General features: G+C 70.7%; 54 protein-coding genes and 1 tRNA gene (1 of these 55 only partly in view). 26 read left to right on the forward strand and 29 right to left on the reverse strand.

Going from position 1 to position 56,775, the window contains the following annotated elements:
• Positions 1-55: 55 nt before the first annotated feature.
• Positions 56-943, reverse strand: coding sequence for a cysteine synthase CysM (gene cysM / locus FHX52_RS08170; RefSeq protein WP_141821434.1), 888 nt, complete (start codon positions 941-943; stop codon positions 56-58).
• Positions 944-1,543: 600 nt separating this feature from the next.
• Here cysM and FHX52_RS08175 point away from each other — a divergent pair.
• Positions 1,544-4,591: a glycosyl hydrolase gene (locus tag FHX52_RS08175; RefSeq protein WP_221630521.1), complete on the forward strand. Its 3,048-nt coding sequence runs from the start codon at positions 1,544-1,546 to the stop codon at positions 4,589-4,591.
• Positions 4,592-4,687: 96 nt separating this feature from the next.
• Here the strand turns inward: FHX52_RS08175 and FHX52_RS08180 are convergent, their stop codons facing one another.
• On the reverse strand, positions 4,688-4,903 hold the full coding sequence (locus FHX52_RS08180) for a hypothetical protein (RefSeq protein WP_141821435.1): 216 nt from the start codon (positions 4,901-4,903) through the stop codon (positions 4,688-4,690).
• Between the two features lie 81 nt (positions 4,904-4,984).
• On the reverse strand, positions 4,985-5,800 hold the full coding sequence (locus tag FHX52_RS08185) for a TetR/AcrR family transcriptional regulator (RefSeq protein WP_342777908.1): 816 nt from the start codon (positions 5,798-5,800) through the stop codon (positions 4,985-4,987).
• Between the two features lie 69 nt (positions 5,801-5,869).
• Between FHX52_RS08185 and FHX52_RS08190 the strand changes: the two genes are divergently transcribed.
• Complete coding sequence (locus FHX52_RS08190) at positions 5,870-7,042, forward strand: alpha/beta hydrolase (protein WP_141821437.1); 1,173 nt, start codon at positions 5,870-5,872, stop codon at positions 7,040-7,042.
• A 254-nt stretch (positions 7,043-7,296) separates the two neighbouring features.
• On the forward strand, positions 7,297-8,097 hold the full coding sequence (locus tag FHX52_RS08195; protein WP_141821438.1) for a hypothetical protein: 801 nt from the start codon (positions 7,297-7,299) through the stop codon (positions 8,095-8,097).
• 8 nt (positions 8,098-8,105) lie between these two features.
• Here the strand turns inward: FHX52_RS08195 and FHX52_RS08200 are convergent, their stop codons facing one another.
• The 3 genes from FHX52_RS08200 to FHX52_RS08210 all read right to left on the reverse strand — a co-directional run bounded on the left by FHX52_RS08200 (position 8,106) and on the right by FHX52_RS08210 (position 9,038).
• Positions 8,106-8,357: a DUF3618 domain-containing protein gene (locus FHX52_RS08200; protein WP_141821439.1), complete on the reverse strand. Its 252-nt coding sequence runs from the start codon at positions 8,355-8,357 to the stop codon at positions 8,106-8,108.
• Positions 8,358-8,418: 61 nt separating this feature from the next.
• Positions 8,419-8,892 (reverse strand): thioredoxin-dependent thiol peroxidase, encoded by a 474-nt coding sequence (gene bcp, locus FHX52_RS08205; protein ID WP_141821440.1) that lies wholly within the window; start codon positions 8,890-8,892, stop codon positions 8,419-8,421.
• A gap of 62 nt (positions 8,893-8,954) precedes the next feature.
• Positions 8,955-9,038, reverse strand: a tRNA-Leu gene (locus FHX52_RS08210).
• A 62-nt stretch (positions 9,039-9,100) separates the two neighbouring features.
• Between FHX52_RS08210 and FHX52_RS08215 the strand changes: the two genes are divergently transcribed.
• On the forward strand, positions 9,101-9,532 hold the full coding sequence (locus FHX52_RS08215) for a RidA family protein (RefSeq protein WP_141821441.1): 432 nt from the start codon (positions 9,101-9,103) through the stop codon (positions 9,530-9,532).
• On the opposite strand, the gene FHX52_RS08220 is transcribed toward FHX52_RS08215, so the two are convergent.
• The 7 genes from FHX52_RS08220 to clpS all read right to left on the reverse strand — a co-directional run bounded on the left by FHX52_RS08220 (position 9,519) and on the right by clpS (position 15,468).
• A complete protein-coding gene (locus FHX52_RS08220) occupies positions 9,519-11,087 on the reverse strand; it encodes a molybdopterin-dependent oxidoreductase (protein ID WP_141821442.1) in 1,569 nt (522 codons plus the stop codon). The two genes, FHX52_RS08215 and FHX52_RS08220, sit on opposite strands and share 14 nt — an antisense overlap.
• Positions 11,084-11,704: an RdgB/HAM1 family non-canonical purine NTP pyrophosphatase gene (rdgB, locus tag FHX52_RS08225; RefSeq protein ID WP_141821443.1), complete on the reverse strand. Its 621-nt coding sequence runs from the start codon at positions 11,702-11,704 to the stop codon at positions 11,084-11,086. The genes FHX52_RS08220 and rdgB overlap by 4 nt, the downstream gene beginning before the upstream one ends.
• Positions 11,701-12,441 carry a ribonuclease PH gene (gene rph, locus FHX52_RS08230; RefSeq protein ID WP_185747124.1) on the reverse strand — a complete coding sequence of 247 codons (741 nt, stop codon included), beginning with the start codon at positions 12,439-12,441 and terminating at the stop codon, positions 11,701-11,703. The genes rdgB and rph overlap by 4 nt, the downstream gene beginning before the upstream one ends.
• A 117-nt stretch (positions 12,442-12,558) precedes the next feature.
• Complete coding sequence (locus FHX52_RS08235; RefSeq protein WP_185747125.1) at positions 12,559-13,428, reverse strand: aldo/keto reductase; 870 nt, start codon at positions 13,426-13,428, stop codon at positions 12,559-12,561.
• Between the two features lie 295 nt (positions 13,429-13,723).
• On the reverse strand, positions 13,724-14,491 hold the full coding sequence (locus FHX52_RS08240) for an MBL fold metallo-hydrolase (protein ID WP_141821445.1): 768 nt from the start codon (positions 14,489-14,491) through the stop codon (positions 13,724-13,726).
• A 57-nt stretch (positions 14,492-14,548) separates the two neighbouring features.
• Positions 14,549-15,163 (reverse strand): DUF2017 domain-containing protein, encoded by a 615-nt coding sequence (locus FHX52_RS08245; RefSeq protein WP_141821446.1) that lies wholly within the window; start codon positions 15,161-15,163, stop codon positions 14,549-14,551.
• Entirely contained in the window at positions 15,163-15,468 is a 306-nt protein-coding gene (gene clpS, locus FHX52_RS08250) for an ATP-dependent Clp protease adapter ClpS (RefSeq protein WP_141821447.1), read from the reverse strand. Before clpS ends, FHX52_RS08245 begins: the two co-directional genes overlap by 1 nt.
• Positions 15,469-15,605: 137 nt before the next feature.
• On the opposite strand from clpS, the gene FHX52_RS08255 reads away from it, so the two are divergent.
• Positions 15,606-16,856, forward strand: coding sequence for a nicotinate phosphoribosyltransferase (locus FHX52_RS08255; RefSeq protein WP_246069915.1), 1,251 nt, complete (start codon positions 15,606-15,608; stop codon positions 16,854-16,856).
• A 3-nt stretch (positions 16,857-16,859) separates the two neighbouring features.
• The gene (locus FHX52_RS08260) at positions 16,860-17,462 is read left to right on the forward strand and encodes an isochorismatase family protein (RefSeq protein WP_141821449.1); all 603 of its coding nucleotides are present in this window, start codon (positions 16,860-16,862) and stop codon (positions 17,460-17,462) included.
• Between the two features lie 232 nt (positions 17,463-17,694).
• On the opposite strand, the gene FHX52_RS08265 is transcribed toward FHX52_RS08260, so the two are convergent.
• Complete coding sequence (locus FHX52_RS08265) at positions 17,695-18,372, reverse strand: helix-turn-helix domain-containing protein (protein WP_141821450.1); 678 nt, start codon at positions 18,370-18,372, stop codon at positions 17,695-17,697.
• 4 nt (positions 18,373-18,376) lie between these two features.
• Entirely contained in the window at positions 18,377-19,657 is a 1,281-nt protein-coding gene (locus FHX52_RS08270; RefSeq protein ID WP_141821451.1) for a homogentisate 1,2-dioxygenase, read from the reverse strand.
• An 82-nt stretch (positions 19,658-19,739) separates the two neighbouring features.
• Here FHX52_RS08270 and FHX52_RS08275 point away from each other — a divergent pair, with 82 nt between their 5' ends.
• Together FHX52_RS08275 and fahA are read left to right on the forward strand one after the other, a co-directional pair.
• A complete protein-coding gene (locus FHX52_RS08275) occupies positions 19,740-20,594 on the forward strand; it encodes a hypothetical protein (RefSeq protein WP_141821452.1) in 855 nt (284 codons plus the stop codon).
• A gap of 58 nt (positions 20,595-20,652) precedes the next feature.
• Positions 20,653-21,900 (forward strand): fumarylacetoacetase, encoded by a 1,248-nt coding sequence (fahA, locus tag FHX52_RS08280; RefSeq protein WP_141821453.1) that lies wholly within the window; start codon positions 20,653-20,655, stop codon positions 21,898-21,900.
• A 32-nt stretch (positions 21,901-21,932) separates the two neighbouring features.
• Here fahA and FHX52_RS08285 read toward each other — a convergent pair whose 3' ends face one another.
• The 5 genes from FHX52_RS08285 to hppD form a co-directional block, all read right to left on the reverse strand.
• Positions 21,933-22,388, reverse strand: coding sequence for a group II truncated hemoglobin (locus tag FHX52_RS08285; RefSeq protein WP_141821454.1), 456 nt, complete (start codon positions 22,386-22,388; stop codon positions 21,933-21,935).
• A gap of 98 nt (positions 22,389-22,486) precedes the next feature.
• Positions 22,487-24,085, reverse strand: a complete 1,599-nt coding sequence (locus FHX52_RS08290; protein ID WP_425460090.1) for a DHA2 family efflux MFS transporter permease subunit — start codon at positions 24,083-24,085, stop codon at positions 22,487-22,489.
• Between the two features lie 140 nt (positions 24,086-24,225).
• Positions 24,226-25,104 (reverse strand): RDD family protein, encoded by an 879-nt coding sequence (locus FHX52_RS08295; protein WP_141821455.1) that lies wholly within the window; start codon positions 25,102-25,104, stop codon positions 24,226-24,228.
• A 45-nt stretch (positions 25,105-25,149) separates the two neighbouring features.
• Positions 25,150-26,313, reverse strand: a complete 1,164-nt coding sequence (locus FHX52_RS08300; RefSeq protein ID WP_141821456.1) for a cation:proton antiporter — start codon at positions 26,311-26,313, stop codon at positions 25,150-25,152.
• 160 nt (positions 26,314-26,473) lie between these two features.
• On the reverse strand, positions 26,474-27,718 hold the full coding sequence (gene hppD / locus FHX52_RS08305; RefSeq protein WP_185747126.1) for a 4-hydroxyphenylpyruvate dioxygenase: 1,245 nt from the start codon (positions 27,716-27,718) through the stop codon (positions 26,474-26,476).
• 108 nt (positions 27,719-27,826) lie between these two features.
• Here hppD and FHX52_RS08310 point away from each other — a divergent pair, with 108 nt between their 5' ends.
• Positions 27,827-28,345 (forward strand): Lrp/AsnC family transcriptional regulator, encoded by a 519-nt coding sequence (locus tag FHX52_RS08310; RefSeq protein WP_141821457.1) that lies wholly within the window; start codon positions 27,827-27,829, stop codon positions 28,343-28,345.
• Between the two features lie 12 nt (positions 28,346-28,357).
• Positions 28,358-29,668 carry an alpha-amylase family glycosyl hydrolase gene (locus tag FHX52_RS08315; protein WP_141821458.1) on the forward strand — a complete coding sequence of 437 codons (1,311 nt, stop codon included), beginning with the start codon at positions 28,358-28,360 and terminating at the stop codon, positions 29,666-29,668.
• Positions 29,669-29,782: 114 nt separating this feature from the next.
• On the opposite strand, the gene FHX52_RS08320 is transcribed toward FHX52_RS08315, so the two are convergent.
• From FHX52_RS08320 to FHX52_RS08360, 9 genes are all read right to left on the reverse strand, one after another.
• Positions 29,783-31,651, reverse strand: a complete 1,869-nt coding sequence (locus FHX52_RS08320; protein WP_141821459.1) for a bifunctional metallophosphatase/5'-nucleotidase — start codon at positions 31,649-31,651, stop codon at positions 29,783-29,785.
• Between the two features lie 66 nt (positions 31,652-31,717).
• On the reverse strand, positions 31,718-33,880 hold the full coding sequence (locus FHX52_RS08325) for a bifunctional lysylphosphatidylglycerol flippase/synthetase MprF (RefSeq protein ID WP_141821460.1): 2,163 nt from the start codon (positions 33,878-33,880) through the stop codon (positions 31,718-31,720).
• A gap of 179 nt (positions 33,881-34,059) precedes the next feature.
• Positions 34,060-35,820, reverse strand: a complete 1,761-nt coding sequence (locus FHX52_RS08330) for a DEAD/DEAH box helicase (protein ID WP_141821461.1) — start codon at positions 35,818-35,820, stop codon at positions 34,060-34,062.
• Positions 35,821-35,948: 128 nt separating this feature from the next.
• The gene (locus tag FHX52_RS08335; RefSeq protein ID WP_141821462.1) at positions 35,949-36,893 is read right to left on the reverse strand and encodes a zinc metalloprotease; all 945 of its coding nucleotides are present in this window, start codon (positions 36,891-36,893) and stop codon (positions 35,949-35,951) included.
• A gap of 127 nt (positions 36,894-37,020) precedes the next feature.
• Positions 37,021-37,356, reverse strand: coding sequence for a DUF3039 domain-containing protein (locus FHX52_RS08340; RefSeq protein WP_141821463.1), 336 nt, complete (start codon positions 37,354-37,356; stop codon positions 37,021-37,023).
• On the reverse strand, positions 37,353-38,249 hold the full coding sequence (locus FHX52_RS08345) for a glutamate racemase (RefSeq protein WP_141821464.1): 897 nt from the start codon (positions 38,247-38,249) through the stop codon (positions 37,353-37,355). The genes FHX52_RS08340 and FHX52_RS08345 overlap by 4 nt, the downstream gene beginning before the upstream one ends.
• On the reverse strand, positions 38,249-38,809 hold the full coding sequence (locus FHX52_RS08350) for a YqgE/AlgH family protein (protein ID WP_141821465.1): 561 nt from the start codon (positions 38,807-38,809) through the stop codon (positions 38,249-38,251). Before FHX52_RS08350 ends, FHX52_RS08345 begins: the two co-directional genes overlap by 1 nt.
• 36 nt (positions 38,810-38,845) lie before the next feature.
• Positions 38,846-41,227, reverse strand: coding sequence for a DEAD/DEAH box helicase (locus FHX52_RS08355; RefSeq protein ID WP_141821466.1), 2,382 nt, complete (start codon positions 41,225-41,227; stop codon positions 38,846-38,848).
• Between the two features lie 287 nt (positions 41,228-41,514).
• Positions 41,515-41,892: a VanZ family protein gene (locus FHX52_RS08360; RefSeq protein WP_246069682.1), complete on the reverse strand. Its 378-nt coding sequence runs from the start codon at positions 41,890-41,892 to the stop codon at positions 41,515-41,517.
• A 91-nt stretch (positions 41,893-41,983) separates the two neighbouring features.
• Between FHX52_RS08360 and FHX52_RS08365 the strand changes: the two genes are divergently transcribed.
• From FHX52_RS08365 to FHX52_RS23800, 16 genes are all read left to right on the forward strand, one after another.
• A complete protein-coding gene (locus tag FHX52_RS08365; protein WP_141821467.1) occupies positions 41,984-42,610 on the forward strand; it encodes an SIMPL domain-containing protein in 627 nt (208 codons plus the stop codon).
• 61 nt (positions 42,611-42,671) lie between these two features.
• Complete coding sequence (gene trxA, locus FHX52_RS08370; RefSeq protein ID WP_141821468.1) at positions 42,672-43,058, forward strand: thioredoxin; 387 nt, start codon at positions 42,672-42,674, stop codon at positions 43,056-43,058.
• A gap of 4 nt (positions 43,059-43,062) precedes the next feature.
• Complete coding sequence (locus tag FHX52_RS08375; RefSeq protein WP_141821469.1) at positions 43,063-43,515, forward strand: YccF domain-containing protein; 453 nt, start codon at positions 43,063-43,065, stop codon at positions 43,513-43,515.
• Between the two features lie 896 nt (positions 43,516-44,411).
• The gene (locus tag FHX52_RS08380) at positions 44,412-44,999 is read left to right on the forward strand and encodes a Pvc16 family protein (RefSeq protein WP_185747127.1); all 588 of its coding nucleotides are present in this window, start codon (positions 44,412-44,414) and stop codon (positions 44,997-44,999) included.
• Positions 44,996-45,898, forward strand: a complete 903-nt coding sequence (locus tag FHX52_RS08385) for a hypothetical protein (protein ID WP_141821471.1) — start codon at positions 44,996-44,998, stop codon at positions 45,896-45,898. The genes FHX52_RS08380 and FHX52_RS08385 overlap by 4 nt, the downstream gene beginning before the upstream one ends.
• Positions 45,899-45,966: 68 nt before the next feature.
• The gene (locus tag FHX52_RS08390; RefSeq protein ID WP_141821472.1) at positions 45,967-47,883 is read left to right on the forward strand and encodes a phage tail sheath subtilisin-like domain-containing protein; all 1,917 of its coding nucleotides are present in this window, start codon (positions 45,967-45,969) and stop codon (positions 47,881-47,883) included.
• Between the two features lie 9 nt (positions 47,884-47,892).
• Positions 47,893-48,345 (forward strand): phage tail protein, encoded by a 453-nt coding sequence (locus FHX52_RS08395; protein ID WP_141821473.1) that lies wholly within the window; start codon positions 47,893-47,895, stop codon positions 48,343-48,345.
• On the forward strand, positions 48,342-51,161 hold the full coding sequence (locus FHX52_RS08400) for a hypothetical protein (protein ID WP_141821474.1): 2,820 nt from the start codon (positions 48,342-48,344) through the stop codon (positions 51,159-51,161). Before FHX52_RS08395 ends, FHX52_RS08400 begins: the two co-directional genes overlap by 4 nt.
• Entirely contained in the window at positions 51,158-51,622 is a 465-nt protein-coding gene (locus FHX52_RS08405; protein ID WP_141821475.1) for a phage tail protein, read from the forward strand. Before FHX52_RS08400 ends, FHX52_RS08405 begins: the two co-directional genes overlap by 4 nt.
• A complete protein-coding gene (locus tag FHX52_RS08410) occupies positions 51,615-52,313 on the forward strand; it encodes a CIS tube protein (protein ID WP_141821476.1) in 699 nt (232 codons plus the stop codon). Before FHX52_RS08405 ends, FHX52_RS08410 begins: the two co-directional genes overlap by 8 nt.
• The gene (locus tag FHX52_RS23795) at positions 52,310-52,477 is read left to right on the forward strand and encodes a hypothetical protein (protein ID WP_185747128.1); all 168 of its coding nucleotides are present in this window, start codon (positions 52,310-52,312) and stop codon (positions 52,475-52,477) included. Before FHX52_RS08410 ends, FHX52_RS23795 begins: the two co-directional genes overlap by 4 nt.
• Before the next feature lies 1 nt (position 52,478).
• Entirely contained in the window at positions 52,479-53,561 is a 1,083-nt protein-coding gene (locus FHX52_RS08415; RefSeq protein WP_141821477.1) for a phage late control D family protein, read from the forward strand.
• Complete coding sequence (locus FHX52_RS08420; RefSeq protein WP_141821478.1) at positions 53,558-54,268, forward strand: phage baseplate assembly protein V; 711 nt, start codon at positions 53,558-53,560, stop codon at positions 54,266-54,268. The genes FHX52_RS08415 and FHX52_RS08420 overlap by 4 nt, the downstream gene beginning before the upstream one ends.
• Before the next feature lie 69 nt (positions 54,269-54,337).
• Positions 54,338-55,888, forward strand: coding sequence for a hypothetical protein (locus FHX52_RS08425; RefSeq protein ID WP_141821479.1), 1,551 nt, complete (start codon positions 54,338-54,340; stop codon positions 55,886-55,888).
• 11 nt (positions 55,889-55,899) lie between these two features.
• Positions 55,900-56,307 (forward strand): GPW/gp25 family protein, encoded by a 408-nt coding sequence (locus tag FHX52_RS08430; protein WP_141821480.1) that lies wholly within the window; start codon positions 55,900-55,902, stop codon positions 56,305-56,307.
• A protein-coding gene (locus tag FHX52_RS23800) for a baseplate J/gp47 family protein (RefSeq protein WP_185747129.1) crosses the window boundary here: on the forward strand, positions 56,304-56,775 show its 5' portion. Its footprint extends 1,736 nt past the window's final position; the window shows 472 of its 2,208 coding nt (coding positions 1-472); its start codon is at positions 56,304-56,306; its stop codon lies off the right edge, out of view. The genes FHX52_RS08430 and FHX52_RS23800 overlap by 4 nt, the downstream gene beginning before the upstream one ends.

Consider the following 56,775-nt stretch of genomic DNA (forward strand, 5'->3'; position numbering starts at 1 on the left):
CGGAGAGGGTCGGTCCCACCCTCGACGGATGTCTCCGCGGGTCAGCGGAAGACTCTCAGGCGGGGAACACGCCGCTGGAGAGGTACCGGTCGCCGCGGTCACAGACCACGAAGACGATCGTCGCCTCCTCGACCTCCCCGGCCACCTGCAGGGCGGTCCAGCAAGCACCGCCCGCGGAAACACCTCCGAAGATGCCTTCTTGGCGGGCCAGCTGGCGGGCCGTCTCCTCGGCGTCGGTCTGGGCGACCTCCACGGTCCGGTCCACCGCCGAGGGGTCGAAGATCTTCGGCACGTACTCCGGTGGCCAGGCGCGGATCCCGGGGATCTTCGAGCCCTCCGCGGGTTGTGCCCCGACGATCTGGACACCGGGGTTGCGCGATTTCAGGAACCGCGAGACCCCGGTGATCGTGCCTGTGGTGCCCATCGCGGACACGAAGTGGGTGATCCGTCCGTCGGTCTGGCGCCATAGCTCCGGGCCCGTCCCTTCCTCGTGGGCACGGGGGTTGTCCGGGTTGCCGAACTGGTCCAGGACCCGGCCGCGGCCCTCCCGCTCCATCCGCGCGACGACGTCGCGGGCCTCTTCCATGCCGCCGCTCGCCGGGGTGAGGACCAGGTCGGCGCCGTACGCCTTCATCGTCTGGATCCGCTCAGTGGAGGCGTCCTCGGGCATCACAATGACCAGTGTGTAGCCGCTGATCGCGGCCGCCATCGCCAGGCCGATCCCGGTGTTGCCGGACGTGGCTTCCAGCAGGGTGTCGCCGGGGGAGATCTCGCCTCGCTCCTCGGCGCCGCGGATCATGCTGATCGCGGGCCGGTCCTTCACCGAGCCGGCCGGGTTGTTGCCCTCGAGCTTGGCGAGCAGCAGGTTTCCTCGGCGTTCGTTCTCCAGCCCCGGAAGGCGCTGCAGACGCACCAGCGGGGTGTCGCCGATGACGTCCTCCATCGTCGAGTACGCCGGGGGCTTGCTCACGACCTGGAGCCTACGGCAGCGGTCGCCGGATAACCGCAGCCGACTGCTCGACCTCGAAGAGACGGGACACGACGGACGGCGCCCCGACGTCAAAGCTGCAGGTCACGTGGGCTTCGGGGGTGCTGACGAGCAGCGACAGAAGGACCGCGCCCAGACTCACTGGGTTCGCGTTTCGAGTCCCTGGTGGCGCACTCTTCATGCAGGTCAGAGCCCGGCCCTCGGGGGCCGGGCTCTCCTTGTGTCCGGTGAAGGCCCGTCTTGGGTCGGGCTCCAGACCGGAGGGTGAACGGTCCAACGCAGCGACTGCCTCGCCGCCCCGCACCCGGCCCATGTCGGCGTCCCTCGTGACCGATCGACCGGCGTGCCGAGCCCGTCGGCGATGCGGCAAGCGGAAATCCCCGCGCTGTCGAAGCCCGTGGGCCGCGGGTGAAACGTTGCGGATCGACAGGACCATCCACTGCCGCACGCCACTTCAACCGGCGGACAGAACCCTTGACCTCAGAGTGATATGCGCCATATGGTCTCCAGATCTTATCAATGAATCGTTTCATTCACACCGTTGTGGAGGATCGCATGGTCATCGGCCCCATCCCGCAGGACCCGCACGTAGGCTCATCCTTCTCCCGGCGCAGGTTCATCACCATGGGGGCCCTGCTGACCGCGGGCGCTGCCCTTCCGTGGACCGCAGCCACGGCGTCCGCAGCGCCGGGAGCCCCCGATGCCGCAGAGGCGGCGGGCTTTGCCCGCGCCTTCAGCAAGCCCCCCACCTCCTACGGAGCACGCTTCCGCTGGTGGTGGCCGTGCGGCAACGTCGACCCCGCCGAGGTCGCCAAGGAGGTCGACGCCGCAGCCGACGCCGGCTTCGCCGGGCTCGAGATCGCGGACGTGCACCACAGCATCCCGAAGGGACGACTCGACCCCGAAGCCCACGGCTGGGGCACCGCCCCCTGGGTCGCGGCCGTCACCGCGGCGCTGCGACAGGCGCAGCGTCGCGGCATCACGATCGACCTGACGATCGGCCCCTCGTGGCCCGCCGCCGTGCCGACCGTCACCCCCGACGACATCGCGGCCTCGAGCGAGCTCGCCCACGGGCTGGCCGCGGTCGCTGCCGGTGCGACCTACGACGACGTCGTTCCTGCTCCCGTCGTTCCTGCAGCGAAGGGCGCGACCTCGGCCCAGCTCATCGGCGTGCACGCCGCCAAGGTCATCGCGCCCCCGCCCCGCGCCGGCCAGCCCTCCACGATCGAGCAGGCCTCCGTCGTCGACCTCACCGCCTCGGTGCACGACGGGCGCCTCACCTGGACCGCGCCCCCGACCGGGTCCTGGGTGATCCTCAGCTACTGGCAGAGGGGGTCGGGGCAGGAGCCCGAGGCCGGTCCGCACACCTCACCCACGGCATACGTCGTCGACCACTTCAGTGCAGCGGGCACGACGGCGGTCACGGACTTCTGGGAGCAGCGGATCCTCACGCCCGAGCTGCGCCGCCTCCTCGCCTCGGCTGGGAACACGCTCTTCGAGGACTCCCTCGAGATCGAGACGACCGCCACCCTGTGGACCCCCGGCCTGCTCGACGTGTTCCGCTCACGCATGGGCTACGACCTCTACCCATGGCTGCCGGTCATCATCGAGCAGAAGGAGAAGTACCTCTACGTCTTCGCCGGCGACACGACGAACAAGGTCCGTGACGACGTCGCCCAGTGCCTCAGCGACCTCTACGCCGAGCACCACCTGCTCCCGCTGCGTGCATGGGCTCACGACCTGGGGCTCGAGCTGCGCGTCCAGGGATACGGCCTCGAGACCGACTCCATCTACGAAGCGGCTCTGTTCGACCAGCCGGAGAGCGAGTCACTCGGGTTCAAGAACCTCGACGACTACCGTGCGCTGAGCGGCGGCCGAGACATGGGCGGCCGGTCGATCCTGTCGTGCGAGGCCGCCGCCTATGCCAACGGCGCCTACAACACGACGTGGAACAAGGCGCTCCAGACGCTCGGCAGCATCTACGCAGGCGGCGTCAACCAGGCTGTCCTGCATGGCTTTTCGTATGCCGATGCCCCGGGCGCCGCATGGCCGGGATTCGCCGCGTTCTCTCCCTACTACAACAACGCCGTCGGCTACGGCGAGGCGTGGGGCCCTCGCCAGCCGATGTGGCGGCACGTCACCGACGTCGCCGACCACCTGCGACGCACCCAGTTCGCCCTCCGTGCCGGCGTGAACCGGGCCGACCTGGCGTGGTACCGCCAGAAGGGCTGGACTGCCACCGGCATCGGGGTCGGTTGGGGAACCAACGTCGCCATCGGCCTCGGCTGGACCTACGGCTTCATCACTGCGCCCCTCCTCGGGCTCGACTCGGCGCAGGTCCGTGGCGGGCGGCTGGCGCCGGACGGACCGGCCTACAAGGCGATCATCATCGAGGGCGACAGGTTCCGAGGGAACGTCAGCTCGCTGCAGGTCCAGGGCGCGACCGAGCTCCTGCGACTGGCTCGAGCAGGTCTGCCGATCGTCTTCGTCGGCGACTGGAGCGCCGCCCTGGCGACCGGCCTCCCCCAGGGCGACGAGGACGCCCGGGTGCGCGACCTCGTCGCGCAGCTGCGTGCGCTTCCGGTCGTCCGCACGGTGGGCATCGCTGACGACATCCCGAAGGCACTTGCCGAGCTGGGCGTCGAGCGGGCCGTCGAGCACGAGCAGTCGACCCTCATGCACGTCCAGCGGTTCGTCGCAGACACGGGTGCGCAGAGCCCGGACCGCCGCAAGGGCATCGACGTGTTCTACCTCGCCAACGCCCGGCATGCGGAGAACCGCAAGATCGTCCGCGTCGAGCAGGACGTGTGGCTGACCGCGTCCAGCTCGGGCATGGTCCCGTACGGGTTCGACACGTTCACCGGCGAGGTCGAGCCGATCGCGATCTACGAGGTCGACGGGCAACGCATCCGGATCCGCGTGGCTCTGGGCCCCGCGGAGGGCATGGTCGTGGCCCTCGCGCCACCCAAGCTGCTCGGCGGGCCGACGCTCGCCGCACCGGCGCTCGGCACGGATGCCGCCACCATCTCCTACGTCGACGGCAAGCTCGCTGCCCGCGCCACCACCGGCGGCACGTACACCACGGTGCTGGCTGATGGCCGGGCACGCCGCACGACGGTCCCTGCCGTGCCCGCGCCCGTGCCGCTGGCGCAGTGGGAGCTCTCCCTCGAGGACTGGCAGCCGGGTTCGTCCGCGACCGAGACCATCGTCACCACACGCACCACTGTGTTCGACGGCCTCAAGCCCTGGACGAGCGTGCCCGGGCTCGAGGACGTGTCCGGCGTCGGGCACTACACGGCGGTGGTCGAGCTCGCTGACTCGTGGAACGGAGTCGGCGCCTACCTCGACCTCGGGGCGGTGTTCGACACCTTCCGAGTGCGGGTCAACGGGAGCGACGTCCCGACCCGGTCGGTGCTCTCGACGCGCGTCGATCTCGGGACAGCGCTGAATTCCGGCCGCAACGTCATCGAGGTGGAGGCCCCGTCCACCCTCTTCAACCGCCTCCGGACGGTGAACCCGACGGTGTTCGGGTCGAGCAGCCGCCAGGCGTACGGGCTCGTCGGACCCGTGACCATCACGCCGTACCGGGACGTCCTCGTCTGATCACGTCGCTTCGCGCCACCACCTGGAGAAGGCGGAACGGCGGCTCGGACCGTGAGGTCCGAGCCGCCGTCTGGTTTCCCCGAGAAGAGGTGTGTCTCAGCAGAACGACTTGGCGGTCGCGTTCTTGGCCTGTCCCCCACCGAGGGCCTGGACGAGCTGCCCGACGTTGTCGAACCCGGCCACCCCGCCGCTGTTGACGGTCTTGTGCACCTGGCCGAAGCACGCGGCGTCAGCGGGCGCGGCACTGGCGGTGCCCGCGAAGCCGAGCATGCCGAGGGCTGCGATGGACACCGTGGCGAGAATGCGCTTCATGTGACATCCCTTCTCTTGGTGGGTGCGGGTTCACCCATCGCCACTTCTTCCGTGCGAAGGAGGCGTTTGGATGCACGCGGATCACTTTTCTTTTTCGGGCCCTCGGACGCGTCCGCTGCGGACGGCTTCGGCGCCCTCGAGCGCCGCCCCTTCGGTATGCCGTCCGCCTCCTGTGCCGGACGGCATACCTCCTCGTCGGGCTCGGTCACGGGGTGGGCCCGCGGCCGCCGCGGCGACCGCCTCGATACCACCGACGATGGTGTCGAGCCCGAGCCGGTAGTAGGCCTCCCCACCCACCGAGGCGGCGAGCGGCACGGAGGCCGCGCGCACGTTGGGGAAGTCGCTCGGCTCCAGGCTGCCGAGCGACGCCTGCAGCGCTTGTCGGGCGGAGGCCGACGTGGCTGCGTCGGCAGGGGGCTGCGGTTCGTACTCCACGAGGCCCACGACGCCCTGCACCGACTGCTGGACCACCATCACGGACACTGTCGGATCCAGCCCCGCCAACCGGAGGCAGTCGAGCATGCTCTCCAGAGCGGTCAGGAAGTTCGGCAGGGGCACGACGCGCTCGATGACCAGCCGGCCCATCCACGGGTGTGCGTGCAGCAGCTCGACCAGGGCGACGAGCACTCCGCGATAGCGGTCCTGCCAGCCGCCGCCGGCGGCGTCGGTGAACTCTGCGTCGCGGATGACCTGCTCAGCCATGGCCCCCACGAGTGCGTCCTTGTCGGAGAAGTGCCAATACAGCGCCATGGGAGTGACGCCGAGCTCCCGCGCGAGCCGGCGCATGGACACTGCCGACTGCCCCTCGGCATCTGCGAGAGCCACCGCAACCGCCACGATCCGAGCCGGTGACAGGGGCGAGCGAGATGCGGCGTCTGAGGTCGAAACTCGCTTCACACCTCCGACTATACGGCGTATGGTCAGAAGGAATCCTATACGCCGTACATGTCATGAGAGGGGGTTGTGATGGTCGGCTACGTGGCGACCGTCGTCATCGTCACCGCGGGCATGCTGCTGTCGATCGCCCCGCTGGCTCGGTCTGGCGCCTGGGGCACGGCGAGCTGGCTCCTCAGCGCACTCGTCAACGAGTCTCCGTCGCTCGGGTTCGTCTACCTGTGCCTCGCCACCACGCCGGCGCTGTTCTCGGACGAGCCTCCCGGGCCGGAGGTGGTCGCGTGGTTCCTGCTCGGATGTGCCAGCTTCCTCGGCGCGCCGGTGCTCCTCTCCAGGAGCTTTCGTGCTCGCGATGTCCTGGACAGGGCCCTGGGCGAGGCCTTGGGCGACGGCCCCGGCGGTAGTCTCGGCGATGGCCATCTCCAGCCTGGCCACGGCGCTCCTGCTCTGCCGTCGACCTGGCGCCGGCGGCCGCCCTGGTTGAGGATCGCCGTGCTCCCGGTGCCCGTCCTCCCCCGCGGGGTGCGCGTCAGGCGGAGGTTGCGATACGGGCCCTCTCACCGTCAGCGACTCGATCTCTACCGCGCCAGCGGCAGTGGCACCAGCACCGGGAGACCGATCCTCATCCACCTGCACGGCGGCGGATTTCGGACCGGCCGCAAGAGCGTGTACGCCCGGCCCCTGCTGCACGCGTTCGCCCGACACGGCTGGGTGTGCGTCAGCGCCAGCTACCGACTCCGCCCCGCGCGTTACCCGGACATCCTCTCCGACGTCAAGCGCGTCATCGTGTGGTCGAAGGAGCACGCAGCCGACATCGGCGCAGACCCGCAGCGCATCGTTCTTGCCGGCAGCTCTGCCGGGGCTCACCTCGCCCTCACCGCCGCCCTCACGGCAGACCTGCCGGCCTTCCAGCCCGGCTTCGAGAGCAACGACACCGGGGTCGCCGCAGCGGTGGGGTTGTACGGCTACTACGGAGGCGTGGACAGCGACGGGCCGCCGTCGCGGCCGGCCGACTACGCCCACCCGGCAGCGCCGCCGGTGATGATCGTCCATGGCGACCAGGACACCCTGCTACCTCCGCGGGCGGCTGCGCATCTTGCGGACACCCTCCGGGCCACGCCTCGCAACCCGGTGGTCTACGCCCAGCTCCCCGGTGCGCAGCACACCTTCGACCTGCTCCACTCCCTCCGGTTCGAGCTCGTCATCGACGCCCTCTGGACCTTCTGCACACGCGTGACCCGCTGACGTATGCCGTCCGGCGGACTCAGCGGGACGGCATACGTGCTCGTCGGGCTCACCGGACTCGTCGGGCTCACCGGACTCAGCGGACTCAGCGGACTCAGCGGACTCAGCGGACTCAGCGGGACGACATACCGGCTCGTCGGCGGGACGTCACGGGCGATTTGTCGTATCAGGCTGACGGCGTGGCCGCTCCGATGGACCATGGAGACACTCACGACTCGCTCAGGGGCGTGTCGGCAAGCCCCGAGGAGGCGGGCATGACCGGTTTCGACAAGGACCTCGACAAGGGCGACCAGTCGGAGGAGGTCGTCACACCGGACCTGCCCTTCGACGACGACTGGGACTGGAAGCCCGGTGACCGCGACATCGTCGTGCGCGGACCGAACCAGAGCGTGCCCAAGGCCCGCGCCTACACGAAGTACGACCCGCCGGGCATGTGCTGCCAGTTCGTCTGGAACTGCATCGCCGCACCCCGCAGCTTCGGCCTCGCCGACGCGAACGCCGCGTGGAACCGCTCGAAGAACCGGCGGGGTGACCAGAGCCCACCTCCCGGGGCCCCCGTCTACTGGGCCGGAGGGAAGCACGGGCACATCGCGATCTCCGTCGGTGGCGGGTCGGTGCGCTCGACCGACTGGCCCGTCAAGGGCCAGGTGGGCGACGTCAAGATCTCGCGGATCACGTCGGCGTGGGGCATCACCTACCGCGGGTGGTCCACCGACTGGGCCGGCGTTCCGATCCCCGGCATCGGCGGCGCCCCGACCATCGCCGGCAAGCTCGGCACGATCGACGACGAGGCGATCCGTCCGGGCAAACGCAACGACCATGTCCGCCGCTTCAACGCGGCCCTCTGGTCCTCGATGCCGGCCGACTACCGTGCGGCGCACCAGAAGGAGTGGATGAGCGAAGCGTCCGACCTCTACGGCCCGGTCAGCCAGGAGGTCTGCTACGACAAGTACGCGATGCTCAACAAGAAGGACCCCAAGAAGTGGCCGCTGCCGAGCAAGCCGGCCTGGCCCGGGCCGGGCCTCATCCGGCTGCTCGGCGGAACTGCCGACTGACCGTCAGCTCATCGCCGGCGGCGGAGGAACCCGATGACCACGACGGCGGCGACGGCCGCCGCGACGATTGCCGCGATGCGCTCGATGCGCAGCTCACCGTCAGGGGTGTGCGTCGCGGCGTCGAGCTTGAGCCGGAGGCCCTGCGCCTGACGCTGGGCGATGACCTGCGGCTGCGCGCGGTAGGCGAGCTCGTTGATGGTGCCCTCGAGACGGGCCCGCGTGGCCTGGATGTCCTGCTCGAGACGTGCGGTGTCACTCATGCTGGCTTGTCCTTTCGAGGGTCTGCGTCGACTCTACTGGGGGCTCATACCCCGTCACGTCTCAGTCGGCGATGCCGAGGTCGCGGCGCAGCTTGGCGACGTGTCCCGTGGCCTTGACGTTGTAGAAGGCGTGGCTGACGGTGCCGTCCTCGGCAACGACGAAGGTCGAGCGCAGCACCCCCTCGACGGTCTTGCCGTAGAGCTTCTTCTCGCCGAAGGCGCCGTAGGCACGGTGCACCGCGAGGTCGGTGTCGGACAGGAGCGTGATCGTCAGCTGGTCACGCTCGCGGAACTTCGCGAGCTTCGCCGGGGCGTCCTTGCTGATGCCGAGCACCTCGTAGCCGTCGCGCCGGAGCGTCTCGATCGAGTCGCTGAAGTCGCAGGCCTGCTTCGTGCAGCCCGGGGTCATCGCCGCCGGGTAGAAGTAGACGATGACCTTGCGGCCGGCGAAGTCCGAGAGGCTCACGGTCTTGCCGGTGTCGTCGGTCAGGCTGAAGGCGGGCGCCTGGTCGCCGGGCTCGAGGCGAGAGGTCATGGAACGCTCCTTCGGTGATGCGGACGGGAGACTGGCCGAGCCCACGAGAGCGTGGGCACGGATGGTGCGGACGGCGGGACTCGAACCCGCACACCTAGGGCACAGGAACCTAAATCCTGCGTGTCTACCAGTTCCACCACGTCCGCGAAGGTGCGCCCCCACTGTAGTTGGCGATACGTCGGCAGCGCCTTCGGGTTACCCTCGGCGCGTGCGCCAGAACGTCGGGTCGGGCAGTCCGTGGGAGTCGGAGGTCGGCTACTCCCGCGCCGTGCGGGTCGGTGGGCTCGTGCACGTCGCCGGCACGACCGCGACGCGCGACGGCGTCGCTCAGGCCCCCGGAGACCCCTACGGTCAGGCCCGCGTCGCGCTCGAGATCATCGCGGCAGCGCTGACCGAGTGCGGCGCCTCGCTGTCGGACGTCGTGCGCACGCGCATCTACGTCACGGACATCGCTCACTGGGCCGAGGTCGGCCGCGCCCACGGCGAGGTGTTCGGCGACGTGCGGCCGGCCGCCACCATGGTGCAGGTGGCCGCGCTCATCTCCCCCGACCTGCTCGTCGAGATCGAGGCCGACGCCGTCGTCGCCGGTACTGACGCGACCGGCCGTGACGTGACCGGCCCCGACGTCACTCGACCCTGACGTTGACGACGTGGATGCCGGTCGCCCCGTCGGGTGCCGGCGGCGCCTCGTAGGGCGACTGCACCTCACCGGTCGCGTCGTAGGCGCGCACGCGGATGTCGTGGCTGCCGGGCGTCGCGTCCCACTCGAGCACCCACTGGCGCCACGTGTCGATGCTTGCGTCGACGGCGAGCCGCGCCGCGGTCCACGGGCCCTGGTCGACCTGGACCTCCACCTTGGAGATGCCGCGGTGCTGGGCCCAGGCGACGCCGGCGACGGCGACCTTGCCGGCCTTGACCGTGGCGCCGGCCCGCGGCACGTCGATGCGTGACTCCGTCTTCACCGGACCGAGCGCCGACCAGCCGCGCGGCGTCCAGTAGCCCTGGTCCTGCTCGAACGTCGTCACCTTGAGCTCCGTCACCCACTTCGTCGCGGAGACGTAGCCGTAGAGCCCGGGCACGACGAGCCTCACCGGGAAGCCGTGCTCGAAGGGCAGCGGCTCGCCGTTCATCCGGATCGCGAGCAGTGCGTTGCGGTCGTCGGTGAGAGCGGCCAGCGGCGTGCCGCACGTCCAACCGTCGACGCTCGTCTGCAGCACCATGTCGGCGCCGGCCTTGGGGCCCGCCATCGCGAGCAGCTCGCGCACCGGCCACCCCGTCCACACGGCATTCCCCGTGAGGTCGCCACCCACCTCGTTGGAGACGCACATGAGCGTGACGAGCGCCTCCGTCAGCTGCTTGGACTCCAGTGTCTTCCAGTCGATCTCGACCTCTCGGTCGACCATGCCGGTGACCTTGAGCTTCCACTCGGCGGCGTCGAGGCGCGGCACGACGATGGCGGTGTCGATGCGGTAGAAGTCGCCGTTCGGCACGACGTAGGGCGTCAGCCCCTCGATGCCGAGGTCCGCCCCGGCCGGGATCGTCAGCTTCGTTCCCTTGAGCGTCTGCGCCTTGAGCGCCTCCCGCGAGACCGTGGCGGCGCTCGAGCCCCCGCCGAGGACCGTGCCGAGGTATGCCGCCGCGCCGCCCACGATGCCACCGAGCACCCAGCGTCGGGTCGGGTTCGACGGCGTGCCAACGGAGTTCGCGGTGTGGGCGTGGCTGAGGAACCACAGCCCGGCAGCCACGCCGAGCAGGGTCGGCACGATGTCGGCGGGCGCTGCACCGGGCCGCGAGAGCACTGCTGCGGCGCCGACGGCCCCGACGAGGGCGAAGAGCACGAGCGCCAGGGTGAGGCGGTGGCGGGCGATCACACCGATCGCCGCGCAGACGAGCGCAAGCACGACGACGGTCCCGACGAGCAGCGCTCGCTTGTCGTTGGTGCCGAACGTCCCGATCGCGAAGTCCTTGAGCCACGCCGGCGTCCGGTCGATGAAGGCTCCGCTGACGGCGGCGACCGGAGCGGGCTGCCCGCCCGCGGCCCCGACGGCTGTCAGCAGTGCGGCGAGCAGGGTGCCGAGACCCACCGTGAGCAGACCGGCCACGAGCCCGTCCACCGCACCCACCCAGACGGGCACACCGCGGGTGTCGGGTGACAGCGGTGTCTGTGGCGTGGTGGGCGGGCTCGTGGTGGTCATGGCCTCAGGTGCTCCTTCAGGTGCGGCACGAGTGCACGGAAGGCGAGCGCCCGGTGCGACACGGCGTTCTTCTCCCCGGCGGCATACTCCGCCAGGGTGCGTTCGGTGCCGGCGGGCTGACCGGATGGCACGAAGATCGGGTCGTAGCCGAAGCCGCCCTCTCCTCGCGCCTCGCGGCCGACGCTGCCGGGGAAGTGACCGAGCTCGGCTGCCGAGCGCCCGTCGGGCATGACGAGGGCGGCGGCGCACACGAAGGCCGCCGCCCGGTGCTCGTCGCGGACGTCGCCCAGCTGGGCGAGGAGCAGCTCGAGGTTGGCGCGGTCGCCCTTGCCGCCCGACCAGCGGGCGCTGAAGATGCCGGGGGCGCCGCCGAGCACGTCGACCGCGAGCCCGGAGTCGTCGGCGAGCGCCGGCAGGCCGGTGACCTGGGCGGCCGAGGCGGCCTTGAGGATGGCGTTCTGCTCGAAGGTCACGCCGTCCTCGACGACATCGAGCGCGTCGGCGAAGTCGTCGAGCCCGACGATCTCGAGACCGAGACAGTCACAGACGTCGGCGAGGATCTCGCGGAGCTCCTCGACCTTGTGGGCGTTGCGGGTGGCGAGCACGACCCGGCTCATGAGGCGACCTCGTCGGCGAGGGCGGCCTGCTGCATCGTCGTGAGGTCGGCGCAGCCGCGGGTGGCGAGGTCGAGCAGGGCATCGAGCAGCGCCCGGTCGAACGGCTCGCTCTCGGCGGTGCCCTGCACCTCGACGAACCGACCGTTGCCGGTCATGACGACGTTCATGTCGGTGTCGGCCGTGGAGTCCTCGGGGTAGTCGAGGTCGAGCACCGGCTGCCCACCGACGACGCCGACGGAGACCGCCGCCACCGACCCGGTGAGCGGCTTGGCGTTCTTGCCGATGAGGCCGCGCGAGCGCGCGTCCTCGATGGCGTCGACGAGGGCGACGTACGCGCCCGTGATGGCGGCCGTGCGCGTGCCGCCGTCGGCCTGCAGGACGTCGCAGTCGAGGACGATGGTGTTCTCGCCGAGCGCCTTGGTGTCGATGACGGCGCGCAGGCTGCGCCCGATGAGGCGGCTGATCTCGTGGGTGCGCCCGCCGATGCGGCCCTTGACGCTCTCGCGGTCGGACCGGGTGTTGGTCGCGCGCGGCAGCATCGCGTACTCCGCCGTCACCCAGCCGGAGCCCTTGCCCTTGAGCCAGCGCGGCACGCCCTCGGTGAACGAGGCGGCGCAGAGCACACGCGTGCGACCGAACTCCACGAGCACGCTGCCCTCGGCGTGGTCCAGCCAGTTGCGGGTGATCCGCACCTCTCGGGTCTCGTCGGGGGCACGGCCGTCATGTCGTTGCGTCATGCCCCTGAGGCTAGCCATGCCTCAACGCTAAGCCGGAATCGCCGTTGTGGCGACGGGCGCTCCTCCGCCGTCCGCAGACCGTAAGGAGCGCCCGTCCGCCGCCGTATGCCGGGTGGCTCAGTCGGTGCGTGCCGCCGAGAGGCGCTTGACCTCGTCGTCCGACAGCTGCAGGTCCGCGGCCTTGACCGAGTCCTCGATGCTCTCGGGCCGCGAGGCGCCGGGGATCGGCACGACGACGGGCGCGAGGGCCAGCTCCCAGGCGAGAGCCACCTGCTGCGGGCTGACCCCGTGGTCACGGGCGACCTCGGCGAAGACGTCGTGCGCGCTGCCGAGCTCGGCCGCCTTGGCGATCCCACCGAGCGGGCTCCACGGGAGGAACGCGAGACCCAGCTCGGCGCAGAGGTCGAGCTCGGGCTCACTGCTGCGGAACGCCGGCGAGAACTGGTTCTGCACCGAGACGAGCCGTCCGCCGAGCACCTGCTGCGCCTCGCGGATCTGGTCGGGGTTCGCGTTGGAGATGCCGGCCATCTCGATGACACCGGCGTCGAGCAGGTCGGCCAAGGCTCCGACCGACTCGGCGTAGGGCACCGACGGGTCGGGCCGGTGGAACTGGTAGAGGCCGATCGCCTCGCCACCGAGCCGCTGGAGCGAGGCCTCGGCGGCCTCCTTGAGGTGCTCCGGTCGACCGTCGAGGGTCCATGAGCCGTCACCCGGCCGCAGGTGCCCGCCCTTCGTCGCCACGAGGATGCTGGCGCGATCGCCCGACCAGGCGTCCAGCGCGCGGGCGATGAGCGACTCGTTGTGGCCGACCTCGTTCGCGTCGCGGTGGTAGGCGTCGGCGGTGTCGATGAGCGTCACGCCGGCGTCGAGCGCCGCGTGGATGGTGCGGATGGAGCGGTCCTCGTCGGGCCGGCCCTCGATCGACATCGGCATGCCGCCGAGCCCGATCGCACTGACCTGCCTCGTTCCGATGGTTCGCTGCTGCACTGTGCCTCCTGAGTGGGGTGCCGTCCGGGGGCGGGTGCTCCCGGACCCTGTGGTCCATACCCGTCACCCCACGGCATACCTCGTCCGCCCCACCCCCGTCGAGAGGCCACTCTTCGTCGCCCCACCCCCGTCGAGAGGCCACTCTTCGTCGCCCCACCCCCGTCGAGAGGCCACTCTTCGCCGCCCCGGCTTTGGCCACTCGACGCGCGACAGGCGGCACGGATTGGCCACTCGACGCGCGACAGGCGGCACGGATTGGCCACTCGACGTGTGAGTGGCGGTGGGGTCCGCCGCCTCAGACGGAGTAGGTCGCTCCCGGCTTGGCGATCTCGACCTCGCCGGGCCAGACGGCGGCCGCCTGCGCACGGCACACCTCGGGGTCGTTCCACGCGGGCATGTGGGTGAGCATGAGCCGCTCCACTCCCCCGGCTCGCACGGCAGCAGCGGCCGCCCGAGAGCCCGAGAGGTGGATGCCGGTCACCGTGTCGCGGCCGTCGACGAAGGCCGAGTCGGCGAGCACGAGGTCGGCGCCCGCCATGAGGTCGCCGAGGGCTTCGCACTCGTCGGTGTCGCCGGTGTAGGCGAGCACGCGCCCGCGCGCCTCGACCCGGAAGCCGTAGGCCTCGACGGGGTGGCGCACCCGGAAGGGGGTGATCTCGAAGGGGCCCACCCGGACGGGGTCGCGGTCTCGCAGGTCGGAGAAGGCGAACACCCCGAGCAGGTCCTCGGAGTCGACATCGCCGTAGGCCCGGGCGAGGTGCGCACCCGTGCCGGAGGGTCCCCACGTCGGCACGGGGTCGCGGCCGGGTCCACCGGGGACGTACTTCATCATCACGTAGAGCCCGCACATGTCGATGCAGTGGTCGACGTGGAGGTGGCTGAGCAGGACGGCGTCCACGGCATACGGCCGGATGTGGCGCTGCAGCGCACCGAGGGCGCCGTTGCCGAGGTCGAGCACGACGCTCCACGTGCGGCCCTCGTGCTCGGCCTGCACGAGGTAGCAGGACGCGGGTGAGTCCGGGCCGGCGAAGGAGCCCGAGCACCCGATGATCGTGACGTCCACGGAGTCGAGCCTAGGTCGGGTCACCGACGCCCGCTCGGAGCCACGGCGTCGGCTGCGTCACACGTCGTCGTCGCCGTCGCCCATGAGCGCGTGCGCCAGGGTCTCCTGCAGCCAGGTGAGGAAGTCGTACCACGCCATCGCGTAGCCGAGCGGGTCGTCGTCGTCGATCGTCTCCATCGCCGCGTGGAGCTCCTCGGCGTCCTCCTCGGTGCGCATCCCCATCCGCTCTCCGAGCAGCAGGCGCACGTCCGTCAGGGCGATGAGGAAGGCCGGTGCCTGCGCGGCATCGAGGACGACGCGGTCCTCGTCTGCCGCGACGATGCGGTCGATGGCGAGGTCGAGGTTGGAGCTCTTGCGCTGGCGCAGCCCCTCCTCGGTGAGGCGCCGGAACTCCGCGGCGACCTCGTCGTCGCCGCGGTGCGCGGTCGGCAGCAGCCGGTCGAGTGCCGGGTCGCGGTGGTCGGCGTCGGCGGGCTCCGCGGCGCCCTGGTCGGCGAGGTCGAGCGACACCCCCATCGACGCGACGAGGTCGTCGAACGCGTCGCCCGTGGGCTCGATCTCGGGCGAGAGCAGCACCCGGGTCTGCTGCATGAGCCCGGAGAGGACGAGGCGCTCGCCGTCGTCGAGCAGCGCGACGAAGCCCTCGGGCTCGCGGAGGAATGCGCGTGCCATCAGTCGTCCTTCTCGAACGTCGCCCAGAGGCCGTAGCCCTGGAGCGCCTCCGCGTCGCGCTCCATCGACTCGCGCGGGCCGTTCGAGACCACCGCGCGGCCCTTGACGTGGACGTCCATCATGAGCTTCTCGGCCTTGCCCCGCGGGTAGGCGAAGTAGGTCTCGAAGACCCACGTCACGTAGGTCATGAGGTTGACCGGGTCGTTCCACACGATGGTGACCCAGGGGAGGTCGGGCGCGACGACCTCGTCGACCGAGGTGACCTCCTCCTCGACGGGCGCGAGCGACAGGCTGGCGGTTGGCACACGCCCACACTAGAGCCCACGACGTCCGCCGTATGCCGGGTGGCCCCCGCCCGTAGGGTGGCGGGGTGAGCACCCGTGCGACCGCCACCACCAGCACCGCGAGCACCGCCCTGCTGACCGACCACTACGAGCTGACGATGCTCCAGGCCGCACTCGCCTCGGGCGAGGCGCACCGGCGCTGCGTCTTCGAGGCCTTCGCGAGGCGGCTGCCCGACGGGCGGCGCTACGGGGTCGTCGGTGGCACCGGCCGCATCCTCGAGGCGCTCGAGGCCTTCCGGTTCGGCGACGACGAGCTGCGCTTCCTCACCGACGCCGAGGTCGTCGACGGGGCGACACTCGACTACCTCGCCTCCTACCGCTTCACCGGTGACGTCAGCGGCTACGCCGAGGGCGAGTGCTACTTCCCCGGCTCACCGGTGCTCGTCGTCGAGTCGTCCTTCGCCGAGGGGGTCCTGCTCGAGACGCTCGTGCTGTCGATCCTCAACCACGACACCGCGATCGCGTCGGCCGGCTCGCGCATGACAAGCGCCGCCGGAGGCCGGCCGTGCATCGAGATGGGCTCGCGGCGCACGCAGGAGGAGTCGGCTGTCGCCGCAGCACGGGCGGCCTACATCTGCGGCTTCGACGCGACGAGCAACCTCGAGGCGGGGCGGCGCTACGGCGTGCCCACGACGGGCACGGCCGCACACGCCTTCACCCTGCTCTACGACTCCGAGCGCGAGGCCTTCACCGCTCAGGTCGAGTCGCTCGGCAAGGGCACGACGCTGCTGGTCGACACCTACGACGTGCGGCACGCCGTCGACCTCGCCCTCGAGATCGCCGGGCCCGAGCTGGGAGCCGTGCGCCTCGACTCCGGCGACCTGCTCATCCAGGCGACCGAGGTGCGGGCCCAGCTCGATGCCGCCGGCAACCGCGACACCCGCATCATCGTCACCTCCGACCTCGACGAGTTCGCCATCGCCGCACTCGCGGCCGGGCCGGTGAGCGGCTACGGCGTCGGCACCGCGCTCGTCACGGGGTCGGGCGCCCCGACGGCGTCGATGGTCTACAAGCTCGTCCAGCGCGAGGACGCGTCCGGGGTCATGCAGAGCGTGGCGAAGAAGAGCAAGGACAAGACGTCGGTCGGTGGTCGCAAGTGGGCTCTGCGCCGCCGCAACGAGCGCGGTGTCGCACAGGCCGAGGTCATCGGCATCGGCGAGCAGCCACGCGACGACGGCGACGACCGCGCCCTGATGATCGGCCTCGTGCGCGGCGGCGAGGTCATCGACCACCAGGACATCCACGAGGCACGCGCCCGACACGAGGCGTCGCGGGCGGAGCTGCCGCGCGCCGCCCGCCAGCTCTCACGGGGGGAGCCCGTCATTCCCACCATCTACGAGGAGGACTGAGCCATGGCCGAATCCGAGGGACGCGCGCTGATCATCGTCGACGTGCAGAACGACTTCTGCGAAGGCGGCTCGCTCGCGGTGACCGGCGGGGCAGAGATTGCCCAGCTCGTGTCCGAGCACGTCGTGCGGCACGCTGCCGACTACGACCACGTCGTCGCCACCGCCGACTGGCACATCGATCCCGGGCCACACTTCTCCGACACCCCCGACTACGTCGACTCGTGGCCGGTCCACTGTGTCGCAGACTCCGAGGGCGCCGACTTCCACCCGCACCTCGCGACCGCCCTGCACCACGTCGAGGCGGTCTTTCGCAAGGGTGAGCACGCTGCTGCCTACAGCGGATTCGAGGGCCACAGCGATGACGGCGAGGGCTCGTCGCTCGCCGCCTGGCTGCGCGACCACCACGTCGGTCAGGTCGAGGTCGTCGGCATCGCCACCGACCACTGCGTGCGCGCCACGGCACTCGACGCCCAGCGCGAGGGCTTCGACACGACGGTGCTGCTCGACCTCACGGCGGGCGTGGCTCGGCCCACGACGGACGCCGCGCTCCACGAGATGGACGAGGCCGGCATACGCTTGCTCGGAACCCCCACCGTCGCGAGCTGACGCCCCCTCCCCAATCGAGTGGCCGATCCGCCCCGCGCGCCACTCCCGAACTGGGACCACGAGGCCACTCGAGTCCCGACTCCCCCGTCGAGTGGCCGCTCCGCCCCACCAGCCACTCCCGGCTGGGACGACGAGGCCACTCGAGTGCCCCTCTCCCCCAGTCGAGTGGCCGCTCCGCCCCACGCGCCACTCCCGAGCTGGGACGACGAGGCCACTCGAGTGGGGTGCGGGGTCAGCGCAGGACGGCGCGCAGGGCGCGGGCCGCGCGCTGGAGACGCGGGCCGACGACGCGGACGTCGAGCGGCTCGAGCGCGACGACGCCGACCGACGCCTCGACCGTCGCCGGAGCGGAGCCGGCGACGGCAGCCGCGAGCGGCACGGCGAGCCCGTGCGCGCCGGCCTGCAGCTCCCCGTCGGACGCGACGACCCCGTCCTGCCCCGACCGGCCCGCGAGGATGGCCCGGCCCGCCGCCCCCTGGTCGAGGCGGTGCCTCGCCCCCGAGCGGTAGGCGACGTGGAAGTCGGTCCACGACGGTTCGACGACGACGAGCGCGAGCGCCTCGTCGCCCTCCGCGATCGTCAGGTGGGCGGTTGCCCCGACGGCGTCGGCGAGCTCACGCAGCACCGGCCGCGCCTCGGCCCGCACGATCGGCGTCACGGCCGAGGCGAGGCGGCTGATGCCGAGCGCCAGCCGCACCCGCCCGTCGTCGGCCCGGGCGACGAGGTGGTGGGCCTCCAGCGTGGTCACCAGCCGGTAGACCACGGGACGTCCCACCCCGAGAGCCGTCGCGAGCTCGGTGACTGTCAGACCCGCGGAATCGCCTCGCGCAGCGAGGGATTCGAGGATCCGTATGCCGCGGTCGAGGGTCTGCGACGACTCTGACCGCGGCGCAGACGCCTCGGACGACACGCGCTCAACCCTCGGAGTGCACGCCGCCGGCACCGCCTGGCCCCGGGCGACCCAGGCCCTGCGACCACGACATCGCGTAGACGCCGTCGTCGACAGCCAGGCCCGCCTCGCCCAGATCGAGCGGGCGGAAGGTATCGACCATGACGGCGAGCTCGTCGAAGCGCTCGACACCGATGGATCCCTCGGTCGCGCCCGGCTGGGGTCCGTGCGGGTGCCCACCGGGGTGCACCGAGATCGAGCCCTTTCCGATGCCCGAGCCCTTGCGCGCCTCGTAGTCGCCGTCGACGTAGAACATGATCTCGTCGCTGTCGACGTTGGAGTGGTAATACGGCACCGGGATGGCGAGCGGGTGGTAGTCGACCTTGCGCGGCACGAAGTTGCAGATGACGAAGTTCCAGCCCTCGAAGACCTGGTGGACGGGCGGCGGCTGGTGGATGCGCCCCGTGATCGGCTCGAAGTCGCGCACGTTGAAGACGTACGGGTAGAGGCAGCCGTCCCAGCCGACGACGTCGAGGGGGTGGCACGGCAGCGTGTGCACCGTGCCGACGACGCCGCCCGGGCCGTTGCCCCGGTGCTTGATGTAGACGTCGGTCTGCTCGTCGGGGTCGGCGCCCACGTCCTCCGCGAGCAGCGGCCCGACCGGCTGGCGCAGGTCGCGCTCGCAGTAGGGGGCGTGCTCGAGGAGCTGACCGTACTTGCTGAGGTAGCGCTTCGGCGGGGCGATGTGGCTGTTCGCCTCGATGCAGTAGGCGCGCAGCGGGTCCTTCGTCGACCTCTTCGGGATCCAGCGGTGCGTCGTCGCGCGCGGGATGATGACGTAGTCGCCCTCGCCGACCTCGAAGGAGCCGAAAACCGTTTCGACACTTGCCTTTCCGCGCTCGACATAGACGCACTCGTCGCCGATGCCGTTGCGGTACCACGGGCTCGGCTGCGCAGCGACGACGTAGGAGATGCGCACGTCACCGTTGCCGAGGACGAGCCGTCGGCCCGTGACGACGTCGGCGGCGCGGGTGGCCTTGGCATCGAAGAGGTCGTGAAGCTTGAGGTGCCGCGGCAGGAGCGGGTGGTTGGGCGTCGTCGACTGGTCGGGCAGCTCCCACACCCGCGAGGCGACGATCGTCGACGGGATGTTGCGGTGGTAGAGCAGCGAGCTGTCGGAGCTGAAGCCCTCCTCGCCCATGAGCTCCTCGTAGTACAGCTCGCCCGCCTTGGGGCCCCGGCCGGGACGACGGTGCTGCGTGTGACGCTTCGGCGGGATGCTGCCGACGGCTTGGTAGTGCGCCATGGCTCCTCGTTCATCGTTGACGGGCGTCCGATAATCGGACGCTGGCGTATCACTATTGCCACAGTGGAGTACGCTCCCCCACATGTCAAGGACGCCGCTGTTCGACCGCCTCGTCGACGACGCGGCCGTCTTCCCGCCCGGGCTCGCACCGCTCGACGTCGCCGTGCGCGAGCACCTCGACAGGCGCACCCAGCCGTATGCCGGCCACATCGGCACGCTTCTCGTGCCCGCCACCGACGTGGTCGAGCTCGCCCGCCTCGCGTCGCTCGATGAGCGGACGGCGGCACAGCCGCTCGAGGTCGGGCTCGTCGTGCGCCCGGGCTCCCCCGTCCACCCGCTCGTCGAGGCCGCCGGCCTCCTGCGCGACGATGCGCGCGTCGTCCTCACCGGGGTCGAGCTCGGTTGGTCCACCGACTGGCGGTCGGTTCTCGAGCTCGATGTCCCTGTCGTCGTCGAGGTGGGCACGGGCGCCGACCAGCAGACCGGGCTCGACGACATCGCCGCCGCGGTCGACGCCGACGCCGACGTCATCGCGAAGTTCCGCACCGGCGCTACCCCGTCGTGGCCCTGGCCCGACGAGCACGCCCTCGGCGGCTTCCTCGACGCGGTGATCCTGCACGGACTCTCGTTCAAGCTGACCGGTGGCCTGCACCACGCCGTGCGCGGACGCTACGGAACCGAGCAGCAGCACGGGCTGCTCAACGTCCTCGTCGCGACCCATGAGGCTCTCGGCGGAGCGGAGGCCCCGGAGCTCGCCCAGATCCTTGCGCAGTCGAGCGCCGAGCTGCTCGCAGAGCGCGTGTCACGGCTGACGGCTGTCGACGCGGCCCGTGTGCGAGCCAGCTTCACGGCATGCGGCTGCTGCGGGGTGCTCGACCCGCTCGTGGAGCTCGCGGCCCTCGGCCTCATCGCCGAGCACCCGCACCTCGACCGCTGACCGCACCCACTCACGCCACACGAACCCACCCACCGACCCACCCACGAGGAGACCGCACGTGACGACGTGGCTCGACGTCCCGACCGACCATCCCTTCGGCATCGACACCCTCCCCTACGGCGTCTTCTCCACCGACGACGCGCCCGAGCGGCGGGTCGGCGTACGCATCGGCGACCTCGTCCTCGACGCGGGCGCCGTCGCCGCGGTCGGACGGGATGCCGGGCTGGTCGGTGACGGCCCGGACCTCGCCGCCGTCTGGCAGACGCCGAGCCTCAACGCCTTTCTGTCCCTCGGCCGGCCGGCGTGGACGGTCGCCCGCGAGTGGCTGAACGAGATTCTGCGCGATGACGTGCACCGGGCGGGTGTCGAGCCGCACCTCATCCCGCTCGACCGCATCACCCTGCACCTGCCGGTCGAGGTGGCCGACTACGTCGACTTCTATGCGAGCGAGCACCACGCGAGCAACGTCGGGCAGATCTTCCGACCCGACAACGCTGCGCTGCCACCGAACTGGAAGCACCTGCCGATCGGCTACCACGGCAGGGCGGGAACGGTCGTGGTCTCAGGGACCGACGTCGTGCGACCGAGCGGTCAGCGCAAGGGACCGCAGGACCCGGCTCCCGTCTTCGGCCCGAGCATCCGTCTCGACATCGAGGCCGAGCTCGGTTACGTCGTCGGTGGCGCGACGGAGCTCGGCTCGCGAGTGTCCGTCGACGCCGCGGCCGACCACCTCTTCGGCGTCGTCATCCTCAACGACTGGAGCGCGCGCGACATCCAGGCCTGGGAGTACGTCCCGCTCGGGCCGTTCCTCGGCAAGTCCTTCGCGACCTCCGTGTCGGCGTGGGTCACCCCACTCGAGGCGCTCCACGAGGCTCGAGTTCCCCTTCCGGGGCAAGCCGATCCGCCGGTCCTGCCCTATCTTCAGGGCGATGCGTTCGGTCTCGACGTGCATGTCGAGGTCAGCCTCAACGGCACCGTCGTGTCGCGCCCTGAGCACTCCGGCATGTACTGGTCGCCGGCCCAGATGCTCGCCCACCTCACGGTCAACGGAGCCTCTCTGCGCGACGGCGACCTCTTCGGCTCCGGCACCATCAGCGGGCCGAGCGTGGACTCGCGCGGCAGCCTGCTCGAGCTCACGTGGAACGGCACCGAGCCGCTCACCCTGCCCGACGGCTCGACCCGTGGCTTCCTCGAGGACGGCGACACCGTGACGATGACGGCGTGGGCGCCGGGGCCCGGTGGGTCGAGGATCGGCCTCGGTGAGGTGACGGGCACGATCCGCCCGGCACTGCCACTGGAGGCGTGACCGGCGGGCCGTCGTCCAGCCGTTCGGGGTCGTCAGCCGGCGGGGCCGACGAGCCCGTGCCACGACCACCTCGGGATGCTCAGGCCATCGGGCACATCGTCCGCTGAGTGGTGGTAGCGGCTCATCGTCGACGTCGTGGCCCAGGCGAAGTAGTCGTGCAGCGCTGAGCGCAGAGGCTCGTCGGTAAGTCCCACGTCACGCAGCGCCTCGTCGAAGCACGCGATCGCCCTACGGTCCATCTCCTCGTGGGGGCCGTTGCCGCTGTGCATCCGCACCACCTCGCTCTCGTCCCCCATCGTGCGCGAGTAGGTGTCAGGACCACCGAGCGCCTCGCTCCAGTAGGCAGCGAGGCGCTCGGTGTGGTCGGCACGGAATCCGTGGCTGAAGGCGTGGCTCACGATCTCGTCGGCGAGCACCCGCTCGTGCCAGGCATGGGCCAGCGCCACCATGCCCTCGGTTCCGCCCGCTGCGTCGTAGAGCGTCTGCATCGCTCCACCATGCCACCCCCCGGGTCGCCGACGGTGCTGGAGCAATCGGTGGGACGACGGGGGCCAGCACAGACCGGGGCCGCCTCGACGGCCACAGGTCAGTGCAGGACGACTCCGGGTGCGCCTTCTGCGACGTCGTCGAGCAGGTGTGACTCCTCGTGCTTGCGCGGAAGGAACGATGCCGCCACCAAGGTGGTGCAGAGCAGGATCGCCGCCACGAGGAAGGTGCTTCCGAAGGCGTCGGCGGCCTGCGCGAGCCCCTCCTCGACCGCTGCGGGCCCACCGACCTGGTCGACGAGGGCGGGGTCCTTCTGCGCCGCGATCGCGGGGATGGCGAGCGGTGCCGCCTTGAGGTAGTTGGTGAAGACGACCGAGATGACGGCCACGCCGACCGAGCTCGCGATCTGCTGCGTGATGTTGAGCAGGGTGGAGCCCCGGGCCACCTGATGCGACTGGAGGGTCTTGAGCGCCGAGGTCATGATCGGCATCATCGTGCCGCCCATGCCGAGGCCCATGATGAAGAGCACCGGGATCATGAACCCCCAGTACGAGGTGTCAGTGCCGACCTGGGTCAGGGCGAACATCCCACCGGTGATGAGCAGCAGACCGAACGGGACGATGCGCCCGACGGGGATGCGGTCCGTGAGGGAGCCCGCGATCGGCATCGTGATCATCGCGCCGATGCCCTGCGGCACCATGAGGAAAGCCGCGTGCAGGGTGTCTTCGCCGCGCACCTGCTGGAAGTAGGTCGGCACGAGCAGCAGACCGCCGAAGAAGGCCGCGGCGAAGAGGAACATCGTGATCGTCGCGACGCTGAGCCTCCGGTTGCGGAAGAGGCGCAGGTCGAGCAGCGGGTGCTTCGGCCGGAAGCTGTAGAAGACGAAGGCCACCAGCATGACGAGGCCGATGCAGAACGGCACGAGGACCTTCGTCGACATGAACGTGCCCTCACCCGGGATCGAGCTGATGCCGTAGAGGAAGAGGGCGAGACCGGGCGACATGAGCAGCATGCCGACGACGTCGAACGACTCGGACGGCTCGGGTCGGTCGGAGGGCAGCGCCCAGAGTGCGTACAGCACCGCGACGATGCCGATCGGCACGTTGATGAGGAAGATCCAGTGCCAGCTCGCGACCTCGATGAGCCAGCCGCCGAGGATCGGCCCGAAGATCGGCCCGAGCAGCATCGGCACCCCGAGGATGGCCATGAGCCGGCCCATCCGAGCCGGACCGGCGGCGCGCGTCATGATCGTCATGCCGAGCGGCATGAGCATGCCGCCACCCAGCCCCTGGAGGACGCGGAAGCCGATGAGCATCTCGATGGTTGCCGCAGTCGCGCAGAGGGCAGAGCCGATGGTGAAGAGGCCGATGGCGAGGGTGTAGAGACGCTTGGTGCCGAAGCGGTCGGCGGCCCAGCCAGTGAGCGGGATGACCGTCGCGAGCGCGAGCGTGTAGGCGGTGACCGTCCAGGCGACGGTGGAGTAGGGCAGCGGGTTGGCGGGGTCCTCGGCGAAGGCGGTCTGGAAGGTGGGCAGCGCGATGTTGACGACCGTGATGTCGAGGATCGACATGATGGCGCCGAGCACCACGACCCCGGCCACCTTGAGCACGGCGCCGTCGATCTCGTCCGGGTAGTCAGGCACCCCCGAGGAGGCGAGCGACGGCTCGGCGGAAGGGTGGTGACTGGCTGACCTGGACACGGTGGCTCCCCTCGGCGTCACGGCTGGGGTGCGACGACAGTGCCGCACAGCAGCGCATCAGCCATTGTGGACCTGCCCACCGACAGCCACGCAAGCCAATAGTCCCGGCCGGCGAAACCCCGGCTCGGGAACTCAGTCCGTCAGGCCTGGCCGCGCGGCTGCTTGCCCATGACGACCTGGGTGCGCCCGACCTTGTCGTGCAGCGCCTGGCGCTTGTCGTCCCAGAGCGGCCACAGGTAGTCGAGCAGGAAGACGATGAAGTAGAGCCCGGACACCAGCGGCACGATCTGCAGGACCGAGATGAGGCGGCGCCGCAGGGCGCTGCCGATGTCGAGCGGGCCCGGCCGGTCGACGCGGCGGACGCTGATGCCCACCGCCATCTTTCCGGGCGTCTGGGCGAGCGTCGTCCAGAAGGCGAGGCAGTAGACCGTGATGGTGCCCCACGTGATGAGCCCCACGCGGAACGCCTGGCCGGCGAGGTCCTGGGCGATGTTCTGGATCTCGGTCTGGTTCTGGCGCGACGCGGCGTCGATGAGGTTCTCGATCGTCGTGAAGTAGTCCGATGCGAAGGCGTTGAGCAGCACGTAGGACAGGATCGTGAGGATGACTCCGTCGATGATCCACGCGGCGAGACGGCGCCCCCAGGACGCGAGCGGGACGCCGTCGGCCGTCGTCTTGATCGTCTGCATCCAGGCTGCGGTGGCCGGTGCACCGGGGTACTGCGGCGCCTGGCCGTACTGGCCCTGCTGCCCGACCTGGCCACCCTGGCCGTAAGCCTGGGGCGCCTGCCCCTGCCACCCGCTGCCCTGCGGCATCGGCGTCGTCGCCGTCGGCACGCCCTGGGTCGCGGCAGCTCCCGTCGCGTCGGACGAGGACGCCTGCGGCGGAAGGCTGCTGCTCTGCGGCAGGGTCGGCGACTTCTTCGGCGCGGTGTGGCTCGTCCACATCACACCGTCCCAGTAGCGGAGCATGTCGGGGTTGCTCGGGTCGTCGTACCACCCGGACGGTTGCTGGCTCATGGGTCAACTGTGCCATGACCTCCCGCACCTTCAGCGCCAGGTGGCTCAGCTCGCCCCCTGCCGTTGCAGGATCGTCTCCTCCGCCTGTGCCAGCGCGCGGACCCGTCCCGACACCAAGGCGGTCGCAGCAACCGTGACCAGCGCGCCGAGGAGCAGCGACGGGGCCTCCCCCGGCGCCATGAGCCCGAGGGTGTTGCCGAGCGTCACCGCAGCGACGGGCACCCCGAGCTGGGCTGCGGTGATGAGAGCGGTCGGCCAGGGCTGTCCCGTCACGACCATGGCGCCGTGGACGACGAGGGCGCTCCCACCGAGGGCGAGGCCCAGGACGATGGCCGCGGGATGCGTCCCCAGCTCGCGCAGGTCGAGCGAGGCCCCCAGCCAGACGAAGAAGATCGGCGCGAAGAAGCCCTCGGTCACGGCGAAGAGCTGCTTCGCCACCCGGCGTGGCTCCCCGACCGCCGAGAGCGCGATGCCCGCCGCGAAGCCGGCCAGCATCACCGAGACGTGGGTCGCCGCGGCCACAGCGGCGAGCGCGAAGAGGATGGCGAGGGAGGCCCGCAGCTCGACGGCAAGGCTGCGCTCGTGCGAGATCTCGCGCACCTTCCGCTCGCGCCCGGACCCGACGAACCATCGCAGCAGCAGCCAGAGCAGGAAGGCGCAGCTGATGACCGCCAGCGAGCCAAAGACGGCCCGGCCGGCATGCGCAGGGTCGATCGCCATCGGCAGCGCGACGATGCAGGCGGCGTCGGCGACGGCGAGCTGCGGCAGCAGCTGCACCATCATCGGGCCGCGCACGGGAGTGCCGTCGAGGACGGGGAGCACGAGGCTGGCCGACGACGAGGCGAGCAGCACGGCATACAGGGCGGCGTGGCCGGTGCCGAAGAGGTGTGCGAGCGCCCACCCCGCCGGCACGGAGAGCACGCCGACGGCGACGGCACGCCCGAGCCCGCGGCTCAGCCCGGGGCGCAGCGCGGGGTCGCGCACCGGCACGTGGGTGCCGGCGACGAACATCACGAGGGCGAAGCCCACCTCGCCGAGGAAGCTGAAGGTCTCGTTGCTCGGGTCGAGCACGCCGAGCCCGGTGCGCCCGAGGAGGATGCCGACGGCGAGCTCGCCGATGACGACGGGAAGGTGCAGCCAGCGCGGCAGCGACAGCAGCGGACCGATGATGGCGACCAGGCAGATGAGGGCGAGCGTGGCGAATCCCATCGGCGCTCAGTCCGATTCGCGGCTCGCGGCGAGCACGGTCACCGGGGCTGGGCTCGCGGGACCTTCGTGCATGGCCGCAATCTACGCCGTGTGGTCCCGCAGCGCAGCGGGTCCGGCCGGTCCCACCGGGACCGACCGGACCAACCCGACCACGCGCCGGTCAGAGGTTGCCGCGCCGGTCCTGCTCGCGCTCGATCGCCTCGAAAAGCGCCTTGAAGTTGCCCTTGCCGAAACCGAGCGAGCCGTGCCGCTCGATGAGCTCGAAGAAGACGGTCGGGCGGTCGCCGAGCGGCTTCGTGAAGATCTGGAGCAGGTAGCCGTCCTCGTCGCGGTCGACGAGGATCTTGCGCTTCTGCAGCTCCTCGATCGGCACGCGGACGTTGCCGATACGCTCGCGCAGCTCGGCGTCCTCGTAGTAGCTGTCGGGGGTGTCGAGGAACTCGACGCCGTTGGCGCGCAGCGCGTCGACCGACGCGAGGATGTCGTTCGTCGCGACGGCGAGGTGCTGGGCGCCGGCGCCCCGGTAGAAGTCGAGGTACTCGTCGATCTGGCTCTTCTTCTTGGCGATGGCCGGCTCGTTGAGCGGGAACTTCACGCGGTGGTTGCCGTTGGCGACGACCTTGCTCATGAGCGCCGAGTAGTCGGTCGCGATGTCGTCGCCGATGAACTCGGCCATGTTCACGAAGCCCATGACGCGGTTGTAGAAGTCGACCCACTCGTCCATGTGGCCCAGCTCGACGTTGCCGACGATGTGGTCGAGCGCCTGGAAGAGCCGCATGGGCTGGCCCTCGCGCTTCTCGTAGGACGACGCGGTCGGCACGTAGCCGGGGAGGTAGGGGCCGGCATACGTCTGCCCGTCGACGGTGCGCTGCACGAGCGTGTGGCGCGTCTCGCCGTAGGTCGCGATGGCGGCGGTGCGCACCGTGCCGTGCTCGTCGGTGTGGTTGGCCGGCTCCTCGACCACGGTCGCGCCGGCGCGACGCGCCTGGGCGATGCAGCGGTCGACGTCGGGCACCTCGAGCGCGATGTCGACGACGCCGTCGCCGTGGCGTCGGTGGTGGTCGGCGAGCGGGCTGTCGGGGTCGACGGCGCCCTTGACGACGAAGCGGATCGAACCGCTCTTGAGGACGAAGGCCTTGTGGTCGCGGTTGCCGTTCTCGGGGCCGGAGTAGGCGACGAGCTCCATGCCCCACGCGCTCTGGTAGTAGTGCGCGCTCTGGGTCGCGTTGCCCGCGACGAAGACGATCGCGTCCCAGCCGGTGACGGGGAAGACGTCGGCGTCCTCGTCGTAGTCGACGAGTCCGACGAGCTGCTTCAGCTGCTCGAGGTCGAGGTTCGCCTCGCGCTCCTGGTCGGTGAGGTCGGCGCGGTGGGCGGGGGCCTGAGACGGCATCGTGTCAGTCATGTCGTGAGGGTGACGGAGTGGGCTGACAATGGTCAACAGGTGCGCCCCAGGGTGGGCACAGTGCACAAACTGTTGCCCGTATGCCGTCCGGTGCTGGACACTCTGCCCATGACGTCGCAGCCCTCACCGCCACCGCGAGCGCCCGTCGACGCCCTCGACTGCCGCATCCTGCTCCTCCTGCTGCGCGAGCCCGGGGTCGGCGTCCTCGGTGCGTCGAGGCGCCTCGGCGTCGCCCGCGGAACCGTGCAGGCCCGGCTCGACCGGCTGCAGCGCACGGGTGTGCTGCGCTCGATGGCGCCCGACGTCGACCCGGCAGCGCTCGGCTACCCCGTCACGGCCTTCTGCACCCTCGAGATCCGCCAGGGCCGCGGCGGCCACTCCCCCGTCGTCGACCACCTCGCCGCGATCCCCGAGGTGATCGAGGCGCACACAATCACCGGGTCGGGTGACGTGCTCATCCGGATCGTCGGCCGCGACAACGCCGACCTCCAGCGCGTCATCGACCAGGTCGTGGACGATGCCCACGTCACCCGCGCGTCGACGGTCATCTCGCTCGCGACCCGCCTCGACCACCGTACGATCCCGCTTGTCGAGCACCTGCTCGGCGGCGCCAGCGCCACGTCCTAGGAGACTGTGCCCGTGACCACGAACCCCTACACGCCCCGGCCGGCAGTCGAGCTCACGCACCCCGAGTGGAGCCGTGATGCGACGATCTACCAGATCAACCAGCGCAACTTCACGCCCGAGGGCACCTTCCGGGCGGCCGAGGCGCACCTCCCCCGGCTGCGCGACCTGGGGGTGGACATCCTGTGGCTCATGCCGGTCCACCCGATCGGCGAGCTCAACCGCAAGGGCGGTCTCGGCAGCCCGTACGCCGTCAAGGACTACCTCGGGGTCAACCCCGAGTTCGGCACGCTCGACGACCTGCGCCACTTCGTCGCGGCCGCCCACGACCTCGGCTTCCACGTCATCCTCGACTGGGTCGCCAACCACACCGCCTGGGACAACCCCCTCGTCGAGGAGCACCCCGAGTGGTACGCCCGTGACTGGAACGGCAGCTTCCGGCCCACGCCGTGGTGGGACTGGGACGACATCATCGATCTCGACTACGACAACGAGGACCTCCGCAGGTACATGACGGAGGCGATGAAGTTCTGGGTGCGCGAGGCCGACGTCGACGGCTACCGCTGCGACGTCGCGGGCTTCGTGCCGCTCGACTTCTGGGAGAACGTGCGCCGCGAGCTCGACGAGATCAAGCCCGTCTTCATGCTCGCCGAGTGGGAGTCGCGCGACCTGCACGTGCGGGCCTTCGACATGTCCTACGCGTGGAGCTGGAACGACACCCTGCACAAGATCGCCCACGGCAAGGCCGACGTCGATGTGCTCAAGGTGTACTACGCGTGGAACGACCGCTTCTACCAGCGCGACGCCTACCGCATGCTCTTCGTCAGCAACCACGACAAGAACGCCTGGGAGGGCACCGAGTACGAGCAGTTCGGCGACGCGCTCGTCCCCTCGATCGTGCTGTCGGTCGTCAGCGAGGGCATGCCGCTCATCTACAACGGCCAGGAGGCGGGCAGCGACCGCCGGCTCGACTTCTTCGAGAAGGACGAGATCGAGTGGCGCAACGACGAGCAGGGCGAGCTCTACCGCCGGCTGCTCGCCCTGCGCAAGGCTCACCCGGCCCTGCGCAACGGCGCTGCGGGCGGGCGCATGGTGCGCGTGCCCAACTCGGCCGAGGCCGCGGTCCTCAGCTTCGTGCGCCAGGTGGAGGGCGACCGGGTCTTCGCCGCCTTCAACTTCTCGCCGCAGGAGCAGACGGTGACGCTCGGCGCCGGTCCGCAGGCAGGAACGTGGACCGACGCGTTCTCGGGCGATGCCGTCGAGCTCGCGCCGGGCCAGTCCTACACGCTGCCGGCGTGGGGTCACCAGGTGCTCGTCGGCTCCTGATCGGCTCCGCCTTCGCCGCAGGAGTCGGACCGTGGCTGGATGGTTGCGGTCGCGGGGTGCCCCCGCCCGCAACCATCCAGCCGTGGCGCGTCCGATGCGCCAGTCCGTATGCCGTCAGGCCGTGATCGTGACCGCGGCGCCGTTGCTCACGAGCTTCCAGTCCGCGCTGGAGAACGCCGCGGCGTCGATGACCTTGTTGGCTGTCACCCAGTCGATGATCAGCTGGCGGATCTCGATCTGGCGGTTGTAGACGACCGGGGCCGCCTTGACGTGCGGGAAGTTGCCACCGCCCGACTGCCGGTAGTTGTTGATCGCGACGACGAACTGGGCCGACAGGTCGATGGGGGCACCGGCATACGACAGGTTCGCGATGCGGGAGCCGCGGTCCTTGGCGATGTCGATGTCGTAGGTGAGCGCCTTGTCGAGGCCTCCGACGATGTCGTAGTTGTAGTCCGGCGTGCCTCCGGGAGCGAGCGGGGTCACGGCGTTGGTCACCTGCTCCGGCGTGTACGGCCCCGTGCCGCTGCGCTGCTGGAAGTACCACGCCGACTGCTCGAGGTAGTCCTTGACCTGCTGGCCCGTGAGGACGATGCCGAGCAGCGTGTTGTCGAAGATGTAGAGCCCCGCGACGTCGCGCACCGTGACGTTGCCCTCGGGGATCGCCGCGGCCTGGTTGAACGGCGCAGCGATCGACAGGACCGGCAGGCCGGCCTGCGGTGTGCCGGCAAGGGCCGCCTTGACGGTGAGACCCTGCACGTAGTTGACGAAGTCCATCGCCGCGGTGTCCTCGTAGCGCGAGGTCGCGGCGGACATCGCCTGCTTCGAGGTGCCGATGACGCTGTTGACGTAGGTGAGCACCTTCGCGTGCGAGGCGGCGACCGCGCCGCTCACGGCGGGGTCCTCGGGGGCGACGTTGGAGTTGTAGAGCGTCGACTCGGAGTGCACGACCTGCCACTGCCCACGGATCTTCTGGAGGTCGAGCGACATCCGCGTCACCCGCATGCCCCAGTAGAGGGGCTCGGAGAGCAGCACCTGCTTGCCCGTCGCCGTGTTGGTCACGTAGCGCTGCGGGATCTCGAGGTGTGCGTGGCCGACGAGGATCGCGTCGATGCCGGGCACCTCCTGCGCGAGGATGGCGCTGGCGTTCTCGACGTAGGGCAGCGCGTCGCCCCAGGACGAGGCGCCGTTGTCGCCGGAGTGGCACGCGACGATGACGACGTCGGCGCCGGCCGCCTTGAGGCGCGGCACCATGACCTTGGCCTGCTCGACGATGCCCGGGAAGCGCACCTTGCCCTCGACGTTGGCGGCGTCCCAGATGGCGACGCCGGGCGTCACGAGACCGAGGATGCCGACCTTGATCGGCTTCGTATCGGGCAGCTTGACCGTCTTGATGATCCACGGCTTGAAGACCGGGGCGCCGGTGTTCCAGTCGACCGAGTTGGCCGAGAGGAGGGGGAAGTTGAGCTGCTTCTCGAAGGCCCGCAGGGTGTCGAGGCCGTAGTTGTACTCGTGGTTGCCGAGCGCGGCGGCGTCGTAGCCGACCTGGTTCATCGCGGCGGCCATCGGGTGGGTGGAGCCGCCGGTGATGGGGTCGATCTTGGCGAAGTAGTAGGCGAGCGGGGTGCCCTGGATCGTGTCGCCGGCGTCGATCGTCAGGGTGCGCTCGGCGCCGACCTCCGCACGGATGGCCTTGATGATCGAGGACGCCTTGGCCACACCGATGTCGTTGTGCGCCCTGTCGTCGTACTCGGTGTTCTTGAAGTAGTCCCAGTTGAGGACGTTGCCGTGCAGGTCGGTCGTGCCGAGCACGGTGAGTCGCACGATCTCGCCGTTCGTGCCGGGTCCGGGAGCCGCGGTGGCGGCAGCGGACGGACCGGCGGCGGCGACGGCCGCGACACCGGCGCCGCCGACGGCTGCCATGGTGAGCAGCTGACGGCGGGTGGTGGCGGATGCGAGGAAGTCTGGGGTCTTGTCGGTGCTCATCTCGTCCTTCAGGGGGTCGGGTCTGTCCCGTCTGGTGGGGGAACACGCCGACCCTAGCGCCGCGCTTCAGATGGAAGGGGCCCTGGGCCCGACGCGATCGTGAACGGCTGATGGCGCTCGCCCGGCCCCGTGGCGCAGCAACCCTGCCAGCTCGAACCATCCCGTCGACGGGAGGTAGGCCCGGGTCAGGGCGACGCCGATGCGAGGCAACGCGGCCTCGTCCGGGTAGAGAAGGTGGAGCGGTTCGGCGCGAGGCTGGAACTTGGCCTTGAAGCCCTGGAGGGACCGGAAGCCGTAGAGCGGCTCGAGCTGCGCGCCGAGACGGTCGAGAAAGGCCTCGACCGGACGTCTCGTGCCGTCCGCGGCGGTCCGGGCCAGGGGTGCGGCCGACAGCGAGACGACCGTGCACCCCTCCTCGCGCAGCTCGAGGCAGGTCCGGGCGATGAGCAGCTCCATGACGCCCCGGAAGCCGTCCGGACGACGGCGCATGACGTCGAGGGTCCAGCCCACGAGGCGGCCGTCACCGGAGCGGTGGATCGGCATCCACGACGTCACCCCATGCACCACCCCGTCGGCGTCGACGGCCAGGCTGACCCGCACGTGGGGGTCGAGGGCCTCCTCGACGCCTCCGAGTGTGAAGCCGAGCTCGGGCAGGCCTTTGTCCTCGACCCACTGCGTCGAGATCGTCTCGACCTGGGTGCGCCACCGCGCAGGCATCCCCGCGAGCGGGCCGAGGTGCACCTCGATGCCGCGCTTCGACGCCTGGTTGAGGGCGGTGCGCACGTACTGCCACACCCTGCCCCGGAAGTCGAGCGACACCAGATCGATGACGGCCTCCTCGGCGACCTGGAGCGAGGTCCAGCCGAGCCGGTGCGCGGCCACCCGGGTCGGCTCGGTGGCGGCGAACAGGCAGGGCACGAGCCCCTCGCGCCGAGCCTGCTTCGCGAAGGCCGCGAGCAGCTCGACCGGGTCGCCCGCACCGACCGGGTCGCCCAGGCCCAGGGCGACCCCTGCGTGCACCCGGTGGGCGAGGTAACCCCGGTCGGCGGCGCCGCCCGTGAACCACCTGTTCTCGGGCCAGGTGGTCATCCAGGCCAGCCGGCTGCTCGCGCCGTGTGCCACGAGGCACCGCACGGCCGCGTCGTGCTCGGCTGCGTCGGCCGGGCGGAGCAGGCTGCCGCGCAGCAGCCCGGAGCGCCGGCGGGACGGGACGGCGCACGCGCGGTGACCCGCCAGGAGCACGGCAAGGCCCACGAGGTCGAGGGCCGCGTTGTCGACGAGCGCAGGCCAGCACGAGTGGTCGGCCGCGAAGAGCGCGGCCGTGACGGCCACCTGTCCGCAGGTCACGGCCGCGGTGACGGCCACGGCAACCCACCAGGCGTGGCGGCTCCCCCGGTACACCGCTCGGGCCAGCACGACGAAGACGAGGCCGTGCAGCAGCGCACCGCCCGGTGGCCCGTGCACGGCGTGGACGGCCAGCACCCGCACGGTCGGCTCGGGGCCGGCGAGTGGCCCACCCACCGGGCTGAGCGACGACACGGCCGCGGCCAGGCCGCTCACGGCGAGGAACCCGCTGCTGAGGCGGCGGTGGTCGCGCCGGGTCAACGGGCGCGGACGCAGTCGAGGCAGACGCCCGAAGCAGAGCGGACCGACGCCGAGGCCGACCACGACGGCCGCGGCGTGGTCGACCTGGGCCAGCCCCCCGGCATACAGCAGCGTCAGGCCCACCCAGCCGACGAGGGCCAACCTGAGCCGCCCGCGCCAGGGCAATGCCAGCCCCGCCGTGGCAGCTGCGGCCGCACCGAAGAGGCCGGTGAGCGGTCCGAGGTCGAGGTCATTGGCGACCCCGACGGCCCAGTCCCAGCCCGTCGACGCGGCCCACGCGAGCGCGGCCGCCGCGGCCAGCACGCCAGCCAGCTGGCAGGCGACGCCGACGACCAGCGCGCGGAGCGAGCCGAGCATCCGCTCGGCGAAGCCCGCGAGCACGACGAGCGCCACCGTCACGGCGACGTGGGTCCGCAGGTCGGGAAGCAGGACGGAGCCCGACAGCAGCGTCCACCACTGCCCGGACGCGAACGCAGGCAGGCCGTAGCCCTGCTCGGCCGCGAGGGCGCGAGCGGCGTCGCTGCCCCAGAGCGCCCCCGTGGCCGCGCTGACGGCGAGGACCAGCGAGAGCAGCGCAGTGGTCAGTGGGAACCGGACGTGCGTGTGCGACGTGGTCTCCACCATGCGGGGCTGCACCGCCGTGGGCATGCCATGTGAGAGACCGGTCAGGGCCCACGTGATACGCGCCGCGCCGTCTCCAGCCGCACACGTTCGAGCAGGTGGCGCACCGTATGCCGTGTGCAGACGGCCCCGACGTGAGCGCACGGCCCCGAGCGGGGCCGTGAGCGCCGAACGGCGGGCGGCTAGCGGCGACCGACGAGCCAGAGGCGGATCTTCTCGATCCGCTCGGCGACCTGCTCCGACGAGGCGGCCGCGAGGTCGGGGCCGCCGCAGACCCGGCGCAGGTCCATGTGCACGTTGGCGTGCGGCAGTCCCTTCTGGCGCGCATAGGTCGAGACGAGCTTGTTGAGCTCTTTGCGCTGGGCGGCCAGCGCCCGGTGCGCGGCCACCGGCATCGGCGCCTCTGCGCCCTTGGGTGCCTTCTTGACCTGGCGGCTCTGCCGCTCGCGCAGCAGCGCCGAGACCTGGTCGGGCTCGAGGAGGCCCGGCAGGCCGAGGTACTCCTCCTCGTCCTCCGACCCGACCTGTGCGTGCATGCCCCACTGCTGCTTGTCGAAGAGCACGTGGTCGAAGTGGGCGTCGGACTCGAGGGCCTCGAAGGCACCTTCGTCGAGCGCCCCGCTCGCCTTCTCGGCGCGGTTCGCGTCGTCGATGAGGCTCTGCTCCTGCGCCCACAGCTCGCCGATGCCGTCGTCCTCGCGCTTGCGGTCGAGCACGTGGTCGCGCTGCTCCTCGAGGCGTGAGGCGTGGTCGAGCACGACCGGCACCGAGGGCAGGAAGACCGAGGCGGTCTCGCCGCGCTTGCGGGCCCGCACGAAGCGGCCGACCGCCTGGGCGAAGAAGAGCGGCGTCGAGGTGGACGTCGCGTAGACGCCCACGGCCAGGCGGGGGACGTCAACCCCCTCCGACACCATCCGCACGGCGACCATCCACCGCTCGTCGCTCGCGCCGAAGTCCTCGATGCGCTTGCTCGCGCCGAGGTCGTCGGAGAGGACGACGGTCGGGGCCTCGCCGGTCAGCTGACGGAGGATGGCGGCATACGCCCTCGCCTGCGTCTGGTTGGAGGCGATGACGAGGCCACCGGCGTCGGCGACGTGGCGGCGCACCTCGGTGAGCCGGCGGTCGGCGGCGGTCAGCACCGCGGGGATCCACTCCCCCTTGGGGTCGAGCGCCGTGCGCCAGGCGTGCGCGACGAAGTCGCGGGTCATCGGCTCGCCGAGGCGAGCCTCGAGCTCGTCGCCGGCCTTGGTGCGCCAGCGCATGCTGCCGCCGTAGGCCATGAAGAGCACGGGTCGCACGACGCCGTCGCGCAGCGCTTCCGCGTAGCCGTAGGTGTAGTCGCTCGCGCTGACGAGCGCGCCCTCGGCGTCGAGCTCGTAGGTGACGAACGGGATCGGGGAGGTGTCGGACCGGAAGGGCGTGCCGGTGAGCGACAGTCGCCGCTCGGCGGGATCGAACGCCTCACGTATGCCGTCGCCCCAGCTCTTCGCGTCGCCGCCGTGGTGCACCTCGTCGAGGATGACGAGCGTGCGCCGGCTCGTCGTCAGCTCGCGGTGCAGCGCCGGGCGCGACGCCACCTGGGCGTAGGTCACGGCGACGCCGTGGTAGTCCTCGCTGTGCCGGCCCACGCTGTTGCTGAACTTCGGGTCGAGGCTGATGCCGACCCGCGCCGCCGCGTCGGCCCACTGGGTCTTGAGGTGCTCGGTCGGCGCGACGACGGTGATCCGCTGCACGATGCCGGCGCTCAGCAGCTCGGTGGCGACGCGCAGGGCGTAGGTCGTCTTGCCCGCGCCGGGCGTCGCGACGGCGAGGAAGTCGCGCGGAGAGGCGGCGAGGTAGCGGTCGAGGGCTTCCTGCTGCCACGCCCTCAGCTTGCTGGCGGTGCCCCAGGCCGCCCGCTCCGGAAAGGCGGGTGAAAGGTGGAATGCAGCCCCTGAACTCATAGACCGCCCACCGTAGCCGGTCCTCCTGACCGACATGCCGAGGCCCCACCGGGTTGGCGGGGCCTCGGCCGAGATGGTATGCGGCCCAGCGGGTTTCGCTCCGCAGCCGCGGTGAGTGGCTGGCTGGGTCAGGCGCGGTAGGCAGTCCACTGCGCCTGCATGCGCGAGACCTGGCCGGCCGTGAAGGTGTTCATGCAGGTGTCGTAGGTGTAGTCCATGAAGTTCTTGATCGGGTCGAGGCCCGGGCTCGTGCACGTGTCGCGGCCGACGGGGCACTGGTAGGCGGGGCTCGCCTCGGCCGGGGTGTCGCTCACGTAGTCACCGGAGCCCGCGCAGCCGCCCTGGAAGGTGTGGTAGAGCCCGAGCCAGTGACCGACCTCGTGCGTCGCCGTGTCACCCAGGTTGTAGTTCGTCGCGGTCCCGCCCGGCAGCGACTCGTTCAGCAGGACGACGCCGTCCTGGTCGGTGATCTTCGACTTCGGGAAGGTCGCCCAGCCGAGCAGGCCCTGGCCGATGTTGGCGGCGTAGAGGTTGAGGTCGGCCTTGGTGCCCTTGTAGAGCGCCGACTTCATGCTCTTCTCGGCGCGGCTGCCGGGCGTCACGGTGAACCACGACGAGTTGTTCGTGACGTCGCTGCCCGCGAGCACGAAGCTGAAGCCCGAGCCGGAGTAGGCGGCGTTGAGCACGTCGATCTGCTTGGCGATCTGCGTCGGGCTGATCGCACCGGCGCTGCCGCTCGTGATGGTGTGGAAGTAGACCTTGATGGTGGCGCTGACGAGCGCCGCGGAGCCGGCACCCGGCTTGGCGAGCTTGCCCGACGAGTCGCGCGTCAGGCCCTTGGCAGCGAGGGCGCGGGTGAGGTCTGCCTCGCTCGCCCGGACCTCGGCCGCGGTGAGGTGGTTCGTGTCCTTGGCGCCGTGCATCGCCCGCGCGTCTGACGCGCCGACGGCGTGCGGGTCGAGGCAGGCGGCCGGCGTCGCACCGTCGGCGACGGGCGAGGCGAAGGCCGGCGCGCCGAGGCTCGCGGCCACGAGGGCCAGCGGCGCCGCGAGGGCGAGGGAGCGAAACTTCATGGGTGACCTCTTTCGTCCGATCGGTGCCGTCTGGCACGTCCTTCACGGACTCTAGGAGGCGCGACGCAGCCGTTTCGGACGAGCGCGAGTAAAGACTGCGTAAGGAATGCGGCCCGGACGGGCCGGCTCAGGAACCGCCGGAGCCGCCCTTGTCGCCATCGCCGCCGTCCTGCGGGTCACGCAGGCCGTCGTAGATCTCCTTGCAGACCGGGCAGACGGGGAACTTCTGTGGGTCGCGCCCCGGCACCCAGATCTTGCCGCAGAGCGCGACGACGGGCTCACCCGACAGGGCACTCTCGAGGATCTTCTCCTTGCGCACGTAGTGCGAGAAGCGCTCGTGGTCGCCGGGCTCCTGGAGCTCCTCACGAACCTCCTCGCGCTCGATCGTCGCCGTGCTCGTGCCGCGCAACGGCTGGGGCTCGAACGGGTCGGACTCGAACGGGTCGGGGGGCATCGTGCTCATTCGACGAGTCTAGCCGCGGGCCGAGCGGCGGGAGCGACTGCTCCTGACGGGGCGGCGAGGGCATTCGGGCGCCGGTCCGAGCCGGCGTCGAGGAGGCGGGTGCCGGCCGCGTAGGCACGCCACGACTCCGGGGCCGGGCCGGGGCGACCGCTCTGCAGGACCGCCTCGATGCCGGCCCGGGGCGCGGTGGGATCGGGCTCGAGGCCGATTCGGCGCAGCGTCTGGCGGGCGACCGCGACCGGGGAGTCGAAGACGCTGACGTCACCGAGGGCGGCGACGATGCGCTCGGCCACGAGACCGTAGTGCGTGCACCCGAGCACGAGAGCGCGCACTCCAGCGGGAGTGTGCGAGACGGCATACGCGATGCACTCGTCGACCGCGTCGACATCACCCGACTCGATCGCCTCGGCGAGCCCCAGTGCGGCGACAGGGTGGGTCTCGATGTCGGCGGCGAAGGCGTCGACGAGCCCCCGGAGGTAGTCGCTCGACGTCGTCGCCGCCGTCGACCAGACGGCGACGGGGCCGCCGGTCGCGGCTGCGGGCCGGATCGCCGGAACCGTGCCGATGACCGGGATGCCGGGCTCGAGCTCGGCGCGCAGCGCGTCGAGGCCGTGGATCGACGCGGTGTTGCAGGCGACGACCACGGCATCGGGCCGGTGGGGCAGCGTCGCGCGCGCCGACTCGAGGATGAGGCGCTCGACGTCGTCCGGCGTGCGCGGACCGTAGGGCATGTTGTCGGGGTCGAGCGACAGCACGAGACCGAGGTCGGGGCGCAGCGAGTGCAGGGCGTCTGCATAGCCGAGAAGCCCGAGACCGCTGTCCACCAAGGCAACTCGCCTCGTGGTGGCAGCGGACCGGGCTCGGCCCTGCGGGTCGGTGTCGGTCACCGGCATCAGTTCATCGTCGGGTCGTCGGGGAAGTTTGCGACGTAGGCCAGGCTGTCGCGCTGGCGCCGCAGCACGGTGCGCCAGAGGCCGTCAGGGTCGGCCGTGAAGGGGTCGCGACCCTCGGCGTCGACGACGTACCAGTCGCCGCGCAGGATCTCACCCTCGAGCTGCCCCGACTCCCAGCCGGAGTAGCCCGCGAAGATCCGCATGCCCGCGAGCTCGGCCGCGACGACCGGCGTCGGCACGTCGAGGTCGACGAGACCGAGCGAGCCGAAGAGCCGGCGGACCCCCAGCGGCTCCGGCACGTCGCCGGGCACCGTCACCAGGCCGAGCGCCGACGACGTCGAGACGGGTCCGCCCTGGAAGAGGACGTGCGGCGCGGTGACGACGCGCTGCCAGCCCGGGAGCACCGAGTCGACCTCGGCAGTCAGCGGCTTGTTGAGCACGACGCCCTGGGCGCCGGCCTCGTCATGGTGGAGCATGAGGATCACGGACCGGTGGAACACCTCACCCTCGACCGAGGGTGTCGCCACGAGAAGGCGGCCGGTGTGGAAGGTGGAGCTCACACTCCAAGCCTTCCACACCGCTCCCGCGGCCGTACGTCAGTAGCGGGCGCCGCGGCGCTCGGGCCGGTCGTCGGAGCCCCAACGGGTCACGAGGCCGTCGCTGCGGTCCCCGCGACGACCACGTCGGTCATCGCCGCCACGGCGGTTGTCGTCGCGACCCCCGGAGTGTTGAGGACGGTGACCGCCACGCGCGCCCGCGGCCTGACGCGGACCGCGCGAGCCGGCCGGCCCCCGACGGTGCGCCTGCGGACCTGCGATGAGCCGCTGGAAGTCGCTCTCGTCGATCGCCACACCCGAGGGCGTCGTCGCGCCGGTCGCCGCGATGACCGCGTCGCCGGGCGAGGCCTTGACGGGAGAGATGTCGAGACCGGCGTCCTTCAGCTGACGCTCCATCGTCTTGCGCTGGTGCGGCAGCGCCAGCGTCACGACGGTGCCCTTGTCACCGGCGCGGGCGGTGCGGCCCGAGCGGTGGAGGTAGTCCTTGTGGTCGGCCGGCGGGTCGACCTGCAGGACGACCGACACGTCGTCGACGTGGATGCCGCGCGCCGCGACGTCCGTGGCGACGAGCACCGGCAGGGTGCCGTCACGGAAGGCGCCGAGGACGCGGTTGCGCTGGCCCTGGTTGAGACCACCGTGCAGCGCCGCTGCCATGACGCCCTGCTCGCGCAGCTGGAGCGCGATGCGGTCGGCGCCGAGCTTGGTCCGGCAGAACACGACGGTGCGACCCTCACGGTTCGCGACCTCGGCCGTGATGACCTTCTTGTGCTGCGGGTCGATGAGCAGGACGTGGTGGTCCATGCCCTCGACCGAGGCGGTCGCGTCGTTCGTCGAGTGCGTCACCGGGTCGGTGAGGTACTTCGCGACGAGGTCGTCGATGCCGCGGTCGAGCGTCGCCGAGAAGAGGAGGCGCTGGCCGTCGGCCGGGATCTTGTCGAGGCTCGTCGTGATCTCGGCCATGAAGCCCATCTCGGCCATGTGGTCGGCCTCGTCGAGCACGGTGATGGCGATGTCGTCCATCTCGACCGCACCGCGCTCGAGCAGGTCGTTGAGACGGCCCGGCGTCGCGATGAGGATGTCGACGCCCTTGTTGAGGGCGTTGATCTGCGTCGTGTAGCTGAGGCCACCCGCCACGAGCTTGTGACGCAGCCCGACGACGTGCACGAGGGGCTCGAGCGCGTCGGAGATCTGCATCGCGAGCTCGCGCGTCGGCGTGAGGATCAGGGCGTGCGGCTTGCGCGGGCGACGCGGCAGGTCGGCCTCGAGCAGACGGGCGATGAGCGGCAGGCCGAAGGCGAGCGTCTTGCCCGAGCCGGTCTGGCCGCGGCCGAGCACGTCACGACCTGCGAGCGCGTCGGGGATCGTCGCGGTCTGGATCGGGAAGGGCGTCGTGATGCCCTCACGGGCGAGGCGCTCGACGACGCGCTCGGGCAGACCGAGGGCGGCGAAGCCGTTGTCGGCGGCCACGTCGACCGGGCCCTCGCTGACGTCGGCGCGGGTTGACTTGGTCCAGGTGTCGGCGTCCATGCGCTCGGCCTCGGCATCATCGAAGGTCGCGGGCGCACGGTTGGCGTCGCGGTCGAAACGGGGGCGGTCGAACGAGCGGCGCTCGTCGCGGCGCTGGTAGCCACCGGTGCCACGGTCACCGCGGTCATTCCGGTCGCTGCGCGCACCGCGGTCGTATGCCGGCCGGTCGTCGCGACGCTGGTAGCCACCCGTGCCGCGGTCAGCGCGGTCACCGCGGTCGCTGCGCGCACCGCGGTCGTATGCCGGCCGGTCGTCACGACGCTGGTAGCCGCTGGTGCCGCGGTCGTCACGGTTGTACGACGGACGGTCATCGCGACGCTGGTAGCCGCTGGTGCCCCGGTCGTCACGGTTGTAGGACGGGCGGTCATCGCGGCGCTGGTAGCCACCGGTGCCGCGGTCGTCACGGTTGTACGACGGACGGTCATCGCGGCGCTGGTAACCGCCGGTGCCGCGGTCGTCACGGTTGTACGACGGACGGTCGTCACGACGCTGGTAACCGCCGGTACCGCGGTCGTCGCGGCGCTGGTAACCGCCCGTGCCGCGGTCGTCACGGTTATACGACGGACGGTCATCACGACGCTGGTAGCCACCGGTGCCCCGGTCGTCACGGTTGTACGACGGACGGTCGTCACGACGCTGGTATCCGCCGGTGCCGCGGTCGTCACGGTTGTGGGAGGGACGGTCGGACGAGCGGTGCTCGTCGCGGGGCGCGCGCCACTCACGGCCACCGACGTGGCTGGTGCCGGCCGAGGCCGGACGCGACGGGGAGCCGCCGTGCGACGACGGGCCCTGACCGCGGTGCGGCTTCTTCGTGGCGGAGGCCTTGGCGGCCTTCTTCTCGGTGCTCCAGCGGGCCTTCTTGGGCGCGCCGGCGGATGACTTGCTGTTGGACATGCGTATTCAACTCTCTTGACTCGAGCAGACTTCGCCTCGAGCCGTGAGTGACAACCACGACCATGCAGACGAGCCTCAGGCGCATCGTGTGCGCCCCGTGTGTACCGGTTCCCGGCATCTGTGCCGTCCGGTGATCGGGTCCGCTCCGTGTCGGTGACGGGTCGCGCCCGGTGGCGCGAACTTTCCCGTGGGGTGTCACCTCGTCGGAATGAGCTTGCGCGTCGGGCAACCCCGTGGCAGCTCTTCCTTCATGATCCGAGGAGACCTCGGAGTCGGACGCCCAAAGTCTACCAGCGACGCGGCCGAGCCCTGACCACGAGCGCCGCGGCGCCGAGCGCGACCCCCGCGAGGTCGAGCACGGCGTCCCACACGTCGCCGCTCCGGCCGGGCAGCGCGTAGTGCTGCACGAGCTCGCTCAGCGGGGCGTGGACGGCGAAGATGATGACGGCTGCGCGCACCGAGCCGAGAGCCCGCCCGACGGCATACGTCGGCACGGCGAAGACGAGTAGGTGGACGACCTTGTCGGTCCAGCTCACCGGCCCCTCGACCGTGACGACGGGCCAGTAGAGCGCGAGCAGCTGCGCGACGACCGCGACCACGGCGAAGACCACCGCGCCGCGGCTCACGCGTCGCGTGCGCGTCGCGCTCTCGCTGGGGGTCGTCATGGCACCGCAGTCTAGGTAGGTTTCGAGCACGGGCCCGACGCCGGGACCGCGAGCAGGACCGCATGCAGGACCGCGAGCAGGAGGATCTGCCATGGGCAAGCGCACCGTTACCGTGACCGGCACCGGCCGGGCCGCCGTCGCCCCGGACGTCGTCCGGCTCGACCTCCGGGTCGGTCACGACGCACCGGACGTGGCCGCGGCGCTGGCGGGTGCGTCAGCGAGCATCAGCGCCGTCGGCACCGTCGTGCGGGAGCAGGGCGTCGCCGACGCCGACATCCGCACGCGCGACGCGGGGGTCAACCAGCGGTGGGACAACACCGGTGTCGCCGTCGGCTTCACGGCGCAGCAGAGCCTCGCCGTGACGGTGCGTGAGCTCGCCGCCGTCGGGCGCATCCTCGAGTCGGCGGCGGCAGCCGTCGGCAACGCCCTCCTCGTCGACCAGGTGCGCCTCGACGTCGCCGACCGCTCCGGGGGGCTGCGGGAGGCGCGCGACGCCGCCTTCGCGGACGCCAAGGCCAAGGCGGAGCAGTATGCCGTCCTCTCCGACGCGCTGCTCGGCGTGGTGCTCGGGGTGGCCGAGGCGGGCGCCGCACCCGTCGGCGGCGGGTTCAAGCTCGCGGCCATGGCCCGCGACATGGCCGGTGGCATGCCCGTCGAGGGCGGCGACCTCGAGATCGCGACGAGCGTGACCGTGACCTGGGAACTCAGGCGCCCCTGAGACGTTGGCCACGGCAAGACCTGCGCGGAATACCCCCCGTGGGCCGACCGTTGGGAGAGACATGGCTACCACTGACCTGACCGCGCAGTCCTTCGAGAAGACCGTTCTCGACAACGACATCGTGCTCGTCGACTTCTGGGCCTCCTGGTGCGGCCCGTGTCGGCAGTTCGCACCCGTCTACGACTCCGCCTCCCAGAGTGGCGACAACGAGGGCATCGTCTTCGGCAAGGTCGACACCGAGGCCGAGCAGTCGCTGGCGCAGGCCGCCAACATCACCTCGATCCCGACCCTCATGGCCTTCAAGGAGGGCGTGCTCGTCTTCGCCCAGCCCGGCGCCCTGCCCCAGTCGGCCCTGCAGGACGTGATCGAGCAGGTCAAGGCGCTCGACATGGCTCCGATCAAGGAGCAGATGGCCGCCGAGGCGGCATCGGGGCCGGCTCAGGCCTGACGACGTGCGCCTCGTCCTCAACGTCATCTGGGTGCTCTTCGGGGGCATCTGGCTCTGGCTGCTCTACCTCCTCGCCGGCGTCATCGCCTGCGTGACGATCATCGGCATCCCCTTCGGGCTCGCCGCCTTCCGCATCGGGTGGTACGCGCTGTGGCCCTTCGGTCGCACGGTCGTCGACCACCCGGCGGCGGGTGTCGGCTCGACCGTCGGCAACGTCGTCTGGGTCATCGTCTTCGGCTGGTGGCTGGCCCTCGGTCACATCACGACCGCCGTCGCCCAGGCCCTGACGATCGTCGGCATCCCGCTCGCGCTCGGCAACCTCAAGCTCGTGCCGGTGTCGCTCTTCCCGCTCGGCAAGCGGATCGTGCCGGTCCACGGCACCAGCTACTCCGCCTACGGCCCTGACGTCATCGGCCCCGGCCGCGCGACGTCGTCGGAGAACCTCGACCTGCGCTGACCACCCGCACCAATCGAAAGAGCAGTTCGTTGCCGTCGAGCACGCCCGCACGGGCCGCTCGGAGTGGCGACGAACTGCTCTTTCGATTGAGGGGGGCCCTCGACCTCGATCGAGGGGGGCGCCGTCGAAGAGACAGGTGACAGCGTGACGTGGCCACCATCGAGTGGTGGAGGTGGCGGGAACTTCCCCAGAATGCCTTTGACCAGCCATTTTGCGGCTGACCACGACCCTGTGTCAGCAATGTGACAGAATCCTCAGCGGTGTTCGCTGCACCCCATCGCCCTGACTGCGGCCCTTGTCCGACTGCAAGGACCGCTTCGGCACAACGCCATCCGGCTCGCGGCCACGAGGCCCGCCATCTCGGCGGCGTTCGGGCCGGCCGTCGGAGTCACCTCGATCGGCATGTCGGCCAACGGCTGGGGCTGGGCCAGGCCCGTTGCCCCCCCACGCTCATCGCGACGGTCGGCTTCGGCGTCGAGCGGCGACGGGTTCACCCTGTCGGACCTCGTGTCCTACAACGTGAAGCAGGTAGCTCACACTCATGCTGGCCATCTCCTCCTGAATCGGCACCCTCTTGGACGGCGCCCGCCATATGTAGGGAAGGTCGGGGCTCGGAACTGATATCAGGCCGATGCGGTGCCCGGTTGCGTCGGGTGCGGTCAGCAGAGCCACGGCCCGCATCCACGATGGCGCTGCCCTGCGCGCGTGTCTGTGCCCCAAGCGACAGGGACATGTTCGGCGCGCGCCGGCCCGTCGCCCGGCCGCGAGCGTCATGCCCAGGGACGCTGCGATCACGACTTCGTGATGAGTCCCCAACGCAGCGACAACGATTCGTTGACGATCTCGACACGCGGCACGTGTTTGGTCTTGTCCAGATGCCAGTGACGGGAGTCAAAATGGCCACCCACCGAGCGATCGAGTCGGCCTGTCAAGGCGTGGTCGAGTTGTTGCGGAACAACTACGACCCCGCGGCGTTCAACCGCGACCTCGAGTTCAGAGTGCTTGCCGCCTCGGCTTTCCAGCGGGGCCTGACTGCGGGGGTGTCGCTCTTCGTGTACCGGGTGATGGTCGGTGACACGCCCCGGACGCCACCGGGACGCCACGTCGACTCGGGCGTTCGGCTGCAGCCCCAGCTGCCGGTCGACGTGCACTTCATCCTCACTGCGTGGGCGCCGGACGCCTCGCTCCAGCAGGGCATCGTCGGCTGGATGATGCGGACGATGGACGACCATCGGGTCCTGCCTCCTGGCCTTCTGAACCGGTTGTCCCCGGGCGTCTTTCGTGACGACGAGACCGTCGAGGTGCTCGATGGGGAGCTCGTGAGCGAGGACCTGTTCCGGCTCTGGGAGCTCCTGGGCACGGTCACGTACCAGATCTCGGTCCCCTACGTGGCGCGGAACATCCGGATCGAGTCCGACTTCGAGACGGTCAGCGCCGCCCCGGTGCGCGACCGGATCGTCGACTACGAGGGGGTGGCGCGTTGACGATCGTCGAGACCGTGCAGGTCCGTACGCCGTTGGCCGTGGCCTTCCATGACCTCGTGTCCGACGCGCCCATCACCGACGGCCTGCTGGTCTCGGCTCGCAGGGCCGGTCGCGGACGGTTCCGGCCGGGCCGCCCGACGCCCAGCGGCGCCCATGTCCTGAGCGGGCTCCCCTTCCTGCGCGACGTCGAGGTACCCGTCGTCGCGCCGGGAGCGATCATCGAGGACAACGAGGACCCGAGCGGACCCGCGTACCACGTTGACGTGCTCGTACAGGACACCATGGGCCGGTTCCTGCCCACCGTCATCGCACTCCGTGCCCCGCTCGACCACGTCGCCACCGCGGCGGACGCTCTCTCTGCATGCAGCTCGTTGGCCTGGAGCCTGCCGAGCGACACCCCGATGTTCCTGATGTCGGCGCCGACTCGCGCGCTGGCCCGCACCACGGCGGTCGTGCGCGCGAGCCTGCGTGACAAGGCGACCGACAACGAGGCCGGCCACGCCGTCGTCGTCGTGGAGGCATCCGCGGGACGCGCCATCGGCGTCGCCGACGCCAGAGGCAACGTCGTCGTCGCGTTTCCCTACCCGCTGTTCGCCATGCCCGGCACGCCGGGCTCGGTCCCGGCCGGGACCCACGGCATACCGACGCGCGACCAGACCTGGCGGGTCACGGTCACCGTGCGCTGGCAGCCCGCGTCGCTCGAGTTCACTGCGGGCCTCGACGTGCCGTTCGCGCACTCGGTGTTCTGCCAACACACGGCGTCGATCGTCGGAGACGACGGGGCACCGGGGGTGCCGGCAATCGACCGGACGCTGCGGTACGGCGAGGACCTGACCCTCACCACCGACGGCGTCGACCCCACGCGCACCTCGTATCTGTTCGTGGAGCAGGCACCATGACCCGCCAGCGACCGACCATCGCGTCCGCGAGGCCGGAAACCGTCCGTACCACGTAGGAGGAGGAGCGGATGCCCGAGTACCTTGCGCCGGGGGTGTACGTCGAGGAGACGACATTCCGGCAGAAGAGCATCGAGGGGGTGAGCACGAGCACCGCCGGGTTCGTGGGGCCGACGCGGTTCGGTCCCACGCAGGGTGAGCCGGAGCTCCTGACGAGCTTCCTGGACTTCGAGCGCATCTACGGCGGTATCGACCAGCTCGACTTCGGCGAGGGCCTGCAGCACAACGACCTGGCACACGCCGTACGCGGGTTCTTCGAGAACGGCGGGCGCCGGCTCTACGTGGCCCGTGCGTACGAGGCGACGGCGCAGCCGTCGGAGGAGCCTGACGCGACCGTCGCGCAGCTCTTCCCGGACCACGCGACGTTCGTCATCGACGCGCCGACCTCGCCGGCGATACAGGTGGTGCTCAGGGCCCGCTATCCCGGCGCTGCAGGCAACGTCATCGTGACGATCGACTCCAAGACCGGCCCGAGCATCCTGGTCGCCCAGGACGGCGGGCCCCCGAAACTCTCTGGTGCGCAACGGTGGGACACCGTACTGCTGAGCAGCACGGACAGCACGCCGGACGACCCGCAGCTGTGTGTCGTCGACTACGACTTCGACGCGGCGTCCCAGCAAGAGGTTCAGGTCCTGCGCGCCGGCAGCACCACGACACAGCTGGCAGATCTGGACCCGGCGACCAACGAGGTGCGGGTGGTCACCCTCACCGTGACGCTGAGCCCGCTCGGCCGCTTCATGGACGAGCTCGTCTGGGAAGGGCTGAACCCGGACCCGCGCCACCGGGTCAACCCGCTGCTGCGGACCTTCGCCGCCCAGCCGGCCGCCCGCGCGACAGCGCTGTTCGTGCCGCTGGTCATCCAGGCGGACGACGCCGTTGACGGAGTCGAGCTGCTGGAACAGGTACTCAGCGGCCTCGTCGCCGGGTCCATGCCTGTCACGGTGGCGGACCTGCTCGACGAAGCCCTGCGACAGCCCGGCCAACGGGTCGCACGCATGCGATGCCGGCTGACCGGCGGCAAGGACGGGTCACGCCCCGGCACCGCGTCCTACGAAGGGGACGAGTCGGCGACCGGAGACAAGTCCGGGCTGCTCGCCTTCGAGGGCCTCGAGGACATCAGCATCGTCGCCGCCCCTGGCTCCAGCCGCGGCGGCCTCAACGGTAACGAGCTGCAGAGCAAGTCGGTCGTCGGGCTGCTGGTCTCGCACGCCGAGCGGATGAGGTACCGGATCGCGGTTCTCGACTCACCCGACACCGCGCTCGCCAGCCAGATTCGCAGCTACCGGGCACAGTTCGACTCGAAGTATGCGGCGCTGTACTACCCGTGGGTCAAGATCGCCGACCCGGTCACCGATACCGAGATCGCGGTGCCCCCTTCGGGCTTCATGGCCGGAATCTACGCACGCAACGACATCGAGCGCGGTGTGCACAAGGCGCCGGCCAACGAAGTCGTCCGTCTGGCGATCGACTTCGAGCTGCCCGTCAACAAGGGGCAGCAGGACGTCCTCAACCCCGAGGGCGTCAACTGCCTGCGCTTCTTCGAGGGCGGCGGCTTCCGGGTCTGGGGCGCCCGCACCATATCGTCGGACCCCGAATGGAAGTACCTCAACCTGAGGAGATACTTCGCCTTCATCGAGCGGTCGATCGAGAAAGGGACCCAGTGGGCCGTGTTCGAGCCGAACGGCTCGGCCCTGTGGAGCAATGTGCGGCGCACGATCGAGGACTTCCTGTTCTCGGAGTTCAAGTCCGGCCACCTGCTGGGTGACACGGTCGACGAGGCGTACTTCGTCAAGTGCGACCGCACGACGATGACGCAGAACGACCTCGACAATGGCCGGCTGATCTGCCTGGTCGGCATATCGCCGCTCCGCCCGGCCGAGTACGTCATCTTCCGCATCGGTCAGAAGACCCTCGACTTCAAGGGATAAGGGGACGTCATGCCATTTCGTGAGCGGCCGTACTCCGCGTTCAACTTCCTCGTCAACTTCGGGCCGGACAAGCAGGACCCCAAGGCCGGGTTCCAAGAAGTCACCGGCCTCGGAGGAGAGGTCGTGGTCCAGGAGTACCGGGCGGGCAACAAGAAAGGGAATGCGCCGGACAAGATCACCGGTACGTACAAGGTGCCGGACGTGACACTCAAGCGCGGTGTGATGGGCGACGACGCGCTGTACAGCTGGTTCGACGAGGTCCGCAAGGGCAAGCAGCTCGAGGCGCTGCGCACGGTAACCATCGAACTGCTGAGCGAAGACGGGGAGACGGTCCAGCTCTGGAACCTCAAGGGCGCGCGGCCGATCAAGTACACCGGTCCGGCGCTGAGCGGCAAGGCGACCGACGTCGCGATAGCCGAGCTGGTCCTGGCCTGCGAAGACATCGTGGAGGAGACCACGTGACCTCCACGGCCTCACTACCCACCCTGCCCCGCGTCGGCTTCGAGACGGTGCCGCGGCCGGTCGACGACACGCTGCCGCGCATGGACGTCGCGGGCTTCGTCGGGTTCGCTGCCAGCGGGCCGATCGACCTCCCGGTCCTGGTCGAGGACGCCGTCGCCCTGCGCGACGTCTTCGGCCCAGACCCCGAGCTGGCCCGAACCGACGACGGGACGCGAGTGCGTGCCCACCTTGCCCGAGCCGTCGAGGCGTTCTTCGCCAACGGCGGGAAGCGGGCGTGGGTCGTCCGGGTGGCGGCGAGGCCTGATATCGCACGCGGCCGCCGCGGTGCGATGACCAGCCGGTTCATGGTGCCGGGCTTGCTGGTGCCACCGCAGTCGGGGGTGCGCGTCGACGAGTGGCGGCTCGCGACGCTGCGCTCGCGATCGCCGGGGAGCTGGTCCGACCGGCTGACAGCGTCGGCGACGCTCGAGGTGACCACCTGTGTCGCCCAAGACGTGAGTGCCGGGGACGGCCGGGTGGGTGCAGTCGTGGACCACGCCGTCGACGTCGTGACCGGCGACCTGGTCCGGATCACGCTCGCCGATGACGTGTTCCTCCTCGGTGCGGTCGTCGGTGTCTCGGTCGGGCCGGCCGGTCGCCTCCTGACACTGGACCCGCGGGCGACGCGGCTCACCCAAGCCGCGGCCCTGGACGGTGCCGCCACGGCGTACCGCCTGGGTGAGAGCAGTCCTCACCAGCTGTCCGGCTTCGCCACCGCCAACGTGGACGGTGCGCCCTACGTCGTGGTCGACGACGCCGAGCCGCTCGACCCCGGCGACGTGGTCATCGCCGGGGCACCGGCCGACTCCGTGGTGGTGGCCTTGCTGGGCGATGTGGCCCCGGAGCTCTCGACGACCGGCCACCGCTATCTGCGAGTGGAGCTGGCTACTCGTGTCCGGGGCGACCTTCCGGCGAGCTGGCCCACGCTCCGTGACCCGGCGACGGCCCTCGTCCTCGAGGTCCAGCGGGTGCGCCTCACCGTCCGCGACGGCGATGCGGTCGTCGCGGCACTCACGGGGCTCGGGCTCGGCGCCGCACACCCGAGAGCCCTCTGCGCACTACCGGACGACGACCGCGTTTTCGGCGCGCTGCTGGGTCCCAGGGCTGCCGCCGAGGACCTCAGCGCCGACCCCGCGTCGCGCGTGCTGACGTCCTTCGAGCGCGAGTGCCTGTCCCCGCGCTTCCCACTGGGTGGGACCCTCGCCACGGTCCTGCTCCCACTCGGGCTCTCGCAGGACCCGTTTCGGTCGAGTCCCGGCAGCCGCGTGCCCACCGGCGAGCCGGCCCCGTCGAGAGACGGCCTCGACACCTACGCTGCGGATCTGTTCGTCGACCGGGACCTGGCCGCGCTCGGCGTCGACACGTTGCTGCCCGCCGCATGGGACCTGGCCTATCTGCGTCAGGCGCCGAGGCGGCTGCACGGCCTGCACGCCTTGGCGACGCTCGACGAAATCAGCCTGGTGGCAGTGCCCGATGCGGTGCACACCGGATGGGAGCACCGTGAGATCGCAGCCCCACCAGCGTTGAGCGCGCCGGAGCTGGTCGTCGAGGATGTCGTGGACGACCTCGTCGATGGTGGGGTGCGGCTCCGATGGTCCTCGGTGCCGACGGCCACGGGCTACGAGCTCGAGACCGACCTCGCGGAGACGTTTCCCGCGCCGGTGTCGGTCACGATGTCCGGCACGACCGCCACCGCGGCGCCGTTGACCGCCTGCACGAGCGTCCAGTTGAGCCGGGTCCGAGCGATCCGCCACGACGAGCAAGGACCGTGGTCGAACGTCGTCGCCGCGTTCGCTCCCGCAGCGACGTTCGCCCCTTGCCTGCTGCCCACCGTCACCGCGGAACCCGAACCGCCCCGGCCCGCCGATCCGCCGACGTCGGCCTGGCGAGCGCGTACCTCGGCAGAGGCAGAGCCGTGGTCGACCCTCCTTGCGGTGCAGTCGGCCGTGCTGCGCTGGTGTGCTGCGCGCGGCGACGTTCTCGCGGCGCTGGCCCTGCCGGGTTCGTTCACCGCCGACGACGCCGCACGCCATGTCGCACGGCTGCGGGGCGCGCGCGCCGCGTTCGACGACGTCGGACAGCCGGCCGAGCTCGACGTGCTCGACGGCATCGTTCCGGCCCTGACCCAGGACGAGATGTTCGTCCTGGGGTACGGCGCGGCATACCACCCGTGGCTGGTCAGCGGCCGACCCGGGAGCGACCTGGGCGCCGTCCCTCCCGAGGGCGCCGTGCTCGGCACGTATGCCGCCGGCGCACTCGGCGCCGGAGCGTGGATCGCGCCGGCGCGGCGCCAGTTCCTGGGTGCGCTAGCGCTGCGGCCGGACATCGGGGACGACGGGCTCCGCGCTCTGGCGGGCGCGCAGGTCAACCCCGTCGCGCAGGACCCGTCCGGTTTCATGGCCTTGACCGCGACCACGCTGTCCGACGTCGCGGCGCTGTGGCCCGTCAACGTCCGCCGCCTCATCGCACTGCTTCGTCGCCTGTCTGTTCGTGAGGGGGCCCGGACGGTCTTCGAGCAGCACGACCGCGAGCTGCAACAGCTGGTGCGCATGCGGTTCGAGCGGATCCTCGAGGGCGTGTACCTGCGCGGTGGCCTGGCGGGAGCGACCCCGGACGAGGCCTTCGATGTGTCGACCGGCGCGGCCGTGAACAGCGAGGCCACCATGGCTCAGGGCCGGTTCGTGGTCGAGGTCCGGATCGCACCCTCGAGGCCGCTGGAGTTCCTGACGGTTCGGCTGGTGCTCCAGGGCACGAACAGCGGAGGGAGCCGGCTGTGATCCACCAGACGTTCAACTTCCTGGTCCGCATCGATACGGGCGAGGGCGGGGTGCTGTGTGAGGCCGCGTTCGCCGAGTGCGCCGGCCTGGAGATGTCCGCCGCCCCCAAGACGATCCGAGAGGGCGGCAACAACGTCGGGCCGGTCCACCTCGCCGGCCCCGTGTCCTACGGGACGCTCGCCCTCAAGCGCGGCATGAGCGAGCGGTTCGACCTCTGGTCCTGGTTCGACTCGGTGCATCGGGACGGTGGCCGGCACCGCCGGGCGGACTGCCAGGTGGAGGTCCGGACCCCGGACGGCACCGGCACGGCATACACCCTCAAGCTCGTCCGGTGCCTGCCGGTCAAGCTCAAGGCACCCGATCTGCACGCGAAGGACGGCGGCCTGGCGATCGAGGAGCTCGAGATCGCCTACGAGGGACTGCGGCTGATCCCCCCGGCAGGAGGTGAGTCCGGTGGCTGACCAGGCCACTCTGGCCAAGGCCAGGCTCGTCGAGATCGAGCTGTCCGACAAGGAAGCCGACTCGCGCGAGACCAATCCCGACGCGACGGTCAAGGTGCAGTTCAACCCCGAGACCCTGAAGATCGTCTACTCCAACACGATGCAAGGTGGCGACCAGTCGGGTGGCGGTGCCATCCAGTTCGTCAGCAGGAGCACTACCAAGCTCAGCGTGGAACTGTGGTTCGACGCTGCCCTGGACGGCGTCCAGGACGTCAGAAGGAGGACCAGGATGGTGGCTCACTTCATCACCCCGGTGCGCAAGGGCCGGGGCATGGCGCCGCCGGCCGTCCGCTTCACCTGGGGGTCCTTCCTGTTCGAAGGCGTGATGGACTCCATGGACGAGTCCCTCGAACTGTTCAGCGCCGACGGCCGACCCTTGCGCGCGAAGGTGACGATCGGGATCACGAGCCAGCGCATCCAGTTCCACGAGCCACCCGCCCCGTCGTCCGGCGGAAGCCTTCCCGGAACCACGCCGCGGCAGCAGGCACGAGGAGGTGAAAGCCTCCAGCAGATGATGGGTCGCGACTCGGGTCGTGGCACTGGGGCTCCGGGCTGGCAGGCCGTCGCCACCGCCAACGGGATCGAGAACCCGCGCCGACTGCCGGCCGGGACCTTCGTCGACCTCTCCCCCTCGACGGGGGTGCGCCAATGAGCGTCATCATCAACGAGCTCGAGGTGCTCGTCGCGCCCGAGCAGGCGCCCCAGGGGCCGGGCCCGCGCGAGCCGGCGTCGCAGGAACCAGCTCCCACGGCGTTCGAGCTGCGCGCCCTGCTCCGCCACATCGCCGACCGCGCCGAGCGGGTGAGGGCGGACTGACGTGGCACTGCCGACCGCTGCCCTCTACAGCGCCCGACCGACACTCCAGATCGACGGGTCGGACTCCTCGCTGCTCACCGACCATGTCCTGGCCGTGACTGTCACCGAGACGAGCGAGGGGATGTCACGGTGCGAGATCGTCGCGGGCAACTGGGGCAGCGCAGACTCGTCTGACGGCTACGTCTTCAACGATCGTCGCACCGTCGACTTCGGGACCCGGGTCGCGCTCCGCATCGGCGACGGCGATCGTGCCGGCACGCTGTTCGACGGCGTGGTCACCGGGATCGAGGCGCAGTACCCGCAGACCGGTGCGCCCGCGATCGCCTTCCTGGCCGAGGACCGTCTGCAGGAGCTGCGGATGACGCGACGAACCCGATCCTTCGAGGAAGCCTCGGACGCGGACATCATCCGCAGCGTCGTCAGCGAACACGGCCTGTCGGCGTCAGTCGATGTCGACGGACCGGTCCACCACCACGTGGCTCAGGCGAACCAGAGCGACCTGGCCTTCATCCGGGAGCGGGCCCGGCTCGTCGACGCCGACCTGTGGATCGACGGGAGCTCCGTGCACGTCGCCTCGCGGGGACGCCGGGGCACCGAGGACGTCACCCTCACCTACAACGCCGACCTGCACGAGGTGACGGTCCTTGCCGATCTCGCCCGGCAACGCAGCAGTGTCGTCGTGGCCGGGTGGGACGTCTCGGCCAAGGAGGCCATCAAGGCCGAGGCGGACTCCTCGGCGATCCAGCCAGAGCTCGACGGTGACACCTCGGGGATAGACCTGCTCGAGCAGGCGCTGGCGTCCCGGGCGGACACGATCGTGCACACCGCGCCCGCGACCTCGACCATCGCCCAGGCCCAAGCCGATATGGCCCTGCGCACGAGCGCCCGGCGCTTCGTCACCGCGATCGGCCTCGCGGAGGGCGACACTCGACTGCGGGCCGGTGCGCGGGTGCGGCTGGCCGGTCTGGGCGCCGGGTTCGAGGGCCGCTTCACCCTCGTGGAGGTCGAACACGCGTTTGACGGCCGGCGAGGCTACCGAACCAGGTTCCGCGCCGAGCGTCCCGGACTGGGGAGCAGCGCATGACTGTCACCGACGACCTGCGCGACCTGACGGTCCACCGATGGCCATCCGGGTACGGCTCGCGCTTCTACGGCGTGCACCCGGCGGTCGTGACCGACGTCGACGACCCCACCACGACGGGCCGAGTCAAGATCCGGCTTCCGTGGTCGCCCGACAGCGGTGACGCGGCATACGAGACGTGGGCCCGGCTGGCGACCCTGATGGCCGGGTCGGACCGCGGCACGTGGTTCATGCCGGACGTCGACGACGAGGTGCTCGTCGCGTTCGAGGCCGGCGACCCCACCCAGCCGTTCGTCATCGGAGCGCTCTGGAACGGCAAGGACGCCCCGCCGGAGTCGATGGCCTCCGGCAACGACATCAAAGCGATCCACTCCCGCAACGGCGTCGTCGTCACGTTCGACGACACGGACGGCCAGGAGCGGTTGCGCCTGGAGACCCCTGCCGGCCAGGTAGTGACGCTTGCCGACGGGCCGAGCACGATCACGGTCGCGGACGCCAACCAGAACACCGTCACCTTGGACAGCAGCGGGGTCACGGTGCAGTGCTCCGCGAAGGTCACCGTGAACGGCAGCGAGTTCGAGGTCACCGCCGGCAAGGTCACGGTCAACGCGGGGATGTCGACCTTCAGCGGCGTCGTCAAGGCCGACACCGTCATCGCCAACTCAGTCGTCAGCTCGAGCTACACGCCGGGCGCCGGAAACATGTGGTAGGTCGCGATGAGTCATCGTCCTGCGTGGAGGGCAGCCGCACCGTTGTGGCCCGCGGCGTTGGCCGGTTCCGTGGCCATGGACCGCCCGGCGATCCTGCGGTTCGACACGGACGACTTCGTCGACCGCCTCAAGGCGGAGCTGGACGACCCGGCGCGCGAGGTGGGCGCACTGGTCCTGCGGCCCGAGACGTGGCGGTCGCCGGCCAGCGGCCTCGGCTACGTCGGCACCGAGGTGCCCAAGCTGTACCAGCCAATCCACGCCCGCTTCTACCTCGTCGTCGCGAGCCTCGTCTGCGCCCGTTACGGCCTTCCGGACAAGGCCATCCATCCGACGAGCCAGGAGACTACGTACGCGGTGCTGCGCCGGCTCGAGCCACGTGGCGCTCCCGCCGTCGACCCGACCCGGTCCGGCACATTCCGTGAGTTCGGCTGGGTCCCAAGGGGTGAACGCGGGTCCTGGGTCGAGCTGAGCGCGGTGCCCGGCGGGGCCACCGCAGTGGTCGCCGGGGAGGAGCCACTGGCTGCGTTCCCGCTGACCTACGTCGAGGGGCCCGACGGTCGCCGGCGACGGGTTCTGGCAGCCATGGTCCCGGTTGCCAGACGTGAGGTGTACGAGGCCGCGGTGACCCCTGTTCCGATCAGCTCGACCGACCCGGCGGCAGCGCTCGCGCTCCCGGGGCGGTCAGAGCTCGAGGCCATCGTGCTCGAGCTGAAGTCCGTGATCCGGCTTGCCGGGGCGCCGACCATGACCGAGGCGACCTCGGTCGACCAGCTGCGCGAGGCGCTCTTCTTCGCGCTGATCGATCTCGCGTCGTTCCTGTCCCGCGAGCTGTCGCAGGTATGGAACCAGGCCGGTACGGACCGAGGCGGCGACACGCTGCCTGAGAAGCTTGCGAAGCCGGCCTTCGGGTCGAGCTGGTGGCAGGCGTTACACACCGCGGATGCCCACCGCAACGACGTCGTGTCCGTCGGGGCCTACCCCCCGCCGGTCGCCGGCCGGTCGGTCGACGAGATGAAGGCGGACCTGGCTGCGCTCGGACTCGAGGCAGACGGGCCGACCGTGCAGGACCCCTTCTTCGCCCTCGTGTCCGACGCGATGGGAGCCCCCGATCCCGCCCCCGATCCCGCGTCGGGCGCCGGCCCGGCGTCCGCCGCGGACCCGCAGGTGGGGCCGAGCCGCAACGCCGTGTATGCCGTGCGCTTCGTCTACCAGCGACCGCGCTGCCCCGACCCGCAGCGACTCACGATGAGCGCGCTGTCGCCGACGTTCAGGCTGGCGCACTTCCACGACCCCGACGCGCCGTTCCGAGAGAACCGCATCGTGCTGCCGGTCGACACCTCGCTCGCCGGTCTGCGGAAGTTCCCTCAGGCCGTCAAGGTTGAGGTCTCCGCCCAGCTGCGCAAGCAGATGGAGCGCATTCAGGACGTCAAGCTCGGGGACCTCGACGACGGCTCGGTGCCGGGCGAGAAGGACGTCAGTCTCGGCATGGTCTGCTCGTTGTCGATCCCGATCATCGCGATCTGCGCGCTGGTGCTGCTCATGATCGTGGTGTCGCTGCTCAACCTCGTCTTCTTCTGGGTGCCGCTGTTCAAGAAGTGTCTGCCGAAGGCTCCCGGATGACGACCGTACCGATGTCCACCGACGCCGCCCTGTTCGGCACGGGCGTCGCCTTTCCGCCGCGCCTGGACGCCGAAGGTCGCTGGGGCTGGGCCGTCGGCGACGAGAGCGTGCGCCAGTCGATCCGGATCATCCTGACCACCGAACCCGGCGAGCGCTTGATGCTGCCGAGCTTCGGTGCCGGGCTGCGCGCCTATCTCTTCGAGCCGAACATCCCGTCGACCCATCGGCATCTCGAGGAGCGAATCGGGTTCGCGCTCAGGCGTTGGGAGCCACGGATCACGGTTTCGTCGGTCGCCGTCGGCGCGAGTCCCGACGACCCGAGCAGTGCTGTCGCAACCGTCAGCTACTCCCTGGTCGCAACAGGCACCACGGAGGCCTTGGAGCTGGCGATCCCGGTAAGGGGAGGTGCGAGCCCGTGACCACCATCAAGCCCCCACCCATCGACGAGCGGACCTACGCCCAGCTGCTCGCCGAGGTCACTGCGCGGATCCCCGTCCACAATCCCGAGTGGCGCAACCACAACGACAGCGACCCGGGCATGACCCTGCTGCAGCTGTGGGCATTCATGTCGGAGAACCTGCTATACCAGACCCGGCTCGTGCCGGATCGGGTCCGCGCCAAGTACCTCGAGCTCCTTGGCATCGACGTCCCGCCTGCCACCGCCGCTGCGGGGGTGGTCACGTTCGACCTGCCGCGAACCCGGCTCGAACCGTTGCAGATTCCCGAGGACCGCGAGGTCCTGGCCGGCCGAGTGCCGTTCCGCACGACGACGGGTCTCACGGCGCTGCCCGTGGAGGTGGTCGCCTACGTCAAGCGCCGGGTTCCTGTGGATCCGGGGGTCGAGGACCAGTACCGCCTCCTGTACGGATCGCTCGCACCTGCCGGGG

Origin of the sequence: Humibacillus xanthopallidus (assembly GCF_006717145.1) — a bacterium.
Classification (GTDB): Bacteria; Actinomycetota; Actinomycetes; order Actinomycetales; family Dermatophilaceae; genus Humibacillus; species Humibacillus xanthopallidus.

Bases quoted from the DNA above. Each gene is read 5' to 3' on its own strand.
- cysM (WP_141821434.1), bottom strand. From the start codon at position 943: ATGGAGGACGTCATCGGCGACACCCCGCTGGTGCGTCTGCAGCGCCTT.
- FHX52_RS08175 (WP_221630521.1), top strand. From the start codon at position 1,544: ATGGTCATCGGCCCCATCCCGCAGGACCCGCACGTAGGCTCATCCTTC.
- FHX52_RS08180 (WP_141821435.1), bottom strand. From the start codon at position 4,903: ATGAAGCGCATTCTCGCCACGGTGTCCATCGCAGCCCTCGGCATGCTC.
- FHX52_RS08190 (WP_141821437.1), top strand. From the start codon at position 5,870: ATGGTCGGCTACGTGGCGACCGTCGTCATCGTCACCGCGGGCATGCTG.
- FHX52_RS08195 (WP_141821438.1), top strand. From the start codon at position 7,297: ATGACCGGTTTCGACAAGGACCTCGACAAGGGCGACCAGTCGGAGGAG.
- FHX52_RS08200 (WP_141821439.1), bottom strand. From the start codon at position 8,357: ATGAGTGACACCGCACGTCTCGAGCAGGACATCCAGGCCACGCGGGCC.
- bcp (WP_141821440.1), bottom strand. From the start codon at position 8,892: ATGACCTCTCGCCTCGAGCCCGGCGACCAGGCGCCCGCCTTCAGCCTG.
- FHX52_RS08220 (WP_141821442.1), bottom strand. From the start codon at position 11,087: ATGACCACCACGAGCCCGCCCACCACGCCACAGACACCGCTGTCACCC.
- rdgB (WP_141821443.1), bottom strand. From the start codon at position 11,704: ATGAGCCGGGTCGTGCTCGCCACCCGCAACGCCCACAAGGTCGAGGAG.
- rph (WP_185747124.1), bottom strand. From the start codon at position 12,441: ATGACGCAACGACATGACGGCCGTGCCCCCGACGAGACCCGAGAGGTG.
- FHX52_RS08245 (WP_141821446.1), bottom strand. From the start codon at position 15,163: ATGGCACGCGCATTCCTCCGCGAGCCCGAGGGCTTCGTCGCGCTGCTC.
- FHX52_RS08255 (WP_246069915.1), top strand. From the start codon at position 15,606: ATGCTCCAGGCCGCACTCGCCTCGGGCGAGGCGCACCGGCGCTGCGTC.
- FHX52_RS08260 (WP_141821449.1), top strand. From the start codon at position 16,860: ATGGCCGAATCCGAGGGACGCGCGCTGATCATCGTCGACGTGCAGAAC.
- FHX52_RS08270 (WP_141821451.1), bottom strand. From the start codon at position 19,657: ATGGCGCACTACCAAGCCGTCGGCAGCATCCCGCCGAAGCGTCACACG.
- FHX52_RS08275 (WP_141821452.1), top strand. From the start codon at position 19,740: ATGTCAAGGACGCCGCTGTTCGACCGCCTCGTCGACGACGCGGCCGTC.
- FHX52_RS08285 (WP_141821454.1), bottom strand. From the start codon at position 22,388: ATGCAGACGCTCTACGACGCAGCGGGCGGAACCGAGGGCATGGTGGCG.
- FHX52_RS08295 (WP_141821455.1), bottom strand. From the start codon at position 25,104: ATGAGCCAGCAACCGTCCGGGTGGTACGACGACCCGAGCAACCCCGAC.
- FHX52_RS08300 (WP_141821456.1), bottom strand. From the start codon at position 26,313: ATGGGATTCGCCACGCTCGCCCTCATCTGCCTGGTCGCCATCATCGGT.
- hppD (WP_185747126.1), bottom strand. From the start codon at position 27,718: ATGACTGACACGATGCCGTCTCAGGCCCCCGCCCACCGCGCCGACCTC.
- FHX52_RS08310 (WP_141821457.1), top strand. From the start codon at position 27,827: ATGACGTCGCAGCCCTCACCGCCACCGCGAGCGCCCGTCGACGCCCTC.
- FHX52_RS08320 (WP_141821459.1), bottom strand. From the start codon at position 31,651: ATGAGCACCGACAAGACCCCAGACTTCCTCGCATCCGCCACCACCCGC.
- FHX52_RS08325 (WP_141821460.1), bottom strand. From the start codon at position 33,880: ATGGTGGAGACCACGTCGCACACGCACGTCCGGTTCCCACTGACCACT.
- FHX52_RS08330 (WP_141821461.1), bottom strand. From the start codon at position 35,820: ATGAGTTCAGGGGCTGCATTCCACCTTTCACCCGCCTTTCCGGAGCGG.
- FHX52_RS08335 (WP_141821462.1), bottom strand. From the start codon at position 36,893: ATGAAGTTTCGCTCCCTCGCCCTCGCGGCGCCGCTGGCCCTCGTGGCC.
- FHX52_RS08340 (WP_141821463.1), bottom strand. From the start codon at position 37,356: ATGAGCACGATGCCCCCCGACCCGTTCGAGTCCGACCCGTTCGAGCCC.
- FHX52_RS08345 (WP_141821464.1), bottom strand. From the start codon at position 38,249: ATGCCGGTGACCGACACCGACCCGCAGGGCCGAGCCCGGTCCGCTGCC.
- FHX52_RS08355 (WP_141821466.1), bottom strand. From the start codon at position 41,227: ATGTCCAACAGCAAGTCATCCGCCGGCGCGCCCAAGAAGGCCCGCTGG.
- FHX52_RS08360 (WP_246069682.1), bottom strand. From the start codon at position 41,892: ATGACGACCCCCAGCGAGAGCGCGACGCGCACGCGACGCGTGAGCCGC.
- FHX52_RS08365 (WP_141821467.1), top strand. From the start codon at position 41,984: ATGGGCAAGCGCACCGTTACCGTGACCGGCACCGGCCGGGCCGCCGTC.
- trxA (WP_141821468.1), top strand. From the start codon at position 42,672: ATGGCTACCACTGACCTGACCGCGCAGTCCTTCGAGAAGACCGTTCTC.
- FHX52_RS08380 (WP_185747127.1), top strand. From the start codon at position 44,412: ATGGCCACCCACCGAGCGATCGAGTCGGCCTGTCAAGGCGTGGTCGAG.
- FHX52_RS08390 (WP_141821472.1), top strand. From the start codon at position 45,967: ATGCCCGAGTACCTTGCGCCGGGGGTGTACGTCGAGGAGACGACATTC.
- FHX52_RS08395 (WP_141821473.1), top strand. From the start codon at position 47,893: ATGCCATTTCGTGAGCGGCCGTACTCCGCGTTCAACTTCCTCGTCAAC.
- FHX52_RS23795 (WP_185747128.1), top strand. From the start codon at position 52,310: ATGAGCGTCATCATCAACGAGCTCGAGGTGCTCGTCGCGCCCGAGCAG.
- FHX52_RS08420 (WP_141821478.1), top strand. From the start codon at position 53,558: ATGACTGTCACCGACGACCTGCGCGACCTGACGGTCCACCGATGGCCA.
- FHX52_RS08430 (WP_141821480.1), top strand. From the start codon at position 55,900: ATGTCCACCGACGCCGCCCTGTTCGGCACGGGCGTCGCCTTTCCGCCG.